This is a genomic window from Arthrobacter sp. NPDC058127 (genome assembly GCF_042884555.1).
GTDB lineage: Bacteria > Actinomycetota > Actinomycetes > Actinomycetales > Micrococcaceae > Arthrobacter.
Genome location: NZ_JBHVTT010000002.1, coordinates 55746 through 112455 on the forward strand (window position 1 = coordinate 55746; position 56710 = coordinate 112455).

A 56710-nucleotide genomic window follows, 5' to 3' on the forward strand; every position below is an offset into this window, starting at 1 on the left:
ACGTACCGGTAGCCGTCGCGGCCGCGGATCCGCTGGTCCCCGCCGGAACAGAAGGAATGGCCGCCGTCCTTGGGAGAGGGGCCGTTTCCGGTGAGGAGCACAGTGGCGACATCCGGGGTCATCCGGGCGTGGTCCATGGCGCGGTAAAGCTCGTCAACGGTGCCGGGGCGGAAGGCGTTGCGGACCTCCGGACGGTTGAAGGCGATCCTGACTGTAGGAAGGTCCCTCGCTACTTTGCCGTCTGCGTCCCGCTCGACCTGCCGGTGGTACGTCATGTCCTGGAAGTCGTCGAAACCGGACACGGTACGCCAGCGCGACGGGTCAAAGACGTCGGATACCTTGGCGGGGAAGTCGTTGCTCACCCTCAGAGTCTAGTAATCCCCTTAGCTGATGCAGAACTCGTTGCCTTCGGGATCCGCCATGGTGTGCCATTCGTGCGGCCCTTGCTTGGCCGTCCACAGGTATTTCGCGCCCCGCGCTTCGAGGGCGGCGCGGACCTCGTCCTTGTCCTGTCCGTTCAGGCGCACGTCCCAGTGGACGCGGTTCTTGACGGTCTTGTCCTCCGGAACGGTCTGGAACAGGAAGCGGCGACGCGTGTCTTTGTCCTGGTCTTCTTCCGGACCGATGGCCGCTCCGTCCTTCCACACGAGCTTGCCGTTGTGGATGGTGGTTTCTTCCTCCGTGGCGAAGCCTTGATCCACCATAGACCGGATGAACGCCTCGTCCTGGGGTTCCACGATCCACTCGAGCGTTTCGGCCCACCAATCGGCCAGGTCATGCGGATTCTTGCAGTCGATCACTACCTGAAAGTTCAGTGCCATGGACTGAACCTACGACGACGGCGCGTGGCCGCGGAAGTGCCTAGCGGACAGTTCCAGTCCGGGTTGGTTAGCCGCCCAGGAGTTGCGGCGGGATCGCGTAGATCAGCACGACGGCCAACAGGTTCTTGGCAGCGTGGACGAAGTAGGAGAACATCACGTTCTTTCCGGTCCAGACATAGACGGCCACCAAGACGACGCCCATCCCGAGGTAAGGGGCCAAGGCCGGAAGCACCAGGCCCTCACGTCCCACCACGTGGATGGCGGCGAAACAAACCACGGACAGAACGCAACATAGCCAAATATTGACGCGACGGGACAGCTTGCCGATGAGCAGGTGCCGGAACAGGTATTCCTCGACGAAAGGACCCACCACCACCAGCAAAGGCACCACGAACCAGGCCGGCAGTTGCAGGACCAAGGACTGGAGCCCCAGCTGGTTCTGCGACTCCTTGGCCGAGCCGGTGACTGTTACCAGGATGGCGGTGATCACCAGCATCGCCACGATGGACAACGGAATCATGGCGAGCGTGAACCACGGACGTGTGGCAAGTATCAGGAGGTCCCGGGCTATGACGCGCCACGCAGCCGCAACTGCGAAGAGGCCGACCGAAGCGTAGAAGGCGAGGTTGATGGCGTAGACGGCGGTTGCGGGGTCGGGAAAGACCCGCTGCACGAAAGCCGTCACCGGGGCGGTGGCGAGGCTCAGAACAGCCGCCAATGACACATAGAGTCCGAAAGCCGCAGCGTCCAAGCCCGTGAAACGGTATAGCCTGCCGGCTGGCGGAATGGTGCCCATGTGTCCAGCGTAGCGCCCTGTTTGTTGCCCGCGTCACGCTCCGCCGAAATCACCGGGTACGATGGTTTTGCCGGATTTACCTTCGACGCTTCCGTGTTTTCGCTACTGATTCGACGTGCCAACAGGCCGAAAGTTCGAATTGCCTGTGCCGATGCGCGTGAAGCCAGGGCCGGTATCTCCTCAACCCACAAGGAACAGCTGTGCCTCAAAACACCACAACCGACCTTCAGCGTGAGCCGGGAACCCTGGCTGCGCCCAGTACCGCTACAACTTCCGAAAACCTCAGCGCCGAGGGCTACCAGAAGACCCTGAGCCGCCGCCACGTCACGATGATCGCGATGGGCGGCGCGATCGGCGTCGGCCTCTTCATGGGCGCCGGTGGACGCCTCGCCTCCACCGGGCCGGCCCTGATTTTCTCGTACGCCATCGCCGGCGTCATCGCCTACCTGCTGATGCGGGCCCTCGGCGAACTGATCATGTACCGCCAGACCTCCGGCTCCTTTGTCAGCTACGCCGGTGAAATGTTCGGCAAAAAGGGCGCTTTCCTCTCCGGTTGGATGTATTTCATCAACTGGGCCATGACGGGCATCGCCGAACTCATCGCCATCGGCCTGTATTTCCAGTTCTTCTTCCCGAACGTTCCCGTTGAACTGTCCGCCATCGCCGCACTGGTGCTGCTGGTGGCCGTGAACCTGTTCAGCGTCAAGGCCTTCGGTGAGTTCGAATTCTGGGCTTCCTGCCTCAAGGTTGCCGCGATCCTGATCTTCCTGGCCGTGGGCACCTTCATGGTGGTCACGAACGCGCAAGTCGGCACCGGCCACGCTTCCGTAGGGAATCTCTTCGCTGCCGACGGCGGCATGTTCCCCAAGGGCGGACTGGTGATGATCCTGGTCCTCAACGCTGTGATCTTCGCGTACAACGCCATCGAACTGGTCGGCATCACCGCCGGCGAGATGCAGAACCCGGAACGCGAAGTGCCCAAGGCGATCCGCGCCGTCGTGATCCGCATTGTGGTTTTCTACGTCGGTTCCGTCACCCTGCTGGCGATGCTCCTGCCCTCGGACCAGTACCACGCAGGCACCTCTCCGTTCGTCACGGTCTTCGGCCAGATGGGCTTGCCGTGGATGGGCGACGTCATGAACATGATCGTCATCACCGCCGCGCTGTCCTCATGCAACTCGGGCCTGTACTCGATCGGCCGCATCTTCCGCACCATGGCCAACAATGGACATGCCCCCAAGTGGCTCACCAAGATGTCCACCCGCCACGTGCCGTACGCGGCCATCCTGGCAATCGGCGCCGTGTACCTCGTGGGCATCCTGCTGAACATTTGGCTGGGTGGCTCGCACGCCTTCGACCTCGCGCTGAACACCGCTTCGATCGGTGTCATCTTCACGTGGGGCTCGATCTTCGCGAGCCAGATCGCGCTGCGCAAGAAGAAGGGCAACGTCTCCAGCCTCCCCATGCCGGGTTCGCCGTGGACCAGCTGGGTCGGCCTGGTTGCCCTGTTGGCCATCACCGTCCTGATCGGCATGGACACCATGACGGACAAAGCCACGGGCGAAGTGTTCCTCCTGGGCCTCTGGACCTTGGCCACCATCCCGTTCTTCGCCCTGGTGCTGTGGCTCGGCTGGCAGAAGGTCAAGAACAACGAACCCAAGAGCGAGCTGTTTAGCTAATCCCAGCATCCATTGCTCCCCACCGGCTCCCAGCCTTCGCAAGCTCAGGCCGGGGCCCTCGCCGGCGTGGGCCCCCGTAACTGCCGTTTTGAGCGCTCAGAACGGCAGTTACGGAGCAGTTGATGACCCCTTCAGGTGCTTCGCGAAGTGGTCCTCGATACGCTGCCAGGCTTCCGGGGCCGCAGCCGGATCGGGTTTGATGCCCATCACCCGCATCAATGGCCGCAGCGGCCGGGGCCCGACCGGAACGTCGTTCATGAAGGCGTGGCCCGCCGTCGGGAATTCCTTGACGTCGTGCTCGATCCCGAGTTTCGTCAGCGCGGCCTCCAGCTTCGCCGCCGCTCCCGGCATCGTCCGGTCCTTGCCCCCGTAGTTGGCCACCACCGGGCATGCACCTTCCAAAGCCTGCTCCAGGTGCCGAGGCAATTGGCCATAGTTGACCGATGCGGCGTCGAAGTCGTCATGGGCCGCGAGCAGGGCGAACGCCCCTCCCATGCAGAAGCCGATGACCCCCACTTTTCCGGTGCACCGGGCATCGTTGCGGAGCCAGGACCGCGCCGTGGACACATCCGTGAATGCCCTGCCCGTGCCCGACCCCAGGGAGCGCATGGTCGCCACGAGGCAGCGCCTCGCGCCTCCGTCGCTGTAGAGGTCGACGGCGAGCGTCAAGTAACCGGCCGCGGCGAGCCGGTCCGCGTGGCCGCGCATCACATCGTCGAGCCCGAACGCTTCATGGATAAGTACGACGCCGGGAAACGGCCCCTCACCGTCGGGCTCGGCAAGGTACCCCTGCAGGGCCCGCGAACCCCCTGCCGCCGCACTGTCCGCGCTCAAGTCGATGTGCACCATGGTGCAATCCTGCCAGACCGCGCAAGTGTCTTTGTCGGCGGTCGCAGTTAGGCTCGATGCATGGACCACAGCACCACTCTCAGCCAGCACGTCAACGCCTCCCGGGAGAAAGTGTGGGCCGTCATCTCCGATATTCCGGGCTCGGCCAAGACGCTCTCCGGCGTCAAAGCCATTCAGATGCTTAGCGAGGGACCCTATGGTGAGGGCACGCGGTGGAAGGAAACCCGCGCCATGATGGGCAGGGAGGAAACCGTCGAAATGTACGTTTCCCAGTGCGATCCTCCGCGCGGGACCACGGTCAAGGCCCGGCAGGGCGGTGCGGACTACACCACCCGCTTCACCCTCGAAGAGCGCGACGGCGGGACCGAACTGGCGTTGTTCTTCGGCGCCGAGGTCCTCAAGCCGACTTTCTTCAGCAAGGTCATGATGGTCGCCTTCGGAAAGCTCGGGATGAGCATTACGCGCAAGGCGCTCGCAAAGGATCTCGCGGAGATCGCGGCGAAAGCGGAGGCGCTCTGATGGCGGCGGTCGCCAAGGTGACGGCGCCCCGGATTTCCCCGATCAGGCTTGACGAGCTCCGCGACGATCCATCCCCGGATTTCCGGCGCGGCGAACGGTACGACGGCGTCCGCCTCACCCGTGCCGTAGCCGACGGAGCGGAGCTGAGCGGGGCGGATTTCATCGAGTGTGAATTCAACGGAGTCTCCTTCAACGAAGCCCAGCTGCGCGGCGCGACGTTCCGGGACTGCATCCTGAATGAGCCCTACGCGCCGGTGTTTACCGCTGCACGCACCTCGTGGCGTGAAGTGGAGATCAGCAACCCGCGCTGGGGTTCGGCGGAAATGTACGAGGGAGCCTGGCATTCGGTAAAGATCGACGGCGGCAAGCTGGACTTCCTGAACCTGCGTGGATCCAAACTCACGGACGTCGTGATCACGGGCTGCATCATCAACGAGCTCGATCTCGGGGCCTGCACCGCGACGCGCATGGTGCTCAAGGATTGCACCATCGGGACGCTGGATGTCTCAGGGGCCAAGCTCAAGGACGTGGACCTGCGTGGCTCGGACTTCCGGATGATCAACGGACTTGGTGGACTGTCCGGCGTGGTCATCGATGATTACCAGCTCAGCCTGTTGGCACCCCTTTTGGCCGGACACCTGGGTATCCGGGTGATCTGAGCGGGGCAGCGGCACGCGATGCGGGGAGTTGGCTACGTGACGGTTGATCGCGCGACAGTTGACCGTGGCGCGGCGCCGTGTAATCTTTATAGAACGAACGGTCGGTAAATTATTCGCCGACCCCGCTCCCTTCGCGAAGGATGTTCTCATGGTCGAGGCTTTTCTTGTTGGCGGTGCCCGCACCCCTGTCGGTCGGTATGGCGGTGCGCTTTCCGCGGTCCGGCCTGATGACCTGGCAGCCCTCGTGGTCCGCGAAGCCGTGGCTCGTGCCGGCGTCGACCCCGACTCCATTGATGAAGTCATCCTGGGCAACGCCAATGGCGCCGGTGAGGAAAACCGCAACGTCGCCCGCATGGCAACCCTTCTCGCGGGACTGCCCCTCCACATCCCCGGCATCACGGTCAATCGCCTGTGCGCCTCCGGAATGAGCGCCATCATCATGGCCAGCCACATGATCAAGGCCGGTGCGGCGGACATCGTGGTGGCGGGCGGCGTCGAGTCCATGAGCCGGGCCCCCTGGGTGCAGGAGAAGCCCTCCACTGCCTTCGCCAAGCCTGGGCAGATCTTCGACACATCCATCGGCTGGCGCTTCGCCAACCCCCTGTTCACCAGGGGAGAGCTGTCCCGCGGCGGCAAGATGACCTATTCCATGCCGGAAACTGCCGAGGAAGTCGCCCGGGTGGACGGCATCTCCCGCGAGGATGCCGATGCCTTCGCCGTCCGCTCCCACGAACGCGCCCTTGCTGCCATCGCCGGGGGTCGCTTCAAGGAAGAGATCGTGCCCGTCACCGTGAAGACCCGTAAGGGTGAGACCGTGGTGGACACCGACGAAGGCCCACGCGAGGGAACCACCATGGAGGTCCTCGCCGGGCTCCGTCCAGTGGTTGCCGGCGGATCCGTTGTCACGGCGGGCAACTCCTCCTCGCTCAACGACGGCGCGTCCGCAATCATCGTTGCGTCCGAGGCTGCCATCGAAAAGTTCGGCCTCACCCCGCGGGCGCGCATCATCGACGGCGGCTCGGCCGGCTGTGAACCGGAAATCATGGGCATAGGCCCCGTTCCGGCTTCCCAGAAGATCCTGGCCCGTTCCGGACTCACGGTCGGCGACCTTGGCGCCGTCGAACTCAATGAAGCCTTCTCGACGCAATCGCTCGCGAGCATGCGGCGTCTGGGCCTCGATCCGGACATCGTGAACCTCGACGGCGGCGCGATCTCCCTGGGGCATCCGCTCGGTTCCAGCGGCTCGCGTATCGCTATCACCTTGCTGGGCCGCATGGAACGCGAGCTGGGCGGCGCCGACCGGAAGATCGGCCTCGCGACCATGTGTATCGGCGTCGGGCAGGGCGCCGCCATCCTCCTGGAAGGCATGTAATGGCGTTGAACCCCGAGGAATTCCGAACGTTGCTCATCGAGGAACGCGCGGACCGCGTCACCGTCCTCCTGAACCGGCCCGAGGTCCGCAATGCGATCGACCAGCAGATGGTGGACGAACTCCACAAGGTGTGCGATTACCTTGAGCGCGAGCCGAAAATCCTGATTATTGCCGGCGTCGAAGGCGTCTTTGCGTCAGGTGCGGATATCGGCCAGTTGAGGGAACGCCGCCGCGACGACGCCCTGCGGGGCATCAACTCCACCATCTTCGTGCGGATCGCGAAGCTGCCCATGCCCGTCATCGCGGCCCTGGATGGCTATTGCCTAGGCGGCGGGGCCGAACTCGCCTACGCCGCTGACTTCCGCATCGGCACGCCTAGCCTGCGGATCGGCAACCCGGAAACCGGCCTGGGCATCATGGCCGCAGCCGGGGCCACGTGGCGCCTCAAGGAACTCGTGGGGGAGCCGATCGCCAAGGAAATCCTCATGGCGGGCGCCGTACTCCGTGCCGAGGAAGCCCTTCGCATCAACCTCATCACCCAGATCCATGAAGCGCCCGTGCTCATGGAAGCTGCCCATAACCTTGCCGACCGGATCGGCCGGCAGGATCCCCTGGCCGTTCGCATCACGAAGTCCGTGTTCCACGCTCCGGCCGAGGCGCACCCCGTGATCGACACCCTAGCGCAGGGCATGCTTTTCGAATCGCAAGCCAAGTTCGACCGCATGCAGGCGTTCCTGGACAAGAAGAGCGCCAAGCAATCCAGCGACAACCCAGACAGGACCTGAAAATGACAGCAACGCCCGCCATCCCGCATGTCGTCGGTGTCCTCGGCGGTGGCCGCATGGGCGCCGGCATCGCCCATGCTTTCTTGACCAAGGGCGCCACCGTGATCGTCGTCGAGCGCGACCACGAATCCGCGGCCGGCGCCCAGAGTCGCGTTGCTGACGCGGTGGCCAAGTCCGCCGCCCGTGGCACGCTGACGGAAACCGCCGACGAAGCCTTGGCCCGGTTCAGCACCTCCACCGACTACGACTCCTTCATCCACTGCGGGCTCGTGGTGGAAGCTGTGCCGGAAGACTACGAGCTCAAGGTTGCAGCCCTCAAGGCCGTGGAGGAACACCTCTCCGCGGACGCCTTCCTGGCCTCCAACACTTCGTCCCTTTCGGTGACCGGCCTCGCGTCGCAGCTCCGGCGGCCGGCCAATTTCGTGGGCCTGCACTTCTTCAATCCTGTCCCGGCTTCCACGCTCATCGAAGTGGTCCTGGCCAAGGAGACCTCACCCGAGCTCGCCGCCACGGCGAAAAGCTGGACCGAGGCACTCGGCAAGACCGCCGTCGTCGTCAATGACGTGCCCGGCTTTGCCTCCTCGCGGCTGGGCGTGGCGATCGCACTCGAGGCGATGCGCATGGTTGAAGAAGGCGTGGCCTCCGCGGAGGACATCGACGCCGCCATGGTGCTCGGCTACAAGCACCCCACGGGACCGCTTCGCACCACCGACATCGTGGGCCTGGATGTGCGCCTGGGCATCGCCGAGTACCTGCATTCGACGCTGGGGGAGCGATTCGCCCCGCCGCAGATCCTGCGCGACAAGGTTGCCCGCGGCGAGCTGGGCCGCAAGACCGGCAAGGGTTTCTTCGACTGGACTGACTAGCTTTTTCGGGCCACCCAACTAGTCCCCACCGCCCCCTCGCCTCGCAAGCTCGGCCAGGGAACCCTGGCGGCGTGGGCCCACGCACTTAATGTCGTTTTGAGGCTCGATAACGACAACAACTGCGAGCTACTTGGGCGTCGAACTGCTACTTGGGGGTCCAGCCTCGGTCGAGGAGCACGGCACGGACTTTCGCGACGGCGGACCGTGCGTCGTTCTCCATGTGCCGTTTGGAGATCCTCACCAAGTGCCAGCCGGCACGGGCGAAATCCTCTTCGCGGGCGATGTCCCGGACTATCTGGGCCGGCTCGGAATGCGGCTCGCCGTCGTATTCGACCGCCACACGGTGTTCCGGGTAGGCCAGGTCCGGTTGACGTACGACGCCGGCGCCTAGCTCAGCGGCCACGTTCAGTTGCGGTTCGGGCAGTCCGGCGTTTTCGAGGGCCAGCCGGAGCCGGGTTTCGGGTGCCGAGTCCGAGCCGATCCGTGCCTGTTCGAGGGCCAGGCGTGCCTTCCGGATGCCAGGCGTGCCTTTGTGCCGGTCCAGCATGTCGGCCAGTTGTTCCAATGTTGCGTACGGCTCTGCCCTGCCCTCAAACTCCGGCCGAGGGATCCGCACCAAATGGTCGGCCACGACCGTCAGTTCATCCACACTCATCTTCCGGGACACATCAAGCCACGTCCGGGTGCGGGTGGTGATCAAGAGACCGTCAAGACTGGTGATTTCGTCGTCGAAGAACTGCCCCACATGCCCAACCACCCCGGTTCGTCGAGGAATGGCCATGGTGTCCGGACGCGAAATGTGGATGCGCGGATCATCGCTGCCTGGAAGGAACCCCGGGAACGACCAAAGGGTGAAGGCTGTGGCGTGCGAGGCAGCCGAGAACTCGGTCACCGCAGTGAAAGGCCGGACGAAACGGACGTCCCTGGGCTGCCCCCGGACCAATGCGCGATCCGGAATCCTGATGCCGCGGCTTGGCGAGGGGAGCGATCGGTGCCGCAACCGCCGGAGGCTCACGCCGGCGTCGACCGCTTCTTGAAAGGTGAACGGGGCGCACGCCAGCAGCGTCGGCAAGGGTTGCGGGGTCCTCATCGCCTTATCGTTGCAAATCCTGGAACGCCTTTTTGAGTTATCCACAGGCAATTGCCCCGACACCCCAACTGATCCCCACCGCCCCCTCGCCTCGCAAGCTCGGCCAGGGAACCCTGGCGGCGTGGGCCCACGCACTTGATGTCGTTTACAGCCGCCAAAACGACAACAAATGCGAGCCAGTTGGGTCAGTTAGGCTAACCACGTGACTCTCATTGCACCCGTGACCCTGGATGGCCGCTTCGTAACCTTGGAACCACTCAGCCCCGAGCACCACGACGGCCTTGTGGATGCCGCCAAAGACGGCGAGCTGTGGAATCTTTGGTACACCTCGGTCCCGACGCCGGAGGGCATGGCCGCGGAGATCGACCGTCGGCTCGGGCTGCAGGAGCAAGGATCCATGCTTCCGTTCGCCACCCGGTTGAAGGCGAACGGCAAGCTCATCGGCATGACCACCTACATGAACATCGACGCCGCCACCCCGCGCGTCGAGATTGGTTCCACGTGGAACGCAGCCTCGGCGCACGGCAGCGGCAGCAATCCCGATTCCAAGCTGCTGCTCCTTCGCCACGCTTTCGAAACTCTCGGCTGTCCCGCCGTCGAGTTCCGCACGCACTGGCTCAACCACCAGTCCCGCGAGGCAATCGCACGGTTGGGTGCCAAGCAGGACGGCGTGCTGCGGAACCACTCGCGGACGTTGGACGGGGTGCTCCGCGACACCGTGGTGTTCTCCATCCTCGAACACGAGTGGCCGGCTGTCCGCACAGGCCTTGAGTTCAGGCTCGCGAAGCGGTCCTGAGCGCGCTCCGGCCGCGCCTGGGGCCGCGCGCCTGGGGCGGTTACTTCTTGAGTGCGCTATTGACCGCCGTACGGTAGCCCTGGGAGTAGCCGGCGTCGTTGGGATGGAAGTTTTCCAACGCGAGCTGAGGCGGATCCAGGGGTGATGGCTGGGTGTAGTGGATCCACGGATTGTTGGAACCGATACCGTGCCCGATGAACCGCTCCGTCACGCTTACGTAGCCCACATCCGCGGCGGAAGCGGCGCCGGCGATTGTCGCATTCAATTGGTCAGCCATTCCGTTCAGAGTGGTGGCCAACTCTTTCTGCGCGGGAGGCATCTTGGGGCCGATAGTGAACAAGCGCGGGTAGCCGGTCAGCACGATCTCGGCGTGGGGTGCCTTCTGCCGGATGGACTGGACCATGGCCACGATGTTGCCAGGTAGCGCGGGCAGCGCATTCGCCACGCCCTGCACGGCCGAAGCGCACGCGAGGGCATCGGCGCTGGTGCAGGCCACCGCCACGGCTCCCGTGCCGACGTCGTTGCCGCCAACAGTGACCGAGACTTCAGTAGCGGACCCCAGGGCGATCGCAACAGGGTCGGCTGGCGACAGATTGTCCAGACCTGCCTTGACGGCAAGCGACGTGGCGCCGAAGCAGCCCAGGTTCAGCCCGTTCAAGAGGGCCGCGTAGCTGTCCAGGCTCTGATGGCAGCCCGGCAATGAGCCCGGAGCCGGACTGCTGCCGCCCGTCCCGGCGGCATAGGAATCGCCCAGGGCTACATAGACATCGGTCGGGCTCGCCTGTGCCGGTCCAGTTCCGAGCCCTGCCAGGAGTACGACGGCGGCGACGGCGCCCGCCACGCGGCCAAACCGGCGTCGCGAATTAGCTGCTTGCATGATTGATATCCCCTCGTCTCGATCTGCAGTGCCGCTTGGCGGCGCGGGCTACCCCGGCCCGGCAGTCTTGCGGCCAGACTACGCGAGCTGCGCGCGCACGACTACGAAAACCAAACTAGCCGACAGTTGTTGTCGTTCTGAGCCTTCAAAACGACAACAACTGTCAGTCAGTTGGGTTGGTGGGCGGGAGGGGCCAGGGCGCTGCGGACCGAGGTCCAGGACTTAAGGACCTCTAGCACGTCCGGGTCGCGTTCGGTCAGGACGGCCTGTGCGTAGGATTCCTCAAGCAGCGCATCAACGGAAACGCGGGTGCCGGTAGAAGCGCTGAGGATGGCCGCTTCCACCATGGCCAGGCTCATGATGTTCTGGTGGACCTGGCCCATGGGAGTGCTTCCGGTACGCAGGGCCACCACGAAGTCACGCAATGAACCGGCGATCTCCTGGCCCGGATCCTCCGAACCGGCTTCGGACGGAAGAGGCAGCGAGGACTCAGGATCGTTGTCCCCGTCCCACAGGACAGTCCCGTGTTCGCCGCTGATCCGCCACGCGGCGTTCCAAGAGGTCTCCTGGCCCGGGCTGCACCAGCTTCCGGTGAACACGAAGCGCTCCCCGCCGGTCATTGCGAAGATGGCGGTGGCCCCCGCATCGCCGCGGTACCAGCTCCAGGACGGGTTGTACTCCTCGCAGAACACCGAGACAGGATCCGCGTCGAGCAGGAATCGGGCCATGTCGAACTGATGGATGGCCATGTCCAGGAGCAGTGGGTGGTCCATCGCATCCCGGAAACCCCCGAAATGCGGGCCCTTGAAGAACTCGGCGGAGACAATGCCCACGCTGCCTAAAGAAGCGGCGAGGCGTTTGGCCTCGAAAAGCTGCCTGTTGTACCGGCGCGACTGGCTGACCATGAACAGTTGGCCGCTCAGCTCCGACGCCGCCGCAAGCGAGAGCCCCTGGGCTACCGTCGAGGCCACGGGCTTTTCGCCCAGCACCGGGAGCCCCGCCGCCAGCGCCTCGGTGGTCACTGGATGGTGCGCCACTGGAACGGTGACGTTGATGACTGCTTGGGCGCCGACGTCGGACGCCAACTGCGCGGTCCCGGTGCCCACCGGCAGATCGGGACGCCCGATAGCCGCCGCGCCTGCGCGGGCGGCGTCCAGATCCAGGTCAACGATGCCTGCGAGTTCCACGAGTGGCGACTCCTGCACCGTCCGGAGCCATGCGCGGCCCATGCCCCCGGCGCCGACGACGACGACGCGAAGGGGAGTGCCGTCGTCGGGAATGGTGGCGAAAGGGGTGCTCATGCGTTGGCTCCCTGGTAGCTCTTGCCGTTGAAGAAGTCGTTGGTCTCATAGCGCAGCAGCTCGGGGTAGGCGCGCTCTGGCCGGTCGGTGACTGCCCATTCGACGGCGTTGGAGATGACCCGGCGGACGTCCTTGTGGTGGTAGACCGGGTAGTCCTGGTCGCCGGGGCTGAAGAAGAAGATCTTGCCGTGGCCGCGGCGGAAGGTGCAGCCCGAGCGGAAGACTTCGCCGCCGCTGAAGGAACTGATGAACACGAGTTCCTCCGGGGTGGGGATGTCGAAGAATTCGCCGTACATTTCCTGCTGATCGATCACAATGGGGTGCGGCACGCCCTTCGCGATGGGGTGGGTGGGGTCCACGGTCCAGACCAGTTCGCGGTCCTGCTCACTGCGCCAGCGCAACGTGCACGAGGTGCCCATGAGCTTGGTGAAGATCTTGGACCAGTGCCCGGAGTGCAGGACGATCAGGCCCATCCCGGACAGGACGTGGCGGTGCACGCGCTCGACGATCTCGTCGTCGACATCACCGTGGGACATGTGCCCCCACCACGTGAGGACGTCTGTGATGGCGAGGACTTCCTCGGTGAGGCCGTGCTCCGGCTCGTCGAGGGTGGCGGTGCGGACGCTGGCCTTGTCGCCGAGGTTCTCCTCGATGCCGGCCTTCACGGCCCCGTGCATGCCCTCCGGGTAGAGGTGGGCCACCAGTTCGTCGCGCTTTTCGTGCCGGTTTTCGCTCCACACGGTCACGCGGATTGGTTCAGACATGGTTTCTCCTTTGTTGATGTTGAAGGGCGGTCTACTTGACCGCGCCGCCAGTCGTTCCCGCCGCGATGTACTTCTGCGCCGCGACCAGCAGGATGATGGCAGGGATGGAGGCGAGGACCGCCGTCGCCATGACCGAGCTCCAGTCGTTCACATAGGCGCCGATGTACTGGAAAATTCCCAGGGTCACGGGGCGCACGGCCTCGGTGGTGGTCAGGGTCAGGGCGAACAGGAAGTCGCTCCAGGTGAACAGGAAAGTGAACAGCCCCGCGGTGATGAGCGAGTTCCTGCTCAGTGGCACCACTATGGACCAAAACGCCCTCACATGCCCGGCGCCATCCACGCGCGCCGCCTCGATGACCGACGTCGGCATGCCGTTCATGAAGGCCCGGATGATGAGGATCGCGAAAGGTATGCCGTGCGCGGAGTCGGCCAGGATCAGGCCCGGGATCGAATTGAGCAGGCCAAGATCGTTGTAGGCCGTGTACAGCGCGTTGGCCACGACGATTCCCGGAATCATCTGGCTGATCAGGATCGCGAAGAGGACCACGCCGGCGCCTTTGACCTTGAAATAGGCCAAGGCATACGCCGCCGGCGCGGCGATGGCCAGGCTGAGTACAACGCTGCCCAGCGAGATCACCAGGCTGGTGGCCAGGTTCCCGCCCTGTTCGCTGATGGCCGTGGCGTAGCCGGTGAAGTCCGGCTTGAGCGGCAGCCATGAAGTTTCCAGCGTGGTGCCGTTGGGCTGCAACGAAGCGTTGATCATCCAGTAGACCGGGAACAGCATGATGGCCAGGAAAAAGATGGCCAGGACGGTGTAGCCCCACTTTTTGCGCTCGGGTCCGGAACCGGAGCGCTCCGGTCCGGCGCCTTTCCCGGTGTTCCCTTTCCTGGCGCCTCCTTTCCGGGCGCTCGCCGGCGCCGAGCGGCGGATGGTGATTTTCGTCGTCGTCATGGTTTCCTCACTCATCGACGGACCGCCGGCTGGCACGCAAGTACAGGACCGCGAAGACGAGGGAAATGACCACCAGGACGTTTCCCAGCGCGGCGCCCTCGCCGAATTTGAACTCGTGGAAGGACAGATCGTAGGACTGCGTGGCGATGGTCTGGGTCGAATTCGCCGGGCCACCGTTGGTCAGGCCCAGGATGATGTCCAGCACCTTCAAGGTGTAGACGACGCCGAGCACCAGGACCACGCTCACCACCGGACGCAGCATCGGCCAGGTGATGTGCCGGAACGCCTTCCAGCCGGTGGCGCCATCGAGGGAACCGGCTTCATAGAGCTCATCCGGGATTTCCTGGAGGCCGCCGTAGAGGATGGTCAGGTTGAACGGGATGCCGATCCAGATGTTCACGCCAACTACCGCGATCAGCGCCAGCGAGGTGCTGGTGAGCCATGGAACGCCCGTGTTCACGATGTGCAATTCGCCGAGGAAGCGGTTCAACGCTCCGCTGTCCTTGTCCAGGATCCATCTCCACACCGCGCTGGACACGATGAGCGGAAGCAACCAGGGGAGCAGGAGCAACGAACGGAGGATTCCGTTGAGCGGGAACTTGCGCTGGAAGAAGATCGCCAGCCCCAGCCCGATCACGAACTGCCCCAGGATGGATCCCAGCGTGAACAGCGCGGTGTTCACCAAAGACGTTGAAAACAACGACGACGACAGCACCTTCGCGTAGTTCGCCAACCCCACCCAGGGGGCCTCGCCCGTGAAGAACGTGGCCGTGGTGTAGTCCTGGAAGCTCATCACGATGTTCTTGACCACGGGGTAGCCGAAGAACAGCGCCATGTAGGTCACGGCAGGAACCAGGAACAGCCATTGGAAGAGGCGCTCGCGGCGTTTGCGGTTGCGCCTGCGGGGTGACGGGCTTGCTTCCCGGGCACGGACGCTGTCTGACCCGGGTTTGGCCCGCTGGTTGGCGCGCGACCTGGCCTGCTGGTTGGCTTGCGACGAATCTGTTGTGAGGGACATGTCCAGCCGCTTACTGGCCTTGGGCTTGCTTGAGGGCGTCGGCCGGGGAGGCCTTGCCCGTCAGTGCGGTCTGGATAGCGGTGTAGATTTTGGTCGCTTGTGCCGGCCATCCTTCTCCGAGTTCGCCGGTGCGGGCACGGGCTGTCTTGATGAGGTCGGTGAAGGTGGCGAGCTTGGGGTTGTCGGTGGCGAACTTTGCGGCCAGCGAGGTCTTGGACGGGATGGTGTTGCGGACCTTGGCCATGGCCAGCTGGTTTTCGTCGCTGTTCATGCAGGCCACCACTTCCGCGGCCTTGGTCTGATGGGCCTTATTGCCCGTCTGCGGAACGGTCCACACTTCGCCGCCAAGCGGGGCAACGGCTGTCTGGCTGGCGTCGCGGACCGGAATCTTCACGACGCCGTATTTCAGCGCGGTGTTCTTGTCGAGCGCCGGGATCTGCCAGGGGCCGTTGACCATCATGGCTGCCTTGCCTGCCATGAACTGGTCCTTGACGTCTGCCTGGGTCCAGTTCAGCGCCGAGGAGGACACGGATCCGTCCTTGACGAGGTCGGTCCAGAGCTGGAGGGCCTGGGCTGTCGCTGGGGTGTCGATGTTCTTCTCGTCGCCTCCGTTGGACCACATGACAGGAAGGAACTGCCATGTGCCCTCGTAGGTCGGGTTGGCGTTGAAGGCCAGGCCATACTGCTCGCCTGAGGTGAGCTTGGTGGCCGCCGTCTTCAGCTCGTCCCACGTGGTGGGCGGGGTGACTCCGGCCTTGGCCAGAATGTCCTTGTTGTAGAAGAGCGCGATCGTGTTCACGGTGGGGGCGAGCCCGTACACCTTGTCTTTGTAGGTGCCTGCACTCAGGACCCCGGGCGCGAAATCGGCGGTGCTGATGTTGAAATCGGACAGTGGAGCCAGCGCTCCGGTAGCGGCAATCTGTTGCAGGTCCGGATTGTCGAGCATGAGTACATCCGGAAGCGTCTTCGAAGAGGACTGCTGGAGCACCTTGGAGATCAAGGACTTGCCCGGCACGGTCTCTCGTTTGATCGTGACGCCTGCCTTGGTGCCGCAGGCGGTCAGGGCGTCGCCGATGAAGGACTTGTCCGGCTCGTTGTTGTAGTAGTCCATCACGGAGATTTCCTTCACGGCATCCGTGGAGGAGGCGGAGGTAGTGGTGCCGCAGCCCGAGATGGCGAGCGGGAGGCCGACGAGAGCGGCCACGGCCAGGGCGAGCGGGCGGCGTGTCCTGATAGCTGACTTCATTGTCTGTTCCTTTGTTGGTAGGAAAGGGAATGGTGCGTTTGTTGAGGGGAAGCGAATCGAATCGAATTATCGATGCGTATCGACGATGGTGAAACGAAAGGTGAAATGAAAGGAGGTGGTGAAATGTAGGAGGTCGAGCTGAAACGAAGGAGCAGGCCCGGTGGATCAGGGGTGGCGATTCACTGTGGGCGGAGCGTGCTGGAACGGTGCGTGATGACCGTGGGCACCAACTCCAGGGATTCGTGTGGTCCCTGGGAGTCGGATTCGAGGAGCTGGCACATGATTTTGACGGCCCGGCGAGATACTTCCGCCGGGCGCAGATCGATGGTGGAAAGCGGAATGGGTTGGAGCTCGGCAAGCGTGGGGGAGGCGCTGCCGATTACTGAAACGTCCAGTCCCAGGGTCAGGCCACGACCGCTCAAGTCGCGGCGCAGAATGTCCTGGATGGTGCGATCCGGCACGATGAAGGCAGGCTTGCCGGTGGTGCTGGCGAGGGCCTTGTCCACCGATTCGGAAATGGTGGCGCGGTCCGTCCCGCCGGGAAGATGGAGCACGGTTACGCCTAGGGCTTTGGCCGCGACATCCGTGCCGTGCAAGAACCGGTCGACGTAGTTCACATGCCGGTCCATCACGGCGGGCTGCCAATCAATGACGGAAATTACAGAGTGGCCTGCGGCCGCAAGATCCCGGACGCAGTGCTCCCCGGCCATTTCGAAGTCGGCGTCGATGCAGACCAGCCCGGACGGATCGCGGGGGATACCGATGAGCACCACGGGGACGTGCAGGCTGCGGGCCACAGGGAGGCGCTCGTCCTCGTCCTCAACCTGCATGAGGATCAGGCCGTCGCAGATTTGCTGCCCGACGACGCGGCGCAGTCCGGCGGCCCCTTCGTCGTCGGTGACGAGGAGAATGTCGTGGTCGAATTGCCGGGCGGTGCTGGCAATGACCGAGACGAATTCCATGATCGATCCCATTTCCAGCTCCGGGATGAACGGAATAACCAGGCCGATGACCCGGGTTTTGCGGCTTGCCAAGGCCCTGGCGCCTGCATTGGGCTGGTATGTCAACTGCTCTATGGCGGCCTCGACCTTTTTCCGGGTCTTCTCGGAAATGGGCCGCTTGCCGCTGAGCACATACGAAACGGTGCTTTGGGCTACGCCGGCAGCCTGGGCGACATCCTTGCTAGTGGGCACGATCCAGGCCTCCTTGCCGGGTCCGGTGGTCTTGATCTGATGTGTGGTTCTGTGTCATCGATACGCATCGTCGATGCGTATCGAAGAAAAGTATGACATGGGTCACGTAAAGAACACAAGACCCAACTCCCGCCTTTCTTCCCAACCCTCGCTCACATATCTCGCCTTTCTTCCCAACCCTCGCTCACATATCTGGGCCTTCTCGGAAACCCTCGCTCACATATGGCGCCGTGTGGTTAGCTGTCCGGTATGGATGGGATCTCAACCGCCGCCAAGCAGCGGGGCGTCCATTGGGACGGTGCGGTGAACGCCTGGCACATCGCCGGGGGCGTGTATCGGATGGGTCGGCGGGAATGGCTCACCGACGCCGGCTGGCGGCAAATGTACGACGCCGGCATCCGCACCGTGATCGACTTGCGGACCCTTCGCGAGCAGCAGCCGAGGGAGGTCGATCCCGAGGTTTCCGCGGAGGCGACTTCACGCTTCGACATCGTCCATTGCCCCACCGAGGACCCGGAGGACAAAGAGTTCACCGAGCGCTTTGGCCCTTACCTGAAGGACCCTGCACACTACGCCGACTATGTGCGGCTCTTCCCGGACAAGCTCGCCGCGGTTTTCAAAGCCATCGCCGCGGCACCCGGCGGGGTGGTGGTGCACTGCGCGGCCGGGCGCGACCGTAGTGGGATCATCGCCGTGATGCTGCAGAACCTGGCAGGAGCCAACGACGAGGAAATCGTTCGGGGTTACCAGCAGGGAATGCGAGGAATCAATGAGCGCCATCGCCACCACCGCGCCCCGCACGCCCACGATCCCTTTCTCGAGGAAGACGCACTGGAGGCCATGCTGGCCGAACGCAGCGTGAGCCTCTTGGAATTCGCGCACTCCCTGGACGCGCTTGCCTTCCTGGGAACGAACGGGGTCTCCGAGGCCGAAATCGCAGCCATCCGCGCGAAGCTCAACGCTCCGGCGCAGTAGAAGGCACGGTAGAAACAGGGACGACCACGCGCCGTCGTGACCTTCTTTGAATTCGGAAAGCGCTTACGACGCGGCGAGTCGTAACTTTCGGGCGCTAGGACTCGTCAAAGAAGGTCGGGAAGGGCGCAGCTCCAAGGGCCATCTAGTGTGCAGATCGGGGCTCTCATGTATTCTGTCTATATTACCGAACGGCCGGTCAGTAATTTGCGGCCGTTCAGTCCATTTCGTGCCCGTGCCTTGGAAGGACCCGTCGACGATGACCAGTACCGCAGTCGCTCCGGAAGCCACAACCGTTGAAACCGTGCCCAGTTTCGTCCAGGGCGAGTGGTGGACCCCAAGCGCCGACGCCTCCGCGGGCGTGCCTGTCCGTGACGCCAGCACAGGCGAGATCCTCGCAACGGTCAACACCGACGGACTGGACCTTGCCGGCATCGTGAACTACGGCCGCACGGTGGGCCAGCGCGAGCTCGGCAAGCTCACCTTCCACCAGCGCGCCCTCAAGCTCAAGGAACTGGCCCAGTACCTCAACGGCCGCCGCGAGGAGTTCTACACTTCCTCCTTCAAGACCGGCGCCACCAAGATCGACTCGATGGTGGACATCGACGGCGGCATCGGCGTGCTCTTCACCTTCGGTTCCAAGGGCCGTCGGGAGCTGCCGAACTCGCAGGTTGTGGTGGACGGTCCCATGGAAGTCCTGTCCAGGGACGGTTCCTTCGCCGGCGAACATATCTACACCCGCATCCCGGGCATCGCGGCTCAGATCAACGCCTTCAACTTCCCCGTGTGGGGCATGCTCGAGAAGTTCGCGCCTGCATTCATCGCCGGTGTCCCCACCATCGTCAAGCCGGCCACCCCCACCGGTTACGTTGCCGCCGTCGTGGTCAAGGCAATCGTTGAGTCGGGCATTCTGCCGGAAGGCTCGCTGCAGCTCATCTCGGGATCCGCCCGCACCCTGCTGGACCACCTCGACTACCGCGACATTCTCGCCTTCACCGGCTCCGCCTCCACCGCCAACTCGCTGAAGTCCCACGTCAACGTGGTCCAGGGTGGCGTCCGGTTCACCTCCGAAACAGACTCGCTCAATGCCGCCATCCTCGGACCCGACGCCGTGCCCGGCACCCCCGAGTTCGACGCTTTCATTAAGTCGGTCGTCACCGAAATGACCGTCAAGGCCGGCCAGAAGTGCACCTCGATCCGCCGCACCATCGTGCCCCGGGCCCTGGTGTCCGACGTCGTCTCCGCCATCGGCGCGCGGGTTGACGAGCGCGTCGTGGTCGGCGACCCCCGGGCAGAGGGCGTCACGATGGGCGCGCTTGCGTCCCTCGAGCAGCTCGCCGACGTTCGCGCCGCGGTGCAGTCAATGCTCGACGCCGGTGGCGAGCTTGCGTACGGGACGCTCGATTCGCCGTCGGTCACCTCGCTCGACGGCACCGTTGGTGTGGTGGAGGGCGGCGCGTTCATGTCACCCGTCGTGCTGAGCTGGGCTGACGTGGACTCTGAAGCCGTGCACTCGCTTGAGGCTTTCGGTCCGGTGTCGTCCGTGATCGGCTATGCGGACCTCGACGACGCCGTCCGTCTTGCCGCCCGCGGTGGCGGCTCCCTCGTGGCCTCCGTCTGCACCAACGATCCTGCAGTTGCCCGCGAATTGGTGACCGGAATCGCGGCGCACCACGGCCGTGTCCTGATGCTCAACCGCGAGGACGCCCGCACGTCAACCGGGCATGGTTCGCCCGTGCCGCACCTGGTTCACGGTGGGCCGGGCCGCGCCGGTGGTGGCGAGGAACTCGGTGGTATCCGTTCCGTCATGCACCACATGCAGCGCACCGCCATCCAGGGCTCGCCGAACATGCTCACTGCTGTGACCGGCGTTTGGCACACCGGCGCGGACCGCAACTTCACGGTTGAGACGGAAGGAACGCACCCGTTCCGGAAGTCGCTCGCTACCCTGCGGATCGGCGACGCCGTTCGCTCCGAACTGCGACAGGTCACCCTGGACGACATCACGGCCTTCGCCAACTCCACCGGCGACACCTTTTACGCCCACACCAACCAGGAAGCAGCCGAAGCCAACCCCTTCTTCCCGGGAATCGTGGCGCACGGGTACCTCCTGCTCAGCTGGGCCGCGGGGTTGTTCGTGGAGCCCGCCCCGGGCCCCGTCCTGGCCAACTACGGCCTGGAGAACCTGCGCTTCATCACTCCCGTGGCCGCGGGGGATTCGATCCGCGTCACGCTTACGGCCAAGAAGATCACCCCGCGCGAGACCGACGAATACGGCGAAGTAGCCTGGGACGCCGTGCTGACGAACCAGAACGACGAAATCGTAGCCACCTACGACGTCCTGACCCTCGTGGAAAAATAGCCTCCCCTACCGACGCTCGCTCACTTGTGTGGGTGTTTGGCCGGACGCTCGCTCACTTGTGTGGGTGTTTGGCCGGACGCTCGCTCACGCGGAACGCTCCCCATCACTGGGGAGCGTTCCGGACCGATGTTCGTTTTATTGCCCGGGGGCGCGGTATGTCGGGGTCTTCTTGGCAGCTTCGTCGAGATCCTCAACCGTCATGAGCGGCTTCAAATGCAGGCGCACAGCGCCTGTCGCATTGATCATGAGTGAGAGGGCGGCGGCGCTAGCCGCGTCCGGGATCTCGAAGACTCCGACGACGTCGGTCTCCCCGAAAGCGTAGTAGAAACTCTCGAGCGATCCGTCTACGGATTTGAGTGCATCGACCACAGCATCGCGGCGCTTGGTGCCACCCTCGCGCAACAGCCCCTTGATTCCGTCGCCTACGTAGTTTGCTTCGAATAGATATTTGGTCATTGTCTTCCCGTCCCGTGATGTCCAGGACTCGGGCCTCCTAAGGTGCTCCCATCACCCGTTGAGGGAAGGTCCCGGAGTTGTTCCCCTGCGAGGGGGCTGTGCACATAGTAGGCCGAGGCTGTCGCCCTGACAACGGTCTAGGCGGACGCTCGGCCAGAAGGTCTTTCCGATCCCGTCCGGCGTAAGATTTTTTGCGTAGGAGGTGGCGAAATGAACCTAGCACTCAGGACAGCCACAACCGTCTTGCCCGTCGATGACATAGCCCGAGCCCGCAGCTTTTACGCAGAGAAACTCGGCCTTCCTCATCGCGGCATGACGTGGGATGGGAATGATTTGTTTGGCATCGAAGGCGGCCCCATGCTGCAGTTGATGCCCATCAAGGACGGCATGCACTCATCGCACACCGCCCTTTCCTTTGAAGTCAGTGACATCGAGCGGACAGTCGACGAAATGGAGGCGAGCGGCGTCGAATTCCGGGACTATGACCTCCCCGATCTCAAGACCGAACACCACATTTGTACTACTGACGCCGATCGTTGCGCCTGGTTCATGGACACGGAAAACAACGTCCTCTGCGTCCATGAAAGCTTGGGTATCCAAGCCGAATACCAGCTCTGATTGGCTAAAAAGCACTCACAGCACCACGCAGAACGCTCGCTCACTTTTTAGTGAGCGAGCGTTCTGTCATCTGGCCGTATATGTGAGCGGGCGTCGGGGGAGAGTGCCGTATAGGTGAGCGGGCGTTGGGGGAAGGTGCCGTATAGGTGAGCGGGCGTTGGGGGAGGAAGGAGGGCGTCAGGGAGCGAGCCCTACGCCGAGGCGTGGAGGCCGTCGAATGCCATGGTGATGACGTCGTCGGCCAGGCGCTGCGGGGAGAGCGAGCCGCCCGGTTTGTACCACTCCACGATCGAGTTGATGGTGCCGAACAGGAGCCGGGTCACGGTGCGGGGGTCGATGTCCTGGCGCAGGGTGCCTTCTTCGCGGGCGGCCGAGATCAGCTCAGCCACCTTGTGGTCGAATGCACGACGCCGTTCCAGGGCATCGCGCTCAATGTCGGTGTTGCCCCTGAGCCGCAGGAGCAGCGTGACGAACGGCAGCCGGTCCACGAGCACGGCGATGGTCTGCCGGAGGACAAATTCCAAGCGCGCATCCGCCGCCCCAGTAACAGCCTCGGGCTGTTCCAGGATGGCCTCGAGCCCACCCAGTGCATGCTCAAGGGCGAGCTTCAGGAGGTCACCCTTGGACGGCACGTGGTGGTAGATGGCCGACTTTGAGATCCCGAGGTTCTCGGCCAGAATGCCCATGGACGTGGCGTCGTAACCGTGGCGGTTGAAGACGTCGACGGCGATGAGCAGCACTGATTGCTGGTCGTATCCGGGGCGTCCCCGCTTGGTTGCTGTTTCACTAGGCATGCTGGCCATTTTCTCATGAACGGTCGGTTGATTCGTGCACGCACCCGGCCACGTTACCTCTTGGGTCGCATGTCGTAGACGCGGCGTAGTTTGCCGTTGGAGCGCTCAAGCGAACCCGGCTCCACAACGTCCACCACGCACGAAGAACCCACATGGATCTTGATCTGCTCGCGCAAGGCGTGTGCCGCCGTCGTGCCCGCCTCGACCGAAACGTTCTCGCGGCGCTCAATCTTGACCGTCAGCGAATCCATCCGCTTGCCCTCGGGGCGGGTGAGCTCAAGCTGGAAGTGCGGGCTGAGCTCGGGGATGCGCAGGGCGATTTCCTCGATCTGCGACGGGAAGAGGTTCACGCCGCGCAGGATGATCATGTCGTCGCTGCGGCCGGTGATCCGGCCCATACGGCGGTGCGCGGGGCGGGCGGTGCCGGGCAGCAGGCGCGTGAGGTCCTTGGTGCGGTACCGGATGATCGGCAGCGCTTCCTTGGTGAGCGAGGTGAAGACGAGTTCGCCCGGCTCGCCGTCGGCCAAGACGGCACTTTCCCCGCGGGAGGGATCGAACGGATCGATGATCTCAGGGCGGAAGTGGTCTTCCCAGATGTGGCAGCCGTCCTGGGTCTCCACGGCCTCGCCGGCGACACCAGGACCCATGACTTCGGAGAGCCCGTAGATGTCGCAGGCCTTGATGTTCATGGTGGTTTCGAGCTCGTGGCGCATTTCCTCGGTCCACGGTTCGGCTCCGAGCACGGCATACTTGAGCGAGGTCGACGCCGGATCCACACCCATGTGCGTCATCGCGTCGGCGATTGTGAGCAGGTAGGTGGGGGTTGCCAGGATGGCGTCCGGCTTGAAGTCCTGGATCAGCTGGATCTGGCGTTCGGTCTGGCCGCCGGACATCGGGATGACGGTGCAGCCGAGCGCTTCGGCACCCGCGTGCGCACCCAGGCCGCCCGTGAACAGGCCGTAGCCGTAGGCGTTGTGGACCTTCATGCCCGGGCGGACACCGGAGGCGCGGAGCGAGCGGGCCACGAGGGTGGCCCAGTTGGCGAGGTCGTTTTTGGTGTACCCGACGACGGTGGGCCGGCCCGTGGTGCCGGAGCTCGCGTGGATGCGGGCTACTTCGTCCTGCGGCACGGCGAACATGCCGAAGGGGTATTCCTGGCGGAGGTCTTCCTTGGTGGTGTATGGGAACTTGCCGAGATCGGACAGTTCGCGGAGATCGGAAGGGTGGACGCCGGCGTCGTCGAACTTGCGTTTGTACAGCGGCACGCGATCGTAGGCGTAGGCCACGGTGTGTTGGAGGCGGCTGAGCTGCAGGGCCTCGAGCTCGTCGCGGGAGATGGTTTCTTCGCGATCTAGCTGTGCGGTGTTAAGCGGTGCGTCAGGAGCGGCGACGGTGTTCTGTGTCATGGTGTTCCTACTTCTTGGAGATGGTGCGGCTGCGGCCACGGAACTCGGCGATGAGCTCGCCGTAGCTGCCCGGATCCTTGGTCGACACGGACGCGGTGCGTTCCGTGGGGTCGGCCGCGAAGATCTGGATGTCGTACAGGCCGCTGCGGCCGTTGTTGGCGCGACGGTTTGCGACGGCGGTGATCACCTGGCCTTGATAGGCCGGCTTGAGGAAGTTGATGTCGACGCCGGCGGCGACAGTTATGGTGTCAGCTTCCGACGGCGACAGGACGGCCGGGTTGCACGCGAGGGCAAACGCTGAATCCGCGAAGGCGAAGATCATTCCGCCGTGGGCCATCCCGAAGCCGTTGAGCATTTCCTGGCGAAGAGTCATCTGGACCGTGGCGTGGCCGTCGTCGATCTTGAGCACCTTGAGGCCCATCCACTCCGAGGCGGGGTCGTTCTTGAGGATCTGGTGCTGCGCTGCGCCAGAAAGGGTGGTCTCAACCATGCGTCAATGCCTCCAGCTTTATTTACCGAATGTTCATTAGGTAATCCCAGTTTGCTTGAACTGTCAAGAGGTGACCGCTCGGCGGGACGGTTCCGGACCCCCGTAGTAGCCTCGAGGCATGCCCCTTATCGAACTGCCCATCCGGACTCCGAGGCTTGTGCTTCGCCGATTCGAGGCCACCGACCTGGAGCGATTCCACGCCTACCAGTCATTGCCCGAGACTGCCCGATTCCTGCTCCGGCAGGAATTGACCCTCACTCAGTCCATGGAGGCGCTGGGCCGATACGCCAACTTCACCTTCGAGCAAGAGGGCGACTGGGTGTGCCTCGCCATCGAGCGCGCGGACTCGCCCGGGCTGCTTGGCGAAGTTGTGCTCAAGTGGCTGCCGGGCACGGGGCAAGCGGAGATTGGCTGGATCCTGGCTCCGGAAAGCCGAGGCCAAGGTTACGCCGCCGAGGCAGCGGAGGCCGTGCTCCGCCTGGGTTTCGAAACCCTCATGTTCCACCGGATCGATGCCAAGCTGGATGCCCTGAACACCTCGTCGTCGGGATTGTGCGAGCGGCTTGGGATGCGCCGCGAAGCCGAGCTCGTGGACAACTGGCACTACAAGGGCCAATGGTCCACGGAAGTCATCTACGCCATGCTCGACTCCGAGTGGCGCGCCCGGAAATAGAGCCCGGAAATAGCGCAGCGGATTCCAGGCGAATTTCAGAGGGCGCGGAGAGTCTCCGCGAGCCGCGCGGCGTAGGCCTCGGCACGCCGCACCGACGACTCGGAGTAAGCCCCTGCGACGTCCAGCAGATTGAGGCAGCCGAGGAATCGGCCGTTGTGGACGACCACCGCGTTGATAGCTGCGCTGAGGTTGAGGGCGCCAAGGACATCCTGGTGTTCGAACGCATCCGAATCGATGGCTCCCTGGTCCGAAGCGAGGAATGATTCCTGGGTTACGACGCAGCGCTTGAGCCAGTCTTCACCCAGTTCACTTGAGATCCCGCCCACCCGGTAGAGCTCCGGCATGGTGGAAAACACCCGGACCAGGTCCCTGGTCCCAGGACGCCAGAGGGAGATGGTTGTCAGCATTGCCCCTACGTCCGCTGTGGCGGAGGCGGCGATGCCGGCGAGCTTGGCGGACGCGCCTGCAGAGAGGGGAATCTCGACGTATTCCTCCTCGAATTGGGGGACGGTCATGGTGCGGGCTCCAGTTCTTTCTCGGGTGCGATGGACGCTGTTGCCCGGGAGAGCAAGATGACGCCGGCCAATGCGGCCGCCCCTCCGAGGAGGGACGCGACACTGGGGACTTCACCCAGCAAAATCCACCCGAGCAACAGGGACAGCACTGGCACGACATACAGGAGAGAACCGCCCTCTGCCACGCTGGTCCGCGACAGCGAGACGTTCCAGAAACCGTAGGCCACCACCGTGCAGATCACCACGAGCACGGCCAGCGCCAGCCAAACAGTCCATGTGAACTCCGCCGGAGCCACTGCGAGTCGAGCCGTCGGCAGCGTGGCCACACCACCGATGAGGGATCCCCAGAAGACCACTTCGAGCGGAGGGACGCGTGACAGCAGGGGCTGTTGGACGATGAGGAATGCCGACAGGAGAAGGGCGGCTGCCACGATGTACAAGGCGTCTCCGTTGAAGCCGACGGCCACGGAATCGCCCAGCGTAATGACTACGACGCCTGCCACGGCAAGCAGCATCCCCCAGTAGCCCAGGCTGGACGTTCTCTCCCGCAGCATGAGATGGCCGAGGACGAACGCGAAAACGGGCGAGATATTCAGCAGGAGGCTCGTTGTTCCGGCCGGGACGGTCGTCTGCCCCAGGTTCAGGAGCAGGCCGAAGCCTGCATATCCGAGCAATCCCGCGACCAGCATCCTCGGAATGTCACGACCCCGCAGCGTGAGCCGCTGCCGCCGGACCAGTAGCACCAAGCCGAGCACGACGGCGGCACCCAAGTAGCGCAGCGGCGTCAGGTCTTGCGGGTCCACCACTTTCAGGGCCTCGCGGGTAGCCACGTATGTGGGCGCGGAAGATAGCACCATCAGCACATCTGGTCTTCGGTACCATCCGGTCACAATTGGGGCCTTCCCGATGAAATGGCCCATTGTTTCAGGCCGGTTAAATTATTCGGAGAACTATTGCTCTCCCAGACGATTTATTCGTACAGTACATGAATTAGATCGTTCGCGGAAGAAATAAAGATAAGGATTCGGCACCATGGATTCACGGATCGAAGCACCAACAGGGTGGCTGTCCCGGCGCACCCTTCTCGCCGGTTCAGCCCTGTTGCTGGCCCCCGCGGTCCTCGCAGCCTGCGGGGTCAGCCCGTCGTCGTCGACCACGGGTGCCGCGACCGGCGCTGCTCGCCAGGGCGGGACGTTGCGCATCGCCCGGCCGCCGGCGTCGAAGGCTGAAACCTTGGACCCTGCCAGTTCCTTGTCCGCTTATGAATACCTGGGCGCCCTTTACAACCGCTTGGTCAAGCTTTCGGCCAAGGGTGAGCTCGTTCCGGACCTGGCCGAGTCGTGGACACTGTCCGCAGACGCGATGAGCTGGACTTTTGTACTGCGCAAGGGTGTGACTTGGCACGATGGGAAGCCGTTCACTGCCCAGGACGTCATTTTCTCGATTCAGCACATCCTGGATCCGGCCACAAAGTCTCCGCAGGCCGGGGTGCTTTCCCCCTTTGTCGACGGCAACTCCATCAAGGCCCCCGATGCCACAACCGTGGTTTTTGCCCTGAAGTCTCCGAACGCCGAATTCGCCAGCTTGCTGACCGGTTACAACTGCTACATCATCCCGGCCGGTTCCGCAGCCACCATCGGTGCCAGCGGCATCGGCACGGGTCCGTTCAAACTGAAGAGTTTCACGGCGGCAGGGCCCGGTTCCATCGTGCGTAATCCCAACTACTTCGGCGACAAACCAGCGTTGGACGGGATTGAGTTCTCCTCCATCGCGGACACCCAGGCCCGGGTGAACGCCTTGCTGGCAGGGCAGGTTGATCTCGTGGCCCAGACCAACCTCGACTTCGCCACCGCCAAGACGGTTTCGGCCTCTTCCATAGCAACGGTCACCAGTGTGAAGAACGCCCAGTGGTATCCGGTACCCATGCTCAACACGAGCCCGGAGTTCAAAGACCCGGATATCCGCCGCGCATTCGCGCATGCGTATAACCCGGACGAAGTATTCAAACTGGCGGTGCAGGGCAATGGAACCGTTGCCCACAACAACCCCGTGCCACCCACCGAGGCCTACTACCTCGACTATGGCTTGGGCTACGACCCGGATAAGTCGAAGTCCCTGCTGAAGGCAAAGGGCTTTGACCACTTCGATGTGCCCATCTACACCTCAAGCTACGATCCCGTGCTGTCCCCACTTGCGCTTGCCCTGCAGAGTTCAATGAAGGCCGCCAACATCAACTTGGCCGTGACCAACTCTCCCGCGGATTCCTACTTCACCGACGTCTGGATGAAGAAGCCCTTGATGACCACCTACTGGTACACGGGCCGCCCCATCGACCAGTTGCTGAACCAGATCTTCCGTACCGGGTCTTCCTACAACGAGACGGCATACTCGAATGCCACGTTCGACCAGACTTTGGACGCTGCCCGCGCCACAGTGGACGCGGCCAAGCGGAAGACGCTCTACCAGGATGCGCAGAAGATCCTGATCGACGACGGCGGCTCCCTGACTCCCTTCTTCTCCGACCGGATCACGGGGCTGAGCAAGAAGGTAGTCAATTACAGCGAGCACGGCTTCGAATTCGACTACATCAACATCGGGCTGCGTGCATAATGGTCACGTTTTTCGCCAAGCGGTTGGGCTGGTCCGTCTTCACGGTGCTGCTGGCAACGGTACTGGTTTTCAGTGCCATCCAGTCTCTGCCGGGAGACGCGGCCACCCAGCTGCTGGGCCAGAACGCCACGCCGTCGGCGGTGGCCACTATGCGGCAACAACTCGGGCTGGATGAGCCGCCTGTCTCGCGTTTCTTCACTTGGCTCGGCAAGGCGTTGCACGGCGACTTTGGCAACTCCCTCGTAGGCGGTGGCAGCGTCGCTGGAGAGGTGGGCTCCGCATTGGTGAACACGTCCCTGCTGGCCGGCATCACCATCGTGATCGGCATCCTGCTCTCCCTTGTGCTGGGCCTCGTTGCCGGACTGACCCGCGACCGGTGGCCGGACATCTCGATTTCCACGCTGGCGCTCGTGGGGATGAGCGTTCCGGAGTTTGTGGTGGCCACCGTGCTGGTGCTCCTCTTCTCCATCTACATCCCGATTTTCCCGGCAGTGGTGATTGCAGGTCAGAATGCCTCCCTCGCGGATCTTCTACCCTCTGTCTGGCTACCTGCCGGGGCGCTGATTTGCGTTCTTGCGGCCTACATCATCCGGATGATGCGCACCTCGGTGATCGACGTGATGGACAGCGAATTTGTCCGCACAGCGATCTTGAAAGGCAACTCGACTTCCCGGGTGGTCTTCAAGCACCTGCTGCCCAGCGCCATGTTGCCCACCCTGAACGTGATCGCCATGAACATAGCTTGGCTGATCGGCGGTGTGGTGGTTGTGGAAAGCATTTTCAACTATCCGGGGATCGGCACCCTGATGATCAGATCTGTCCAGACACGTGACCTTCCCACCATCTTGCTGATCACGGTGATGAGCGCGTTGACATATGTGGTGTGCAACCTGCTGGCGGACTTTGCAGCGTTCCTGCTGAATCCTCGGCTGCGATACCCCAGGAGCAGCAAATGACAGGGAGCAGCAAATGACACGGAGCAGCAAATGAGCGCAATGACGACGACTGCCCCGGCACCCACCGGCCCGGCACCCAAGGCCCCGAGCAGCCTTGGACGGGCGGTCCGGTCCATCCTGAAGTCCCGGGCGGCCACTTTCGGGTTTGCCCTGGTGATAGTGAATATCGTGGTGGCGGTCCTGGCCCCGGTGCTGACTTCCTATGATCCGATCGCTACGGACGCGATGAGCGCCCTGCAAGAGAGCTCCGGCGCTCACTTGCTAGGAACGGACGCTCTCGGCCGGGATACCCTCACGCGAACCTTGTTTGGTGGACAGTACGCATTGGCCATCAGTTTCACTGCCACCGGACTCACGGTCTTGCTCGGATCCGTCATCGCGGGCATCGCAGCGTACCGTGGCGGCATTGTCGATGACATCATCACCAGGGTGTTGGATTCGGTGCTGGCAGTACCGGCAATCCTGTCCATGTTGGTGGTGGTGACCATCTTCGGTACGGGGCCTTGGGTGATCATTTTGGCTGTTGTGGTGGTCTATACGGGCGGGGTGACCCGCATTGTTCGGGCCGCCGCAATGGACGTGATGCCCAAGGACTTCATCACCGCTGCCAAGGCGCGCGGCGAGGGGATGTTCTCCATCCTCTTCCGGGAAGTCTTCCCCAATGTCTTGGACATCATCTTGGTGGAATTCGCCATGAGGGCCTCCTGGGTGGTGCTGCTTATCAGCTCGCTGTCCTTCCTGGGCTTCGGCGCTAGCCCGCCGACGCCGGACTGGGGCCTCATGGTGGCCGAGAACCGGAACCTGATGGCTGTTGTGCCAATGGCCACGTTGTCGCCCATCGCGGCACTCGCGTCCTTGATTGTTGGACTCAACCTTGCGGCCGATGGGCTTGCGAAGAGCTTCGGCATCGACCGAATGAAGGAGGTGCTGGGCTAGTGACAATAGATGCAGCCGACACCACATATGAAGCAACCGTGGTCAACCGGACGGACATTGTCCGGATCGAGAACCTCAGCGTTTCCTACCGCTCGGGAAACCGCCAAGTGGACGTCCTCAAGGACGTGACCTTGCAGCTGCGGCGCGGTCACGTTCTGGGCCTGGTGGGGGAATCGGGTTCCGGGAAATCCACGCTGGCCGGTGCCTTGCTGGGCTCCCTGCGGAGCACGTCCTTCGTGTCCAACGGGTCCGTGCACGTGGCGGGCCAGGACGTCTTTGCGCTTGCCCCGCGGGAGCTGCGCCGCCTTCGCACGGCTGAGGTTGCGATGGTCCCGCAGAATGCCGGAAACGCGCTGACTCCCACCATGAAGATCGGAGAGCAGATCGCTGAAGTCCTTCACCACCTCAAGGGAAACAAGGCCGCCCAGCGGGCCCGCGCCGAGGAGCTGCTCCGGCTGGTCAGGCTCCCGAACCCTGGGCCGGCGCTGGACAGGTATCCGCACCAATTTTCCGGCGGACAACAACAGCGCATCGGGATTGCCATGGCGCTCGCCGCCAACCCGTCCCTCCTGGTCCTTGATGAACCGACTACTGGACTGGATGTGGTCACGCAGGCCGCCATCCTTGACCTTCTTACGGAACTACAGAAGACCCTGGGCATGTCCATGGTGATGGTCAGCCATGACTTGGGCGTCATTGACAAGATGTGCACGGACATTGCCCTGCTCCGCAAAGGTGCGGTGGTTGAATCCGGCCTGACACGAAGTGTCCTCGCACAGCCGCAACATGCTTACACTCGGGGCCTGATCGACAGCGTGCCGCGGATCGACACTCCCGGCATCCCTCCTGGAATGGATCAATCAGCCATCGACGACGGGACCGTGCGGGAAGGCGCCGTCGAGTTGTATATCCGGACTCCGCCCAGGGAGGCCAAGCCCGTGCTGAGCGTCCGGAACCTGACAATCGACTACCGCAAGAAGCCAGTTCCCGGCACGGGTCCCACGGTGCAGGATGTCAGTTTTGAGGTTAATGCCGGCGAGATTGTGGCGCTCGTGGGCGAATCCGGTTCCGGAAAGTCCACCATCGCCAACGCCATTGCGGGTTTGCAGAAGAGCGAAGGGGGACGGATGTCCCTCGCCGGGTCCGGGGACGAGCCTGCAAACGGCCCGGCGGGTAGCGGCAATCTGGCCGGGACCGTGTCCAGCCGCCCCAAGAGTCTCCGCCAAGCAGTGCAGTTGATCTTCCAAAATGCCGACACTTCGCTGAATCCGAGGCATTCTGTCCGGACGGCTATCGCGCGGCCCTTGAAGCTTTTCGGCGTCAAAGGATCCACCGTGGAGCGGGCGTTGGAAGAAGTGGAGCTCCCGGCCAGCTTCGCGCAGCGGCTGCCGGGCCAGCTCTCGGGTGGCCAACGCCAGCGAGTCGGCATCGCCCGGGCCATCGCCGCCGGCCCGTCCCTCGTGCTGGCGGACGAAGTTGTGTCAGCGCTTGACGTCTCGGTGCAATCTTCCATCCTGCGACTGATGGACACCCTGAGCCGGGACAAGGACATCGGCTTCCTTTTCATCACCCATGATCTCGCCGTCGTCCGGTCAGTAGCGGACCGTGTTGTGGTCCTCTACCTCGGACGCATCGTCGAGGACGGCACAGTGGAGGAGATCTTCTCCAACACGTCCCATCCATACACCCGGCTCCTGCTGGACTCGGTGATCGAACTCGGCGACGACCATGAGGCCAAGGCACAAGGAGTCCGGGACGAAATCCCTGACGCCCCGCCCGAGCTCGGATGCCCCTTTGCCAGCCGGTGTCCGATTGTCCGCGACGTTTGCCGCACGGTCCTCCCGCCCACCATCCAGGTTTCGGACACGCACCATATCAAATGCCACGCCGACGTGGCAGACCTCCGCTAGGCACCCGCTGCCCTCTAGCGCTGCACGCGCCCTAGAAAGGAAACGCCCGTGAAGATCCGCACGGACTTCCCCCACTCCGTCACCGTCATGGAACACGTCCTCATTCCGATGAGCGACGGCGTCCAGCTGGCTGCCACAATCTGGCTTCCCGAAGACGCGGCCTCACGGCCGGTGCCTGCACTGTTGGAGTACCTGCCCTATCGACGCGGGGACTGGACTGCGCCGCGTGACGCGCAGCGCCACCCGTGGTACGCGGGCCACGGGTACGCCTCGGTCCGGGTGGATATGCGCGGCTGCGGAGATTCCGAAGGCGTCATGCTTGACGAATACCACCCCCAGGAACAAGCAGACGGCGTTGAGGTCATCGAGTGGCTGGCCGCACAGCCTTGGTGTACCGGCAAAGTGGGAATGTTCGGAATCTCCTGGGGCGGATTCAATGCCTTGCAGCTCGCGGCGGAGCAGCCGGAGGCGCTTAAAGCCATTGTCACGGTCTGCTCCACGGACGACCGCTATGCCGACGACGTGCACTATTTCGGCGGCGCGATGCTGGGCATCGACATGACTTCCTGGGCTGGAACCATGCTGGCGTTCCAGTGCCGCCCGCCTGCGCCCTGGCGGGTTGGCGACGCTTGGGAAACCATGTGGAAGGAACGCCTGGAAGCCCTCCAGCCTTTCTCCGAAATCTGGATGGACCACCAAGAACGCGATGACTACTGGCGTCACGGTTCGGTCTGCGAAGACTATTCCAAAATCACCGCTGCCGTTTTGGCCGTCGGAGGCTGGGCTGATCCCTACCGCAATACCGTTTTTCGGCTGCTGGAGCATCTTGACGCGCCCGTGCAAGGGCTGATCGGCCCATGGTCGCACCAGTATCCGGACATCCAGCGCACGCCCGGTCCCACCATTGGCTTCCTGCAGGAGACCTTGCGTTGGTGGGACTACTGGCTCAAAGGCATCGAAACGGAGGTCATGGCCGAACCCCCGCTGCGCGCCTATCACCAGGAATCCGTGCGGCCGGCCACCCATTACCCGGAGCGGGCGGGCACCTGGGTGGGACTGGACGGCTGGCCGTCCGTCGACGTCGGGCACCGGCGCTTCAAGCTAAGTTCAGATTTGCGCAGCCTGGCAACGGACGCCGCCGGGATGGCCGTCGTCGACACACCGCAACACAACGGCGTGGACGCCGCCCGGTGGTTCCCCTTCGGGAACCTGTCCGATCTGCCGCCGGACCAGCGCGCCGAGGATGGGCGCTCGCTGGTGTTCGAGACTCCGGTCCTCGAAGAGGACATCAACCTGTTTGGCTACGCCCGTCTGAAGCTGCGGGTCAGCAGCAGCACGCCCCGGGCCAATGTCATTGCCCGGCTCTGCGATGTGGGACCGGATGGATCGTCCACCCTGATCACCCGCGGGGCCATCAACCTGGCGAGGCGAAACGGGATGGACAAGGCGGAGGAGCTCGTTCCGGGTCAATTCGTGGAAGCCGAGATCGAGTTCACCTCCATGTCGTGGCAGATTCCGGCCGGGCACAGGCTCCGGCTCGCTTTGGCCACGACGTACTGGCCCTGGATCTGGCCGCACGGCGAACAGGGGTCTGTGACCGTTGATTCGGAGCAGAGCGTACTGACACTCGATGACCTCGATCCTGCCGCCATTGGAAGGCGCGACATCGCGTTCGAGGAAGCTGAGCAAGCCCCGGGTTTGGACATCAGGCCCGGACCCGTGCTGGCCTCCCGCCCCGAACGTGAGGTCAGGTACGAGCCGCAATCGGAGTCCTGGACCTTGACCGTGGACCCGAACTACGGCGGCAACCGGATCTACCCGGACGGCCTGAACTTTGGCGAAGAAGCCCTAGAACGGTATTCGATATCGGGAAACGATCCCCTGACGGCGCGGGCTGAGTCCATGTGGAACGTCTCCCTGCAGCGCGAGGACTGGGGAGTTAGGATCGAGACCCACGCTACGGTCACCGCCAGCAAGGACCACTATGTACTGCACAACGAAGTCAAGACGTTCAAGGACGAGCAACTATTCTTTGAAAAGACTTTCGAGAAGCGCATCAGTCGGACATCGGCCTGAGCAGGGGAAACGAGGACGAGCGACATGACAACTACCGCCAAGGACCACGAAGAGCGGCCCCGCGCCAAGACCGTCGGCGAACGGCAGCGGCATCCTACTGAAGTGCGGCGTCAGCTGGTGGTTGACGCCGCACGGGACCTGATCGCGGACAAGGGGTTGTTCAATGTCCTTATCCGCGACATTTCAAAAGCCTGCGGAGTGTCACCCGGGACCATCACCTACCATTTCAAGAGTCTCGACGAAGTCCTCATGGAAGTAGTCAAGGCAGAAACCGCGGACTTCTACGTTCCGCTCCAGGAGAGCGCCAGAGGGTCCGGCGACCCCACCCGGGAACTGCTGTATTTCCTGGAGGGAATGTTCGGTTCCGACGCGAACTCCCGCCGGCACTGGCTGATCTGGTTCGATTTCTGGTCCGCAGCGGCCAGGGACGAAGCCTACGGACGCTGGATGAGCGAACACTACGACGGCTGGCGCAGCGCCCTGCGTGAGATTACCGAGCGTGGCGTCAGCGAGGGATCCTTCGTCTGCGACGATCCCCGGAGTTTCGCCATTGAAACGGCCGCCATGGTGGATGGCCTCGCCGTCCAGTGCTATGCACGGGGTTCATCCCTGCCGGTGGAAACATCCCGGAGCCTGCTCATCGCGTTCGTGAGGCGCGAGCTCCAGATCAGCTAAGCGGGACTTACGCTGAAATGCGCGAGGATAGCAGGCACTGCTGGTGTTAAGGTGGGCTGAGCATAAGAGATGGGGATCTTGACGTGGGCGCATCGGGCGTGGCTGTAGTAATTGAGGATGACGATGACATTCGTGAGGTGGTCCATGCCGTCCTCGAAGCATCGGGCCTGGAGGTTTACGCTGCCGGAAACGGTCTTGATGGCGTAGATGCGGTCCGCCTTCACAACCCGGACGTGATTACCTTGGACCTCGGTTTGCCCGACATTGACGGGATCGAGGTCACCCGCCGCGTCCGGGAGTTCAGTGACGCCTACATCATCATGCTTACCGCCCGCGCGCGCGAGGTGGACACTCTGCAAGGGCTGGCAGTCGGCGCTGATGACTTCGTCACCAAGCCCTTCCGCGCCCGGGAGCTCCTGGCCCGGGTTGAGACGCTCCTTCGACGGCCGCGCGGCAGCAAGCTTTTGAGCGGTTCCGGAGGGAGCCCGACGGCGGAGCTGCCGCCGGCTCCGCCGTCGAACGCGCCAGCCGCACCCACCCTCGTGCTTCCGGAGGCCGAGCCATCTGGGCTGGAGCACAACGGCCTTTACCTGGACGTGGCCACGCGGACTACCCGGGTGGGCACCGAAGAGGTGCAGTTGACCCGCACCGAGTTCGATCTTCTTCAGGCCCTCATGGAGGCCGGACGCGTTGTCCGGAGCACCACGGGCCTTGCCCGCTGGCTCCATGCCAGGGAGTACGAAACCGGAGGCTATGTCAGCGAGTCCGAGGAGCGCGCGATCCAGGTACACATCGCCAATCTGCGGCGGAAGCTCGGCGATTCGGCGCAGTCGCCACGCTGGGTGGAAACCGTCCGTGGTGTTGGATACCGGCTAGCTGCAAAGACTTCCGAAAACTGATCGAATCTTAAGGGAACCTTTAACGAGGCTCTTTACGCTGGGAAAGTCAACTTCGGATTTTTACGGCTCAAAGGAGCACTGCATGAAAAAATTCGCCGCAACACTTCTCATGACGGGGCTGCTCGCTATTGGCGGATTTGTCACTCCCGCCAACGCCGCCCCGAAGCACGACACCACGAGCACCACAGTAACGACGGTTACCACCGTCCCTGTTGTGAGCGACCCGGTCCACTACGCGCAGATCGGTTGGTGGCCCAACTAGCTCGCATTAGATGCCGTTTAGACGTCTCATAACGGCATCTACTGCCAGGTACTTGGGTGGACCACAAAGCAATGCCAAACACCGCCCCGGGAAACCGTCTCGGGGCGGTGTTCTTTTGGGCGTGGCGCAAGAAGGTCACGACGGCGCCGCCCGGCCGGCGTCGGGCCCCTTAGTTCTCCGTATCCAGCGGGAGCTGGACTGAAACCGTGGTTCCCACGCCGAGGGCGGACTCGACGTCGAGGCGGCCGGAATGGCGTTCCACAATGTCGTGGGCTATCGCCAGGCCAAGCCCGCTCCCGGGGATGGCCGCTGTGGAGGCGTTTGAGGCGCGGAAGAACCGCGTGAACACTTGGTCGATTTCCGTTTCGGGGATCCCGACGCCGGTGTCCTCCACGCGCACCACTACGCTGGGAACCGTGCCGGGGTCCGAGGTGACCCCGCTGCTGACGGCGACGTGGCCGCCGTCGGGCGTGAACTTGATCGCGTTGCTGATGATGTTGGCGAAGACCTGCTCGAGCTTGGCCTCGTCAGCCTGGACCGTCACGGTTCCTGGCGCATGCATCACGGTAAGGGACAGTGAACGGGAGTCGGCGAGCGGCTGCAACGTCGAGACAACAAGCCTGAGCAGGGTGCCCACATTCACGCGGCTCAATTGGAGGTCGCCGGACGTGTCCTGGTGCGAGACGGTGAGCATATCTTCGATCAGCCGTCGGAGGCGCTCGGCATTTCGTGAAATGACGTCGACCATCCGCCCTACACCCGCGGGAAGGGGTCCACCAGCGCCGGCGCGGATCATGTCCAGATAGGCCGTGATGGACGTCAGGGGAGTTCGAAGTTCGTGGTTCACAGTAGTGAGGAAATCGGTCTTGGCCTGGTCGAGTTCCTGGAGCTTGTACATGACTTGCTGTTGCGCGCCGATCAGGTGGCTCTGCATCAGGCCGTACGCCAGGTTTCCCGAGACGTGCTGAATCAGGCCTATTTCGGCGCGGGTCCATTCCTGAGCGGTGTCCGGGCGGGCGATCCAGATGACCCCCAGAACCAGATCACCTTCGCCTACCGGCACCACAACAGAAGCCGACGGCGCACCCGCGCCACCCGGCGCACCCGCGCCAGCGGAGCCACCCGAGGGAGCCCGTTTCGGCAGCGGCTGCACCTCCGCTTCTGCCCACAACCGCTCCGCCAGCTCGAACGTCGCGATGTTGTCGGTGAGTTCGCGTGGAAGGACTCCCGGTACCAGTCCCGGAGCGTTCCATTCGGCGCTCACTTGCGGCACGCGCGTGTCCTGGAACGTGGTGAACCAGACGTGTTCCGCGCCCAGGGCCTCGCCGATTCCATCCACCAGATGCCGGGCAATCCGGCCTGGATCAATGGTGGACCGGATCGCCGCGGACACCTTCCGCAGGCTCTCCCTCAGCGACTCTGCTTCCGAACGGCGGCGCGTCCGTTCGGCGGCGCGGGCTATCAGGACCAGTGCCCTGGATGCCCGAAAGGACGGAGCTTGGCCCTTGTATATGAAATCCGCAATGGCCCAGGCTTCCAAGGCAGCAACATCCAGCTCGTCCTCGGGATCCAGCATGAGCAGAACCGGGCCGACGTTCCTGGGCAGGAACTCGCGGAGGTCGTTGTCTACCACCAGCACGTCGCTCGGTTCGCTTTCCAGCGCGGCCGCAAGCGAACCGGCGTCGGGCGCTGAACGAACCAGAAACCCCGCCGCGGCGAGCGCTGCAACCGTCTCGGCGAGACGGGCAGGGTCAGGGTCGGCTACCAAAGCACGGTTTGGCACCGGTGCGTCGTGGGTCAAACTGCGCTCCTACTGTCCGGTTCGGCCCCCCTTTGGAGAGCCTACTATCGAGAACGTTACTTGAGCCCCGCCCCGGGCAGTAGTTCGACGGCGCCGAGCGAGTCCGCGACGAAGGCATAGTCCCAAGCGCGCTCGCGCCACTGCACGTATCGTCCGGAAGCTCCGCCGTGTCCGCCCTCCATCTCGATCTTCATCACGATCGGCGCCGTGCCGGTGGTCTCGGAACGTAGCACCTGGACCCACTTGGCTGGCTCCACGTAGAACACGCGGGTGTCGTTGAAGGAGGTCACTGCGGCGATCCGCGGGTACGAAACGGCGCGGATGTTCTCGTACGGAGTGTAGGACTTCATGTACTCGTACACCTCGGGATCCGTGATGGGGTTGCCCCATTCTTCCCACTCGAGGGCGGAGAGCGGCAACTCCGGGTCCAGGATAGTGTTGAGCGCGTCCACGAACGGCACGGCTGCCACGATCGCCGCGTACTTTTCCGGCGCAAGGTTGGCCACGGCGCCCATCAGCAGGCCGCCCGCGGAGCCACCCATGGCCGCGATCCGCTCCGGCGCCACCCAGCCGGACTGTGAAAGCCAGTCCGTTGCTGCGATGAAGTCCGTGAAGGTGTTTTTCTTGTTGAGCTTCTTTCCGTCGTCGTACCAGCGCCGGCCGAGCTCGCCGCCGCCGCGGATGTGCGCGATCACCATGACGATTCCGCGGTCCAAGAGGGACAAACGCGCAACGCCGAAGCCGGGATCCATGCTGACCTCATAGGAGCCATAACCATAGACCAGGCCCGCAGCGGTTGAGTCTTGCTTAAGGGAGGCATGCCGCAGCACGGACAGTGGAACGCGTGTGCCGTCCGCCGCCGTCGCCCATTCCCGGGTGGCCACGTAGTCGGACGCGGTGTACCCGCCCAGCACCGGGCTTTCCTTCCGCAGCAGCAGTTCGCCGTTCGGCAGCGCATCGGTCGGGAGCACGAAGTCGTACACCCGCGACGGCGTGAAGAAGGACGTGTATCCGATGCGGATCACCGGGGCTTCGTAGTCCGAACCCGCCACCCCGGCGGTGTACAGCTCCTCGTCGAAGGCAGGCTCAACAGCGGCGCCCTGGGCGGCGGTTCCCAGTCCGGCGAGGGGCAGCACCTGCACCCGTTCGATCGTGTCCTGCCGTACCGCCACCACCAGATGCGTCGAGGTGACGCCGGCACCGTTGACGCGAACGGCGTCGGAATGCTCGACGACGGTGCGCCAGTGCTGCTCGGCCAGCGGCCTGGCAAACTCGGCCGGGTCCGCGATGGACACCATCGAGTTGATGGCGTCCTTGTTATGGGTCAGGAGGATGGTCTCGGCTTTTTGTCCATCGGCGCCATCGAGGAGGAACGGCTCGGCCTCGTAGAGGATGCGTTCGTCGCGGGAGATCACAGTGGACAGGCCGGCGTCGTAGTCGTCAAAGCGCAGCAGGCGCGTCTCGCTGAACTCCGAGCAGCCGATGCTCAGCACGAGGTAACGCCGATCAGAGGAGAGCTCGAATCCGAGCCACATGGCGACGTCGTCCTCTTGATAGATGACCTCATCCTCGCTGACGGGCGTGCCCAAGACGTGCGACTTGACCTGATACGGGCGCCAGGAATCGTCCACCACGGTGTAGAAGATCCGGGTGCCGTCGGGCGAGAAGGCCACGCCGTAGAAGATGTTCTCGATGACGTCGGGCAGCAGCTCACCCGTGCGCAGGTCCTTGATGCGGAGCGTGAAGCGTTCCTCGCCGGAATTGTCCACGGCATAGGCATAGAGATTGCCGTCCAGCGTTACGGCCGTGCCGCCAACGGAGAAGAACGGCTTGCCTTCCGCTTCGGCGTTGCCGTCCAGCAGGACTTCTTCACCTTGGAGTTCGACGCCGGGTTCCACCGCCGGCGGCGTCCAGTCGGCCACGGGATCGCCGGAGTTCGCGGCCCGGACGCGGCAGTGGATGCCGTACTCCTTGCCCTCAACGGAGCGGGTGTAGTACCACCAGCCGTCCTTGCGGCTGGGGACCGAGAGGTCGGTCTCCTGGGTACGTCCCTTGATTTCCTGGAAGATGGCCTCGCGCAGCGGTTCCTGGTGCGCGGTGACGGCTTCCTGATAGGCATTTTCAGCCTTCAAATGCTCAACGACCTCGGAGGACTCCTTGTCCCGCAGCCATTCGTAGTTGTCCACGAAGACATCGCCGTGGTGCTCGCGGGTGGTGGGCACCTTCTTGGCGACTGGGGGTGTTGGGCCTTCGGCGTGGGACGGCTGGGCGGAACCGGAAGTCTGGGTCATGCTCTCAATATATAGAGGCTGTACAACATCGGCGCCCGCGTTCGCTGCGGGGGTAGCGATGCGGGCTTAGGGACGGGCTTAGGTGGGTTCTTAGGTGCAGGTGAATTGTCCGGTCTTGGGTGTGCCGGTCCAGGTGTTGCTGGTGCCGGGGACGGGGTATTGGTTTTGGACGGTCCAGTTCCAGGTTCCGAGGTGGGGGACGATTTTCGCGGTGTAGGTTCCGCCGCCGCTTTGGTTGCTGGTGCCGGTGAAGACGACGATCCCGAGGACGGTGGTGACGGTGAACTGGCCCGTAAAGCGGGGATCGGTCAGGGCCCAGTCGGTGACGGTGATGGTGAGGCTCGATCCCTGGCAGGACGCGCTGACGGTGGCGGTGGATGCCAGGGTGGCGGTGGAGACGGGCAGCGCGGCGCCGGCGGTGGTGTTGAACGCGGCTTGGGCGATGCCGGGGGCGAAGACCAGGACCGCGGCGGCTGCCAGGACCGCGGCGAGGCGCCCGGGCGCGGGCGTCTTCGCGGTGTCGGCGGTGCTCCGGCTTCTTCGCAAGGTCGGCGGCTTTCTGTCAGGCCCGGTGGTCGGTTCCATTCTCACCGTTTTCAGGCGGTAAGGGCAGGGCACCGGGTCCGGTTCTTGGAGGATTTCAGGCGGCGCGCCGGGCGGTGTGACCGTCCAGGGCTTTTTCCAGCTGGGCCTGGTGCTCGCGGACGGCGTCCCCGGCCCGGGCCGCGGCGGTGTGGTCGGTCGTGGCCAGGGCGTGTTCGAGGCGGAGGCAGTGTTGTTCCATCCGGAGCGCCCCGACCATCGAGGAGCTGGTTTTCAGGCTGAGCACCGCGTCCATGGCGAGCTCGGTGTCGCCGGTGCTCAGGGCGTGGCTGATCCGCTCCACCCGGGCCGGCAGCAGCCTGGCGTAGGCGGCGGCGAACTTCCGGGCCGCTTCCTTGCTCTTCATCTCCCGGGCCAGGCGCCTGAGGGGGCGGCGGTCAAAGGCCGGCAACGGCCGCCCGGCCGCAGCGGTACCGGCGGCGGTAGCGGCGGTGTCCGCAGCGGCGGTACCGGCGTCGGGGTTTTTGCGCCAGATGGAGGCGAGGAGCAGGAGGACCAGGGCGGCCGGGGCGCCGTACATCAGGACCTTCAAGACCACGGGATCGCGCAGGGCGCGGATCGCGTTGCCCAGGTACGGGACGGTGAACACCTGCCGGTCCACCTGCCCGCCGGCCAGGGTCGCGGTCCAGGGGTCGGGGCCGTTGTTCGCGTCGCCCTTGGTCCGGACCGTGGCGGTGCCCTGGTTGTTGATTGTGAGGTCGATGATCCGGTGGGTTTCCACGCGCTGGTCCTCCACGGGGATGTGGTAGGTGATGATGTCCCCGACCTTCAGGTTTTGGACTGCGACGGGGACGGTGACCACGACGTCCCCGGGGTTGATCAGCGGCGACATCGACCCGGTAAGCATCGTGGACGTCTGATAACCCAGCACGCGCGGCCCGACGGCCAGGAACAGGAACGCCGCGACCGCGGCCACCATCACCACGGTCGTGATCACACTGACCAGGGCCCGGGCAACCCCCGACCCCGCACCCCGGCCCTCGCCGGCGGCTCCGGTGCCGGGTGCCGCCGTCGTGCCGGGTGCCGCCGCCGAACCAGGCCGATCGGTGCCGGGTGCCGTCGTCGTGGTCGGGGGGACCCGCCGGTGGCGGACCGGTGCTGCGGTCATGGCTGGGCTCTCCGTTTCTGGGGGGGAGGCCCTCCGCCGTCGTTTTCAAGGGGGGCGCGACGGCGGAGGGCTGGCTCGGGGTTGGGGCTGCCGGGCGACCGGCTCGGGGTTACCGGCTCGGGGTTGCCGGGGGCGTTACTGGTTGGTGGCGGTGCGCTGGGTGCCGGTGAAGGTGAAGCCGATGGTGCTGCTCTGGTTCTGCAGGGTGTTGTCCGCGGTGGAGGGCAGGGTCAGGGTGACGCGCAGGTTGTCGGTGTGTCCGGCGGTGACCGAGGTCAGGTTGGCCAGGGCCACGTTCGCGCCGATCACGGGACGGGAGGCCAGGACCGTGGTGGTGGTGCCGGTGCAGGTGTAGGTGTAGGCGGGGGCGGTGCCGGCCTCGGTCCAGGGCACGGAGCAGTCATCGACGGTGACCTGCAGGCCCATGGTGGTGTTGGTGTCCAGCAGGGAGGACGGGGCGGCCGCGGTGGTCAGGGTGATCGCGGAGAGGTTCTGGTTCCCGGCGGCGTTGGCCAGGGTCGCCACGCGCTGCACGGTGTCGCCCGGGACCAGGCCGGACGCGGCGACGTTGAGCCGGTTCGCTGCGGTGCCTGTGGTGCCCAGGGCGATGTTCACGATGCCCGAGGCCACGGTGTTGCTGGCCGAGGTGCTGGAGGTGAAGGCACCGTAGGTTCCCAGTCCCGCCACGCCGGCAGCTGTGCCGACCAGGGCCAGGGAAGCAATGACTTTACCGGTGGTGGTTTTCAGGTTGAGACCCATGATGAAATTTCCGTTTCTTGAAGCCCGTGAGACCGGGACCTTTGCTGTCCGATGACCACTACTTTCCGGCAGGTTTTTCAGGAAGCCGCAAGGATTCCCCAAGCTTCGGTTCAAGATTGCTTAAAGATTCCATCAAGTAGTCTTCGAGTGGTGACAAGCAAAATCCCCCAAGACACCAAGTAGCGGAAACGAGTAGCCCGCACCGGCTCAGTAACCGTGTGCAGCCACATACTCCGGCAGGGTGTCATCCCGCAGCGCCGCGGCCACCTCCCCGATTCCCGCGTAGTCGGGCACCACGATCGATTGCCCGTCCGGGGAAGTGCCAGTGCCCGCTGTGGGCAGGGTGAAGAAGACGGAGGCTCCGGGATCCACCGTACGGAGTGCGTAGGCCAGGATAGCCACGGCTGCGGGGTCGTATCCCTGGTCCACCGTGAGGTAGTTGGTTGCGAATTTGACCAAGCCGAGTACCGCGGCGGGAGTCTGGATTCCACCCCTTAGCTTGCTCAGGAGGGCACGGAGGAAAGTTTGCTGGTTGCGCACGCGCTGGTAGTCTCCGTCCACGAACGAGTAGCGCTCACGAACGAACTCCAAAGCCGCTTCCCCGTCCAGGTGATTGACGCCGGTAACAAAGGTGTGGTGGGTGTCAAAGCTCGCCGTGAAGGGAAGCGTGACATTGACGTCGATCCCGCCGAGGGCATCCGTGAGGACCTTGAAGCCCTGGAAGTCCAGCATGACGGTGTGGTCTATGTGCGTGCCCAATAGTGTTTCGACGGTCCGCACCACGAGGGGGATGCCTCCCACCTCAAGGCTGGCGTTGATTTTGGATGCGCCATAGCCCGGGATGTCCACCCAGTTGTCGCGCATGATCGAAATGCCGTAGACCTTGTGCCGGTCCGCTGGAACGTGGATCAGCATGAGGCAATCCGAGCGTTGGTCCGATGACTGGCCTGTTGTGACGGTCTGGTTGTTTTGGTCCCTGGCGTTCGCACGGCTGTCGCTGCCAATCACCAGGATGTTCATGGGAGTGGCGGGAAGCTCAGGGATTGTAGGCGGGGCGGGTGCGGCAGCGGTTGGTGCGGGGGACTTGGTGGGGGACTTGGTGGGGGACGGAGTTCGGGTAGCGGTTGCGCCCGCGGAGGCGCTTGAGGGCGAAGGTACCGACGACGTTCTGCCGGATCCGGCGATGACAGCGGCCAGGACCACCACAAGCGCGAGCAGGACTGCGAGCCCTGCCGAGAGCCATAGTCGCCGTCGTCTGTCCATGTCCGGAAAGTACCACTCAGGTGGGTTAAATACGCATCCGGGAAAGCCTCAGTTTGGCCACAAAAATAGCCCGTGTGTAGTCCCAGTGTCTCGACAAAATAACGTTCCAGGAGCACGATGAGAGATAAATCTCTCGCCTTCACATGGGCCGGCTTCGCCGTGTCCTTCCGGTTCCGTAATGGGGGGCTCTTGGCCCACGGAACTGGACGTTATCCCTGCGAGCAAGGGAGGATCCTGCATGGCCCCACGCCGTGGCGCCGCACCGTATGCGGGGGACGGGGCAGCAGCTGCGAGCTGAAGTTCATAGGGAAGTTCAAGGAAACCGAGTCACCGTCAAACGACGCCATGGTCTCCGGCGCCTCAAAATTTCCAGGCTAATAACAGCCGGTCAGCAAAGATTTTCCTAAGGAATGAGTCTTATGACTGCTCATCCAAAACCCCGTCTATTGGCGCGCCTTCGAGCGCTCATGATTTTGCTCCTTGCCCTGATGCTTCCCGTCGCACTCAGTGGCACAGCGGTCGCAGACAGTGGCAAATCCGCAAAGACGTGGACTGTCCAGGTCGGATCCGAATCGTCGGACCAGGCCATCCAGGGAATGTCCTTCTTGCCGAAGAACATTTACATCAATGCCGGTGACAAGGTCACCTGGGAGGCCAACTCGGCCGAAATCCATACGGTCACGTTCCTGGCCACGGGGCAAACCATCGAGTCCACGCAACCCTTTGATCCTTTCAGCCCCCTCTACATATCCGCGCAGGGCGGCGCGTCCTACGACGGGCACTCCTATTACAACTCCGGCGTGATGTCGAACGTTTCGAACAGTGGGTTCGCCGAAGTTGGTTCCTACACCTTGAAGTTCCCGGATACGGGCGATTTCACGTACTACTGCCTGGTGCATGGCGCGGCCATGAAGGGCACAGTCCACGTGCGGGCCAAGGGCACGGATTACCCCTACAGCCAGGAGCAGTACAACAACCGGGTGGAGCGTGCTGAACGGGCCATCCTCCGTGACGGCTACCAGCTATGGAGCGGCGCCCGCGACCAAGCGGACAACCACACCGTGATCGCCGGAGCCGACGACGGCGTGGCCAGCGTCATGCGGTTCATCGAGCCAAAGGTGGTCATCCACGTTGGCGAGAAAGTGAGCTTCGTGAACAACGGCATGGGCGAGCCGCACACGGTCACCTTCGGTGACGAGCCTGCCAACCCGTTCCCGCCGCTGGGCGATCCGACGAATTACACGGGCGGACAGCTCAATTCGGGCATTTTGCCGCCGGGTGTGACATTCACGGTGACATTCAACAAGGCAGGGGTCTACGACTACATCTGCGCACTCCACGATTACTTTGGAATGGTCGGCAAGGTGGTGGTGAAGGACTAAGCTGCTGGTTTGAACGCATACCGGGGCTTGTTTCCCGTTCCGGTGGTAGTTTCTTGCATATCCGGGGCTTGTTTCCCGTTCCGGGGCTACAAACGCCCCGCTGGGAAACAAGCCCCGGGGTGCGGGTGAGGGCGGGACGACGGTGCGTGCCGCCGTCGTACGCGCTGTATTCTGTACGCTTAGCTGAATTAATAAGCACGCTTAGGAAATGAGTTTTTGAGCCATGTTGGACAGCCCTCATACGTACTCGAGTGCACTGGGCGCCCCCGGCTTTCTGGCGGGAACCTTCCTCTTTGACCCTGTCTCGGGGAAAGCGGAATGGTCCGACGGGCTCTTCAATCTCCACGGCTACCAGCGCGGGGAAGTAGTGCCAACGCTCGATCTGCTGATGTCGCACAAGCACCCGGATGACAGGCCGCGGGCCATGGAGATCCTGGCTCAGGTGTTCCGCGACGGCGGACACTTCTGCATCTACCACCGGATCATTGACGCGCAGGGACATGTCCGCCGAGTGCTGACGGCGGGGATCGCGAAGTTGGGCCCGTCTGGGGCCGCCGCGGTAGAGGGGACCACGATCGACCTGACGTCCACGCTGCGGCGCGAAACCGAGCAGGCGGCGCGTGACGCCGTCGCGGGCGCCAATGCTACGCGGGGCGTTATCAACCAGGCGCGCGGGATCCTGATGGGGCGGTTGCTCGTCAGCTCCGAGGCCGCCTTCAAACTGCTCGTGAGCTGCAGCAGCATGACGAACGTCAAGGTCGCGGTCCTCGCCTCCCACCTTGTTCGCGTGGCCGACACCGATCGGGGGCCGGAAGCAATGGACGAGTTCATTCGCGTTCTCCAGGCTTGTGACCAAGCGGCCGTAAAACGCGCGCTGGACCCGCAGTAAGAAGCCAGCCGGCGCAGCCATCGCCTCCCGCCCGACGGCGTGGCAGTATGTTGTGAGTCAGGCTCGATGAGGGCGTCTCCGCGACAAGGAGCGACGGTCATGACCTACATCTACAACTTCGCCGATGTGCAAGCGGCCGACGTCGCCGTGGCCGGCGGCAAGGGAGTCGGGCTCGGCAACCTTGTTCGCGCCGGGCTGCCGGTCCCTCCGGGGTTCGTTCTGACCACCGCAGCGTATGAGGCCTTCGTGGATGCCAATGGGATCCAGTCGCGCATCCAGGAACTGGCGGCGCTGCCGGCGGAGGCTGTGCCGCAGGATTACGAAGACGCCTCGGCCGCAATCCGTGACCTTTTCACCGGCGGCACCATGCCCGCGGCCATCGCGTACGAGCTCGCCGCCGCTTATGAACAGCTTCGCTTCGGCGGTGACGGCCGGGACGCCGTCGACGGCGACCGGCCCGCCGACCGCGACGACGGCGACCGCGACGACGGCGCGCCCGTTGCGGTGCGCTCGTCCGCCACGGCGGAAGACCTTGCCTCAGCCAGCTTCGCCGGGCAACAGGAAACCTACCTCAATGTCCGCGGGGCGGAAGCGCTGGATGTGGCAGTCATCGATTGCTGGTCTTCCTTGTGGACGGCGCGTGCCATGGCCTACCGGGAACGAGAGGGGATCGCACCGGGCGATGTACGCCTCGCGGTGGTTGTCCAACGGATGGTCGAGGCCGAGGCTGCCGGGGTCATGTTCACCGCCAATCCGGCCAACGGTCGCCGCGACCAGATCGCGATCAGTGCCGCGTGGGGGCTGGGGGAGTCCGTGGTCAGTGGAACTGTCACTACGGATGACCTTGTTGTCGAAGCGGGAACGGGCCGCGTGCTCTCGCGCCGGACCGCCGAAAAGGAAGTCATGACCGTCTACGCGGACCACGCTGCCGACGTCGTGCCGGACAGCGGCGCCCCTGACCGCGGCGCCGACGTCGTGCCGGACCGCCGCGCCGCGGACCAAGGAGGCACTACGGAGCAGCCGGTCCCTGCGGCGCTTCGCAACCGGGCCGTGCTCGACGACGAAGCTGCCGCCGCGCTGGCCCGCTATGGAACACGGATTTCGGACTACTTCGGAACTCCGCAGGACATCGAGTGGGCACGAGCCGATGGCAATTTCTTCATGCTGCAATCCCGGCCCATCACGGCACTGCCTGAACCTGTAGCTGACACCCCGGACACCTGGCCTTTGCCCTATCCGAGGGGTCTCTATTTCCGGGCGAGCATCGTGGAACAACTGCCGGATCCCTTGTCGCCGCTGTTCGCCGACCTCATCGACGGCTCGGTGACCCGCTCGCTCAAGTCCCTGATGAACGAAGCAGTCGGCAGCGAAGTCGTCAGGGACGGCGACGTCGGACTGCCCACCATCAACGGTTACGCCTATTACTACTACCGCAGCGCGGCAATGTGGCGAGTGATGGCCAAGGCGCCGGGGGCCATGCTCGCCCTGGCTCGAGGCAAGGCGCACATGGGCGTGACGGGTTGGGAGGAATTCTCGCATCCGCGCTACAAGCAGGTGCTCAAGGACTGGTCGGCAAAGTCCATGGGGGAGCTTTCGGGAGAGGAACTGCTTGAGGGTGTCCGGACGTTGCTGGACGCGGGAACCGTGTACTACACGGCCGTGGAGTCAGTCATTCCGATCGCCGCCACGAGCGAAATCTCCTTCCGGGCCTATTACGACAAACTCATCCGGCGCGCGGGAGATCCCCCTGCCGAGACATTCCTCCTCGGTTACGACAGTGAACCAATCCGGGCGGAGAAGTCGTTATACGACCTCGCGTCTTGGGCCCGGGAGATCGAGGGGCTCGCCTCGGCAATCCTCAAGCAACCGACGGCTGCACTGGCCGAGTCGCAGAGGGGATGGCTCCCTCCTGCCAGCATGGACCCGGCACTTTGGCAGCAGTGGCGTCCCCGCTTCCAGGCCCATCTCGATCGGTTCGGCCATGCGGTCTACAACCTGGACTTCGCCAGCCCGGTGCCGGCGGACGATCCTTCGGCGTTGCTGGACACGGTGAAGTTCTACCTGCGGGGACAAGGCAACGACCCGTATGAGCGCCAGCGGCTCTCGGCCGCCCGGCGAGAGGACCAAACCGAGCGAATACTCGCCCGGCTCGGACGGACCCGGCTCGGGCGGAGTCGCCGGGCGCCGTTCATCCGCCTGCTCCGGTGGGCGCAGAAGTCCGCACCGGTCCGCGAAGACGCCCTGGCCGACGTCGGGCTCGCTTGGCCGCTGATCCGGCGGATGCTGCTCGAACTCGGACAACGGCTGGTCTACTCCGGCGTTATCGCCCGCCCCGCCGACGTGTTCTGGCTGCGCCAGCAGGAACTGCAAAGCGCCGTAGAGTTCGGCCTCGCCGCGCCGCAACCGCCGGGCGCGGCGGAACCGCTCGCAGCGGTGGCTGTGGCAATCACTGGGGCGGCGCGCCCCGTCCGTGCCGACGTCGTCGAGGAGCGCAAGATGCTTTGGCGGGGCCAGGCCAAGGCGGCTGCCCCGCAACTCCTGCCGGAGACCCGTTGGATGAAGCGCACTTTCGAATCAATGATGCCGGCACGCTCCCAGGAGCAGCAGGGCGACGTCATCAAAGGGGTCGGCGCCAGTGCGGGCCGGGTCAGTGCCCCCGCGCGCGTCCTCGGAGGCCCCCAGGATTTCGGCCAGATGGCACCCGGGGAGGTCCTGGTTGCGCGCATCACCACTCCCGCGTGGACCTCGCTGTTCGCGATGGCCTCCGCGGTGGTCACCGACGTCGGCGGCCCGTTGAGCCACAGCTCCATCGTGGCCCGGGAGTACGGCATCCCCGCCGTGCTCGGCACCGGAGTCGCAACCCAGCGGCTCACAAGCGGCCAACAAATAACCGTCGATGGCGACGCCGGCACCGTGACCGTCGAGCACCCAGCCGGCTAGCTTTGCGCCCCTCCCGCCCGGACGCTCGCTCACTTTTGGGGCGTTTCCGGCGGACGCTCGCTCACTTGATCTGAGCGAGGGTCGTGGAACTTGGGCATATATCTGAGCGAGGGTCCGGGGATTTGGTCGTATATGTGAGCGAGCGTCCTGGTGGGGCCCGACGGCGGCAGTCCTGTTGTGCGGTTGTCTCGCCTCTGCTGTGTTCCCCTCCAGGACGCTCGCTCACTTTTGAGGTCTTTTCGGCGGACGCTCGCTCATTTGATCTGAGCGAGCGTCCGGGGATTTGGCCGTATGTCTGAGCGAGGGTCCGGGGATTTGGCCGTATGTCTGAGCGAGGGTCCGGGGATTTGGCCGTATGTCTGAGCGAGGGTCCGGGTGGGGCCCGACGGCGGCAGGCCGGTTGCGCGGTTGTCTCACCTTTGGTGTGTTCCCCTCCAGGACGCTCGCTCACTTTTGGGGCGTTTCCGGCGGACGCTCGCTCATTTGATCTGAGCGAGGGTCCGGGGATTTGGGCATATATGTGAGCGAGCGTCGGGCTCGGCAGGAAGCCCAGGATTGCAGGGTTTCCCTAGGTTTAACCCAAGAAATGCGCAGGATCGCGAGTCTTCCCACAGGATGTCCCAAGGTCTGCGCCATGGGGTATCGGGCGTTGCTATGTTGCTAGAGAGCTGGTGCTGGACCAGCCCACATTCCCCAACTCGCTCAGGAGTTTCACATGTTTGCTTTCTTCTCCAATGCCGCATCCCGGATCCGTCGTGACGAAAAGGGCGCCACCGCCGTCGAATACGGCATCATGGTTGCCCTTATCGCCGTTGTCATCATCGCCGCCGTCACGTTGCTGGGTGGGACGGTCCAAGACACGTTCACCAAGGTCCAGTGCTCAGTGGCCGGCAAGACCTTCTCCGCTGGATCAGGCGCCGGTAAGGCCACCTGCAGCTAGGACGTTCGCTTCTCCCGCCCGTTCGTACCAGACAACAAGGAGCTTCAATGCTTTCCGCTTTCCAAAAGTCTGTTTCTCACGCGCGGCGTGACGAAACCGGCGCGACCGCCGTCGAATACGGCATCATGGTCGCTCTCATCGCAGTGGTCATCATCGCCGCTGTCACGTTGCTGGGCAGCACGGTCAGGGAGACGTTCTCCCAGGTCCAGTGTTCAGTCAGCGGCAAGGCCTGGGCGGCCGCCACCACTTCAGGCGGTACCGGCACCTGCACCTAGAAGTTGCATTGCACAGTGCCCGGGAGGCAATTCGGGGCACACCAAGCAATTCCCGAGTGGCGGCGGCATTCAGGCGGCCGCCACTCTGCTTGATTCGAACAATCCGTTCTCTGGGAGGGCAACATCATGCCGAGGGCTTCAGAGCGCGGTGCCGTGGCAGTCGAGTTCGCCATCCTCGCACCGCTCCTGATCATGTTGCTGCTGGGCATCATGGAATACGGCAGGGCTTACAACGTTCAAGTGTCGCTCTCAAACGCAGCCCGGGAAGGAGTCCGTGTCATGGCAATCTCTAATGACCAAACGGCCGCCAAGACAGCTGCGAAGAACGCCGCCGTGTCGTTGAACCCGGGGCTGGCAGATACGAACTTCACCTTCAGTGCGGCCAGTTGCACGTCCGGAGCCCAGATGTCCGTGACCATCAAGTACACACTCAGCACCCTCACGGGAATCGCGGGGCCCTTCCCGATGCAAGGAGTAGGAGTCATGGTATGCGGCGGCTGATGGTCCGCGACGACGGCGACGACGGCGAGCGCGGTGCGGTCGCCGTCCTCGTCGCGCTCTTGCTGGTGGTGCTCCTCGGGTTTGCCGCCCTCGCCGTGGATGCGGGAATGCTGTACTCGGAAAAGGCGCAAGTACAGAACGGAGCCGACGCCGCCGCCCTCGCCGTGGCGCAGAAATGCGCCGCGAATACGAGCGATCCGAATTGCTCCACCACGTCCCCGGTCGCCAGCGACATGGCCAATAAGAACGCAAACGACGGCCTGGGCAACATCAAGTCGATCAACCTGGACCTGACCAACCGGAAAGTCACCGTGACCGCGGGTGCCCAGCAGGCGGGTGGCCCGCCGAATACCGTCTCGCTCTTGTTCGCGCGCGTCCTGGGCTTCAGCACGAGCAATGTTGTGACCACGTCCAATGTTCAGTGGGGGAGCGCCGTCGCGGGCAGAACCGCCTTTCCCCTCGCGTATTCCATTTGCCAGGTCCAGGGATACATCGGGGGAGCGCTCCAGCTTCTTCAGGATCACGGCACCGGTGCCAACCCCAGCTGCAATTACGGCCCTTCAGGCGCGGCGGTTGCCGGCGGATACGGCTGGTTAGTCCAAGACACCGGTGTGTGCGGCGGCACGATAAACCTCGCGGTCAGCGAAGGCGGCAGCGCCCCCGGAAACAGTTCGCCGGGTAACTGCGCCACCACCCTTCAAAAGTGGGCCGACACCATCAACGCTGGCCGCGACGTCATCGTCCTGCTTCCGGTCTTCGACGCCGTCACCGGCACGGGAGCCGGCGCAATCTACCATCTGGTGTCCTTCGCCGCATTCAAAGTGACCGGGTGGACATTCAGCGGCAACAACAATCTTCCAGACAGTTTCCACAACACAAATTCCTATGTCCCTGCGGCAGTTTCCTGCAACGGAAACTGCCGCGGAATCATCGGAAGTTTCGTCAAGTACGTCTCGCTGGCGGATGGCTACACGCTGGGCCCGGTAGACGCTTTTGGGGCCACCATTGTGCGCCTCACCAACTAGTTTTCATCCATTTTTTGAGTACAGGAGTCCGAAGTGAAGTCACGCTTGTTGGCCGGATCGGCAGCGGCACTGCTGGCCGTCGTCGGGGTGATTCTCGTATTCTCCTACGCGCAAGGAGCGGATCAGCGGGCAGTCCAGAACATGTCCCCGGTGGACGTCCTAGTAGTGAAGACGGCGATTCCCGCCGGCACATCCGTGGACGCCATGAAGGATTCAATCGTGACCCAGCAATTGCCGGAATCGGCCGTCCCTGCGTCGGCGCTGCACTCCCTGGGGGACTCGGCAGGCAAGGTCGCCGCCGTCGACCTCGTCCCTGGCGAGACCTTGGTGGCCGAACGTTTGGTGGCCCCGGATGCACTCAAGACCCCGGGGGATGTCAAGGTGCCCGCAGGGCTTCAAGAGGTCTCGTTTCAACTGGAACCCCAGCGGGTGGTCGGAGGACGACTCGTTCCCGGCGACCATGTTGGCATTTTCATCTCCATGTCCAGCGGCGGAAGTGACTCGAAGTCGGACAAAGGGACCACCCAATTGACCATCCCCAAGGTTCTTCTGACCGCGGTCCAGCGCGCCCCCCAAGCGACCGCAAGCCAGCAGCCGACGCCGACTCCCGGCTCTGGTGGCGCGGTCAACTCGGGCGATACAAGCCTTCCCACCGGTTCCCTCTTGCTGACCGTTGCGGTAAGTGACGTGGACGCAGCCAAGATTGTCTTCGCCGCCGAGTACGCCAAGATCTGGTTGAGCAAAGAGCCGTTGGATGCCAAAGACAGCGGCCCCACCGTCATCCAGCAGAGCGGGGTATACAGGTGAGCCGTTTTGTCCTGATAACCCCCAACACCGACTTTGACCAGCGGTTGCGCCAAGCTGTCGCGGGCGGCCTGCCCGGAAGCGTGCAGACCTTCTTCACGAGCGTTTTGCCGGCCGACCCGGCCGAGCTCTTTGGCGCCCTGAATCAGGAACAACTCGAAGTGCTGATTCTGGGACCTGGCGTGCCCGTGGAGGACGCTCTTCGCCTGGCCACGGTTTTCGATGTGCAATTGCCGGAACTGAGCGTGATCCTTGTCAGCGAACTGGATCCCGCATTCGTCCTCCAAGCCATGCGGTCCGGCATCCGTGACATCATGAGCCCGGATGCGGACCTGGCCCAGATACGGATCATGCTTGAGCGCGCCTGTCAGTCTTTCGCCAGCCGACGGCGCACAGGGGAATCCAAGCAGGCGGGCTCCCCGCGAGGTTTGGTGATCGGCGTCTTTTCGCCCAAAGGCGGCGTGGGCAAGACCACCATCGCCACAAACATCGCCGTGGGGCTCGGCAAGATTGCGCCGATGAGCGTTGTGATCGTGGATCTGGACTTGCAATTCGGTGACGTCGCCTCGGGGCTCTACCTTAATCCGGAGCACACTGTCACGGACGCAGTCACTCCTTCGGCCAGCCAGGATTCCCTTGTGCTCAAGGCCTTTCTCACGGTCCACCCGGCAAGTATCTATGCCTTGTGCGCGCCGAAGGACCCCGTCGAAGCAGACGAGATCTCGCCGGAACAGGTGAGCCGGCTCCTCGAACAGCTGGCTCAAGAGTTCCAATACGTGGTGGTGGACACGGCACCCGGACTACCCGAAATCGGGCTTGCTGCCCTCGAGCAATGCTCGGATGCTGTCTGGGTGACGGGCATGGATGTTCCAAGCGTCCGTGGCCTTCGCTCCGGCCTGGACATACTCCGCAGGCTGAACCTGCTGCCCGAAACCCGGCACGTGGTGCTCAACATGGCTGATTCCAAGTCCGGGCTGTCGGTCCAGGACGTCGAATCTACAGTCGGTGCTCCGGTTGACGTGAGTATCCCGCGATCGAAAGCCGTGGCGTTCTCAACCAACCGCGGCATCCCCGTGCTCCAGGATGCGGTGAAGGATCCGGCCGTCAAGGGACTCAAGCAACTTGTCGAGCGCTTCAATCCAACGTGGCGTGCCACGGCGCAGCGCAAACTGCACAGAAGGGTAGTGGTCTAGATGAAGCTGTCTGAACGCCTGCATGCTGCCGAGGACATAGCCGAAGCATCCCTCGGCCCAGGGGACCCGAGCACGCTTTTTACGCCTAAGCCGACGTTCGCTGAGTCCACGCAGCAAGTCCGCCCACTTCCCACGGGGAAGCCCGGCGGCGTCGCAAAACCCCACACCTCAGTGAAGCTATCCGACCTCCCGGACTCGCCGAAACCTCGAGCCCAGCAACCGGTGGACGCCTTCGCTGCCCTCAAGCGTCGCGCGGCTACCGCATTGTTCGAGCGGCTCGGGGCGCGGTTCAACGACTCGAGCGTGAGCGAACATGAGCTGCGGTCAACGGCCCGGGAAGAGCTCACCCGGATCATCGATGCCGAGCAGGTCCCACTGTCCGCGGACGAGCGCAGCAGGCTCGTGGCGGACGTGGCAGACGACGTCCTTGGCTATGGGCCGCTCCAACGTTTGCTGGACGATCCGGAAGTCACCGAAATCATGGTCAACAGGATGGACCAGATCTACGTCGAACGAAAAGGCAAGCTCACCCTGACGGATTCCGGATTCAGCTCCGAGGACCATCTCCGGAGGGTCATTGAACGCATCGTTTCGAAGGTGGGCCGCAGGATCGACGAGTCATCGCCCCTCGTTGACGCGCGACTTGAAGACGGTTCGCGCGTGAACGCCGTGATCCCTCCGCTTGCGGTGGGCGGTTCGTCGCTGACCATACGAAAGTTCAGCAAAATACCGTTGACCATCAGGAACCTGATCGATTTCGGCACGCTCACGCCTGAGATGGCCGAACTCCTCAATGCATGCGTCAAGGCAAAGCTGAACATCATTGTTTCCGGGGGTACTGGAACCGGCAAGACCACGCTGTTGAATGTCCTTTCTTCCTTCATTCCGGAAGACAACCGCATCGTCACCATTGAGGACGCCGTAGAACTGCAGATCCAACAGCAACACGTGGTCAGGCTTGAGAGCCGGCCACCGAACACCGAGGGCAAGGGTGAAGTGACCATCAGGGAGTTGCTCAGGAACTCCCTGCGTATGCGTCCGGACAGGATCGTCGTCGGCGAGGTCCGAGGCGGAGAGTCCCTCGACATGCTGCAGGCGATGAACACTGGTCACGACGGTTCCCTCTCCACGGTGCACTCAAATTCCCCTCGCGACGCAGTGGCGCGCCTCGAAACCCTGGTGCTCATGGCAGGCATGGACCTGCCATTGCGGGCAATCCGCGAGCAGATAGCGTCCGCCGTGAATCTCATCATCCAAATCTCCCGGTTGCGTGATGGAACGCGCCGCATCACGCATGTGACTGAGGTTCAAGGCATGGAAGGCGACATTGTCACCCTCCAAGACGCTTTTGTTTTCGACTACTCGGCCGGTGTTGACAACCATGGCATGTTCCTTGGAAGGCCCGTCCCAACGGGTATCCGTCCACGGTTCATCGATCGCTTCGATGACTTGGGCATTCGCGTTTCTCCTGGCGTATTTGCCGCTCCCTTGGCACCAGCAGCAAGGACGTGAACGAAACATGATCCTCTTGATCGGAACTGCTTTGATGCTTTCAGCCATCCTGCTCTTCGGGGTGGCCGTGATCTTGCCGAAAACCCCGGAAGTTCCACTCGATCGGAGACGGCCCTACCAAGTAGCCTCAGGCTCCCAGCTGACGCGCTTTGCTGGTTCTACTGCCGAGGTAGTTCATGGGGTCCTGGCCAGGCGCAACGTCCGGCTTTTCAACCGTGAAGAACTGGAGAACGCCGGACTGCGAATGGGCCAGGCGGATTTCTTCATCCTCGTGATTGCCGGTGCATTCGTGGGCGCCTTGATCGGGCTCGTCGTCGGCGGTCCGTTTTTGGCCTTCCTGTTCTTTATCCTGGCACCCTTCGTGGCACGACTCCTCCTTGGCTCCATGGCCGGCAAAAGGCGTGCAAAATTCGATGCTCAGCTCGGCGACACCCTCCAACTACTGTCCGGTGGCCTGCGGGCCGGGCACAGCATACTGCGCGCCATTGACGCGGCGGCCGCCGAGTCGGCGAGCCCCACGGCCGAGGAGATGCGTCGGATCATTACAGAGACAAGCCTCGGCCGTGATCTTGAGGCATCGCTGAACGATACTGCGGAGCGAATGCGGAGCGAAGACTTTGTGTGGATAGCGCAAGCCATCCAAATCAACCGTGAGGTGGGCGGCAACCTTGCAGAGGTCCTGGACCAGGTGAATGAGACCATACGCGAACGCAGCGAGATCAAGGGACATATCAAATCCTTGGCCGCGGAAGGAAAGTTCTCGGGATACATCCTGATGGCGCTTCCTTTCGGCATCGTGACCATGCTCTTGGTTGTCAATCCTGGCTACATGAATGTGATGTTCAGCCAGCCGCTTGGTTGGGGAATGATTGGGTTGTCAGTCATTCTCATGACCATCGGCGGTCTCTGGATGCGCAAGATCATCGACTTGAAGTTTTGAGGTGACTCGTGAATCCTTCTCTCCTCCTTTCCTTGCTGCTGGTGCCCCTGCCTATTGCCTACCTCGCTTGGTCAGTCCTGTCGGTTGACCGCAAAGCCCAACGCGTCGTGCGCGAGCTTCTGGCGCGGGGGGAAAACATTGCCGAGGCCGGCCCACAGAGTCGGAGCGGTGCACTCGAACTCATTGGCTACCGAGTGACCCCAGGAAGCTACGTCCAGAAGCTGGATCGGCTCCTCTCGTTGGCCGGCCGGCCGCCGTCGCTCCCTTTGGGACGGGTCCTCGCAGCCAAAC

General features: G+C 63.6%; 55 protein-coding genes (2 of these 55 only partly in view). 31 read left to right on the plus strand and 24 right to left on the minus strand.

The window, feature by feature from the left end; translation table 11 throughout:
• From ACFVTG_RS03600 to ACFVTG_RS03610, 3 genes are all read right to left on the minus strand, one after another.
• Window positions 1–362: the beginning of a 1,4-dihydroxy-2-naphthoyl-CoA synthase gene (locus tag ACFVTG_RS03600; RefSeq protein ID WP_390278033.1), read on the minus strand. Its footprint begins 607 nt before the window's first position; only the first 362 of its 969 coding nucleotides appear in the window; its start codon is at window positions 360–362; its stop codon lies off the left edge, out of view.
• A 21-nt stretch (window positions 363–383) separates the two neighbouring features.
• Window positions 384–821 (minus strand): VOC family protein, encoded by a 438-nt coding sequence (locus tag ACFVTG_RS03605; protein WP_390278036.1) that lies wholly within the window; start codon window positions 819–821, stop codon window positions 384–386.
• Window positions 822–888: 67 nt separating this feature from the next.
• Window positions 889–1617, minus strand: a complete 729-nt coding sequence (locus ACFVTG_RS03610; RefSeq protein WP_390278038.1) for a CPBP family intramembrane glutamic endopeptidase — start codon at window positions 1615–1617, stop codon at window positions 889–891.
• Between the two features lie 200 nt (window positions 1618–1817).
• On the opposite strand from ACFVTG_RS03610, the gene ACFVTG_RS03615 reads away from it, so the two are divergent.
• The gene (locus ACFVTG_RS03615) at window positions 1818–3296 is read left to right on the plus strand and encodes an amino acid permease (protein ID WP_390278040.1); all 1479 of its coding nucleotides are present in this window, start codon (window positions 1818–1820) and stop codon (window positions 3294–3296) included.
• A 108-nt stretch (window positions 3297–3404) separates the two neighbouring features.
• Here ACFVTG_RS03615 and ACFVTG_RS03620 read toward each other — a convergent pair whose 3' ends face one another.
• On the minus strand, window positions 3405–4145 hold the full coding sequence (locus tag ACFVTG_RS03620) for a dienelactone hydrolase family protein (protein WP_284753793.1): 741 nt from the start codon (window positions 4143–4145) through the stop codon (window positions 3405–3407).
• A 60-nt stretch (window positions 4146–4205) separates the two neighbouring features.
• Between ACFVTG_RS03620 and ACFVTG_RS03625 the strand changes: the two genes are divergently transcribed.
• The 5 genes from ACFVTG_RS03625 to ACFVTG_RS03645 all read left to right on the plus strand — a co-directional run bounded on the left by ACFVTG_RS03625 (window position 4206) and on the right by ACFVTG_RS03645 (window position 8346).
• On the plus strand, window positions 4206–4664 hold the full coding sequence (locus tag ACFVTG_RS03625) for an SRPBCC family protein (protein ID WP_390278042.1): 459 nt from the start codon (window positions 4206–4208) through the stop codon (window positions 4662–4664).
• Window positions 4664–5323 (plus strand): pentapeptide repeat-containing protein, encoded by a 660-nt coding sequence (locus ACFVTG_RS03630; protein ID WP_390278044.1) that lies wholly within the window; start codon window positions 4664–4666, stop codon window positions 5321–5323. The genes ACFVTG_RS03625 and ACFVTG_RS03630 overlap by 1 nt, the downstream gene beginning before the upstream one ends.
• A gap of 148 nt (window positions 5324–5471) precedes the next feature.
• A complete protein-coding gene (locus ACFVTG_RS03635) occupies window positions 5472–6695 on the plus strand; it encodes a thiolase family protein (RefSeq protein WP_390278046.1) in 1224 nt (407 codons plus the stop codon).
• The gene (locus ACFVTG_RS03640; RefSeq protein ID WP_390278048.1) at window positions 6695–7480 is read left to right on the plus strand and encodes an enoyl-CoA hydratase/isomerase family protein; all 786 of its coding nucleotides are present in this window, start codon (window positions 6695–6697) and stop codon (window positions 7478–7480) included. The genes ACFVTG_RS03635 and ACFVTG_RS03640 overlap by 1 nt, the downstream gene beginning before the upstream one ends.
• A 2-nt stretch (window positions 7481–7482) precedes the next feature.
• The gene (locus ACFVTG_RS03645) at window positions 7483–8346 is read left to right on the plus strand and encodes a 3-hydroxyacyl-CoA dehydrogenase family protein (protein WP_390278050.1); all 864 of its coding nucleotides are present in this window, start codon (window positions 7483–7485) and stop codon (window positions 8344–8346) included.
• 145 nt (window positions 8347–8491) lie between these two features.
• Here ACFVTG_RS03645 and ACFVTG_RS03650 read toward each other — a convergent pair whose 3' ends face one another.
• On the minus strand, window positions 8492–9436 hold the full coding sequence (locus ACFVTG_RS03650; protein ID WP_390278052.1) for an endonuclease domain-containing protein: 945 nt from the start codon (window positions 9434–9436) through the stop codon (window positions 8492–8494).
• Between the two features lie 202 nt (window positions 9437–9638).
• On the opposite strand from ACFVTG_RS03650, the gene ACFVTG_RS03655 reads away from it, so the two are divergent.
• The gene (locus ACFVTG_RS03655) at window positions 9639–10232 is read left to right on the plus strand and encodes a GNAT family N-acetyltransferase (protein ID WP_390278054.1); all 594 of its coding nucleotides are present in this window, start codon (window positions 9639–9641) and stop codon (window positions 10230–10232) included.
• A 40-nt stretch (window positions 10233–10272) separates the two neighbouring features.
• On the opposite strand, the gene ACFVTG_RS03660 is transcribed toward ACFVTG_RS03655, so the two are convergent.
• The 7 genes from ACFVTG_RS03660 to ACFVTG_RS03690 all read right to left on the minus strand — a co-directional run bounded on the left by ACFVTG_RS03660 (window position 10273) and on the right by ACFVTG_RS03690 (window position 17583).
• Window positions 10273–11109, minus strand: a complete 837-nt coding sequence (locus ACFVTG_RS03660) for an SGNH/GDSL hydrolase family protein (protein ID WP_390278056.1) — start codon at window positions 11107–11109, stop codon at window positions 10273–10275.
• A 167-nt stretch (window positions 11110–11276) separates the two neighbouring features.
• The gene (locus ACFVTG_RS03665) at window positions 11277–12410 is read right to left on the minus strand and encodes a Gfo/Idh/MocA family protein (protein WP_390278058.1); all 1134 of its coding nucleotides are present in this window, start codon (window positions 12408–12410) and stop codon (window positions 11277–11279) included.
• Complete coding sequence (locus tag ACFVTG_RS03670; protein ID WP_390278060.1) at window positions 12407–13174, minus strand: ThuA domain-containing protein; 768 nt, start codon at window positions 13172–13174, stop codon at window positions 12407–12409. Before ACFVTG_RS03670 ends, ACFVTG_RS03665 begins: the two co-directional genes overlap by 4 nt.
• 31 nt (window positions 13175–13205) lie before the next feature.
• Complete coding sequence (locus ACFVTG_RS03675; RefSeq protein ID WP_284754176.1) at window positions 13206–13958, minus strand: carbohydrate ABC transporter permease; 753 nt, start codon at window positions 13956–13958, stop codon at window positions 13206–13208.
• Between the two features lie 175 nt (window positions 13959–14133).
• Window positions 14134–15144, minus strand: coding sequence for a carbohydrate ABC transporter permease (locus ACFVTG_RS03680; RefSeq protein ID WP_390278062.1), 1011 nt, complete (start codon window positions 15142–15144; stop codon window positions 14134–14136).
• A 10-nt stretch (window positions 15145–15154) separates the two neighbouring features.
• Window positions 15155–16390 carry an extracellular solute-binding protein gene (locus ACFVTG_RS03685; RefSeq protein WP_390278064.1) on the minus strand — a complete coding sequence of 412 codons (1236 nt, stop codon included), beginning with the start codon at window positions 16388–16390 and terminating at the stop codon, window positions 15155–15157.
• Between the two features lie 179 nt (window positions 16391–16569).
• Window positions 16570–17583, minus strand: a complete 1014-nt coding sequence (locus ACFVTG_RS03690; RefSeq protein ID WP_390278066.1) for a LacI family DNA-binding transcriptional regulator — start codon at window positions 17581–17583, stop codon at window positions 16570–16572.
• A 249-nt stretch (window positions 17584–17832) separates the two neighbouring features.
• Between ACFVTG_RS03690 and ACFVTG_RS03695 the strand changes: the two genes are divergently transcribed.
• Window positions 17833–18558 (plus strand): tyrosine-protein phosphatase, encoded by a 726-nt coding sequence (locus ACFVTG_RS03695; protein ID WP_390278068.1) that lies wholly within the window; start codon window positions 17833–17835, stop codon window positions 18556–18558.
• A gap of 256 nt (window positions 18559–18814) precedes the next feature.
• The gene (paaZ, locus tag ACFVTG_RS03700) at window positions 18815–20917 is read left to right on the plus strand and encodes a phenylacetic acid degradation bifunctional protein PaaZ (RefSeq protein WP_390278070.1); all 2103 of its coding nucleotides are present in this window, start codon (window positions 18815–18817) and stop codon (window positions 20915–20917) included.
• A 135-nt stretch (window positions 20918–21052) separates the two neighbouring features.
• On the opposite strand, the gene ACFVTG_RS03705 is transcribed toward paaZ, so the two are convergent.
• Complete coding sequence (locus ACFVTG_RS03705) at window positions 21053–21373, minus strand: GYD domain-containing protein (protein ID WP_284753769.1); 321 nt, start codon at window positions 21371–21373, stop codon at window positions 21053–21055.
• Between the two features lie 210 nt (window positions 21374–21583).
• On the opposite strand from ACFVTG_RS03705, the gene ACFVTG_RS03710 reads away from it, so the two are divergent.
• Window positions 21584–21991, plus strand: coding sequence for a VOC family protein (locus ACFVTG_RS03710; RefSeq protein WP_284753768.1), 408 nt, complete (start codon window positions 21584–21586; stop codon window positions 21989–21991).
• A 191-nt stretch (window positions 21992–22182) separates the two neighbouring features.
• Here ACFVTG_RS03710 and ACFVTG_RS03715 read toward each other — a convergent pair whose 3' ends face one another.
• From ACFVTG_RS03715 to ACFVTG_RS03725, 3 genes are read right to left on the minus strand one after another with little or no spacing between them, the layout of a single operon-like run.
• On the minus strand, window positions 22183–22785 hold the full coding sequence (locus ACFVTG_RS03715; RefSeq protein ID WP_284756008.1) for a TetR/AcrR family transcriptional regulator: 603 nt from the start codon (window positions 22783–22785) through the stop codon (window positions 22183–22185).
• 53 nt (window positions 22786–22838) lie between these two features.
• Window positions 22839–24191, minus strand: coding sequence for a phenylacetate--CoA ligase PaaK (paaK, locus tag ACFVTG_RS03720; RefSeq protein WP_390278073.1), 1353 nt, complete (start codon window positions 24189–24191; stop codon window positions 22839–22841).
• A 7-nt stretch (window positions 24192–24198) separates the two neighbouring features.
• Complete coding sequence (locus ACFVTG_RS03725; RefSeq protein WP_390278075.1) at window positions 24199–24681, minus strand: hotdog fold thioesterase; 483 nt, start codon at window positions 24679–24681, stop codon at window positions 24199–24201.
• A 118-nt stretch (window positions 24682–24799) separates the two neighbouring features.
• Between ACFVTG_RS03725 and ACFVTG_RS03730 the strand changes: the two genes are divergently transcribed.
• Window positions 24800–25354, plus strand: coding sequence for a GNAT family N-acetyltransferase (locus ACFVTG_RS03730; RefSeq protein ID WP_234748811.1), 555 nt, complete (start codon window positions 24800–24802; stop codon window positions 25352–25354).
• Window positions 25355–25389: 35 nt separating this feature from the next.
• Here ACFVTG_RS03730 and ACFVTG_RS03735 read toward each other — a convergent pair whose 3' ends face one another.
• Together ACFVTG_RS03735 and ACFVTG_RS03740 are read right to left on the minus strand one after the other, a co-directional pair.
• The gene (locus ACFVTG_RS03735) at window positions 25390–25869 is read right to left on the minus strand and encodes a hypothetical protein (RefSeq protein ID WP_390278077.1); all 480 of its coding nucleotides are present in this window, start codon (window positions 25867–25869) and stop codon (window positions 25390–25392) included.
• Entirely contained in the window at window positions 25866–26726 is an 861-nt protein-coding gene (locus ACFVTG_RS03740) for a DMT family transporter (protein WP_390278079.1), read from the minus strand. The genes ACFVTG_RS03735 and ACFVTG_RS03740 overlap by 4 nt, the downstream gene beginning before the upstream one ends.
• A gap of 175 nt (window positions 26727–26901) precedes the next feature.
• Here ACFVTG_RS03740 and ACFVTG_RS03745 point away from each other — a divergent pair, with 175 nt between their 5' ends.
• The 8 genes from ACFVTG_RS03745 to ACFVTG_RS03780 all read left to right on the plus strand — a co-directional run bounded on the left by ACFVTG_RS03745 (window position 26902) and on the right by ACFVTG_RS03780 (window position 36193).
• Window positions 26902–28479, plus strand: a complete 1578-nt coding sequence (locus tag ACFVTG_RS03745) for an ABC transporter substrate-binding protein (RefSeq protein WP_390278081.1) — start codon at window positions 26902–26904, stop codon at window positions 28477–28479.
• On the plus strand, window positions 28479–29435 hold the full coding sequence (locus ACFVTG_RS03750; RefSeq protein ID WP_390278083.1) for an ABC transporter permease: 957 nt from the start codon (window positions 28479–28481) through the stop codon (window positions 29433–29435). Before ACFVTG_RS03745 ends, ACFVTG_RS03750 begins: the two co-directional genes overlap by 1 nt.
• 30 nt (window positions 29436–29465) lie before the next feature.
• The gene (locus ACFVTG_RS03755) at window positions 29466–30371 is read left to right on the plus strand and encodes an ABC transporter permease (RefSeq protein ID WP_390278085.1); all 906 of its coding nucleotides are present in this window, start codon (window positions 29466–29468) and stop codon (window positions 30369–30371) included.
• The gene (locus tag ACFVTG_RS03760; RefSeq protein WP_390278088.1) at window positions 30371–32281 is read left to right on the plus strand and encodes a dipeptide ABC transporter ATP-binding protein; all 1911 of its coding nucleotides are present in this window, start codon (window positions 30371–30373) and stop codon (window positions 32279–32281) included. The genes ACFVTG_RS03755 and ACFVTG_RS03760 overlap by 1 nt, the downstream gene beginning before the upstream one ends.
• A gap of 48 nt (window positions 32282–32329) precedes the next feature.
• The gene (locus ACFVTG_RS03765) at window positions 32330–34357 is read left to right on the plus strand and encodes a CocE/NonD family hydrolase (RefSeq protein WP_390278091.1); all 2028 of its coding nucleotides are present in this window, start codon (window positions 32330–32332) and stop codon (window positions 34355–34357) included.
• Window positions 34358–34381: 24 nt separating this feature from the next.
• Complete coding sequence (locus ACFVTG_RS03770; RefSeq protein WP_284755988.1) at window positions 34382–35032, plus strand: TetR/AcrR family transcriptional regulator; 651 nt, start codon at window positions 34382–34384, stop codon at window positions 35030–35032.
• A gap of 98 nt (window positions 35033–35130) precedes the next feature.
• The gene (locus ACFVTG_RS03775; RefSeq protein WP_390278093.1) at window positions 35131–35931 is read left to right on the plus strand and encodes a response regulator transcription factor; all 801 of its coding nucleotides are present in this window, start codon (window positions 35131–35133) and stop codon (window positions 35929–35931) included.
• A gap of 82 nt (window positions 35932–36013) precedes the next feature.
• A complete protein-coding gene (locus ACFVTG_RS03780) occupies window positions 36014–36193 on the plus strand; it encodes a hypothetical protein (RefSeq protein WP_284755984.1) in 180 nt (59 codons plus the stop codon).
• 169 nt (window positions 36194–36362) lie between these two features.
• Here ACFVTG_RS03780 and ACFVTG_RS03785 read toward each other — a convergent pair whose 3' ends face one another.
• The 6 genes from ACFVTG_RS03785 to ACFVTG_RS03810 all read right to left on the minus strand — a co-directional run bounded on the left by ACFVTG_RS03785 (window position 36363) and on the right by ACFVTG_RS03810 (window position 44018).
• Window positions 36363–37994, minus strand: a complete 1632-nt coding sequence (locus tag ACFVTG_RS03785) for a sensor histidine kinase (RefSeq protein WP_390278097.1) — start codon at window positions 37992–37994, stop codon at window positions 36363–36365.
• A gap of 56 nt (window positions 37995–38050) precedes the next feature.
• A complete protein-coding gene (locus ACFVTG_RS03790; protein WP_390278100.1) occupies window positions 38051–40285 on the minus strand; it encodes a S9 family peptidase in 2235 nt (744 codons plus the stop codon).
• A gap of 90 nt (window positions 40286–40375) precedes the next feature.
• Window positions 40376–40831 (minus strand): hypothetical protein, encoded by a 456-nt coding sequence (locus ACFVTG_RS03795; protein WP_390278103.1) that lies wholly within the window; start codon window positions 40829–40831, stop codon window positions 40376–40378.
• A gap of 94 nt (window positions 40832–40925) precedes the next feature.
• Window positions 40926–41996, minus strand: coding sequence for a signal peptidase I (locus tag ACFVTG_RS03800; protein WP_390278106.1), 1071 nt, complete (start codon window positions 41994–41996; stop codon window positions 40926–40928).
• A 135-nt stretch (window positions 41997–42131) separates the two neighbouring features.
• Window positions 42132–42755 (minus strand): TasA family protein, encoded by a 624-nt coding sequence (locus ACFVTG_RS03805; protein WP_284756115.1) that lies wholly within the window; start codon window positions 42753–42755, stop codon window positions 42132–42134.
• Window positions 42756–42962: 207 nt separating this feature from the next.
• Window positions 42963–44018, minus strand: a complete 1056-nt coding sequence (locus ACFVTG_RS03810) for an LCP family protein (protein WP_390278109.1) — start codon at window positions 44016–44018, stop codon at window positions 42963–42965.
• A gap of 419 nt (window positions 44019–44437) precedes the next feature.
• Here ACFVTG_RS03810 and ACFVTG_RS03815 point away from each other — a divergent pair, with 419 nt between their 5' ends.
• The 12 genes from ACFVTG_RS03815 to ACFVTG_RS03870 form a co-directional block, all read left to right on the plus strand.
• Window positions 44438–45400, plus strand: a complete 963-nt coding sequence (locus ACFVTG_RS03815; protein WP_390278112.1) for a plastocyanin/azurin family copper-binding protein — start codon at window positions 44438–44440, stop codon at window positions 45398–45400.
• Between the two features lie 223 nt (window positions 45401–45623).
• Complete coding sequence (locus ACFVTG_RS03820; RefSeq protein ID WP_390278115.1) at window positions 45624–46289, plus strand: PAS and ANTAR domain-containing protein; 666 nt, start codon at window positions 45624–45626, stop codon at window positions 46287–46289.
• Window positions 46290–46388: 99 nt separating this feature from the next.
• Window positions 46389–49229, plus strand: a complete 2841-nt coding sequence (locus ACFVTG_RS03825) for a PEP/pyruvate-binding domain-containing protein (protein ID WP_390278118.1) — start codon at window positions 46389–46391, stop codon at window positions 49227–49229.
• A gap of 715 nt (window positions 49230–49944) precedes the next feature.
• Window positions 49945–50169 (plus strand): Flp family type IVb pilin, encoded by a 225-nt coding sequence (locus tag ACFVTG_RS03830; protein WP_284754514.1) that lies wholly within the window; start codon window positions 49945–49947, stop codon window positions 50167–50169.
• A 47-nt stretch (window positions 50170–50216) separates the two neighbouring features.
• Window positions 50217–50444 (plus strand): Flp family type IVb pilin, encoded by a 228-nt coding sequence (locus tag ACFVTG_RS03835; protein ID WP_390278120.1) that lies wholly within the window; start codon window positions 50217–50219, stop codon window positions 50442–50444.
• Window positions 50445–50570: 126 nt separating this feature from the next.
• Window positions 50571–50945, plus strand: coding sequence for a TadE/TadG family type IV pilus assembly protein (locus tag ACFVTG_RS03840; protein WP_390278122.1), 375 nt, complete (start codon window positions 50571–50573; stop codon window positions 50943–50945).
• Window positions 50933–51970 (plus strand): pilus assembly protein TadG-related protein, encoded by a 1038-nt coding sequence (locus tag ACFVTG_RS03845; protein WP_390278125.1) that lies wholly within the window; start codon window positions 50933–50935, stop codon window positions 51968–51970. The genes ACFVTG_RS03840 and ACFVTG_RS03845 overlap by 13 nt, the downstream gene beginning before the upstream one ends.
• Window positions 51971–52003: 33 nt before the next feature.
• Window positions 52004–52777 (plus strand): Flp pilus assembly protein CpaB, encoded by a 774-nt coding sequence (locus ACFVTG_RS03850; protein ID WP_390278128.1) that lies wholly within the window; start codon window positions 52004–52006, stop codon window positions 52775–52777.
• Window positions 52774–53967: a CpaE family protein gene (locus ACFVTG_RS03855; RefSeq protein ID WP_390278131.1), complete on the plus strand. Its 1194-nt coding sequence runs from the start codon at window positions 52774–52776 to the stop codon at window positions 53965–53967. Before ACFVTG_RS03850 ends, ACFVTG_RS03855 begins: the two co-directional genes overlap by 4 nt.
• Entirely contained in the window at window positions 53968–55479 is a 1512-nt protein-coding gene (locus ACFVTG_RS03860; RefSeq protein WP_390278134.1) for a CpaF family protein, read from the plus strand.
• Between the two features lie 7 nt (window positions 55480–55486).
• A complete protein-coding gene (locus tag ACFVTG_RS03865) occupies window positions 55487–56419 on the plus strand; it encodes a type II secretion system F family protein (protein WP_390278137.1) in 933 nt (310 codons plus the stop codon).
• 8 nt (window positions 56420–56427) lie between these two features.
• A protein-coding gene (locus ACFVTG_RS03870) for a type II secretion system F family protein (RefSeq protein ID WP_284754527.1) crosses the window boundary here: on the plus strand, window positions 56428–56710 show its start. 602 nt of this gene lie beyond the right edge of the window; only the first 283 of its 885 coding nucleotides appear in the window; its start codon is at window positions 56428–56430; the stop codon falls past the right edge of the window.

Coding starts and splice junctions, on each gene's coding strand:
- ACFVTG_RS03605 (WP_390278036.1), bottom strand. CDS start 821: ATGGCACTGAACTTTCAGGTAGTGATCGACTGCAAGAATCCGCATGAC.
- ACFVTG_RS03610 (WP_390278038.1), bottom strand. CDS start 1,617: ATGGGCACCATTCCGCCAGCCGGCAGGCTATACCGTTTCACGGGCTTG.
- ACFVTG_RS03620 (WP_284753793.1), bottom strand. CDS start 4,145: ATGGTGCACATCGACTTGAGCGCGGACAGTGCGGCGGCAGGGGGTTCG.
- ACFVTG_RS03625 (WP_390278042.1), top strand. CDS start 4,206: ATGGACCACAGCACCACTCTCAGCCAGCACGTCAACGCCTCCCGGGAG.
- ACFVTG_RS03630 (WP_390278044.1), top strand. CDS start 4,664: ATGGCGGCGGTCGCCAAGGTGACGGCGCCCCGGATTTCCCCGATCAGG.
- ACFVTG_RS03635 (WP_390278046.1), top strand. CDS start 5,472: ATGGTCGAGGCTTTTCTTGTTGGCGGTGCCCGCACCCCTGTCGGTCGG.
- ACFVTG_RS03640 (WP_390278048.1), top strand. CDS start 6,695: ATGGCGTTGAACCCCGAGGAATTCCGAACGTTGCTCATCGAGGAACGC.
- ACFVTG_RS03645 (WP_390278050.1), top strand. CDS start 7,483: ATGACAGCAACGCCCGCCATCCCGCATGTCGTCGGTGTCCTCGGCGGT.
- ACFVTG_RS03650 (WP_390278052.1), bottom strand. CDS start 9,436: ATGAGGACCCCGCAACCCTTGCCGACGCTGCTGGCGTGCGCCCCGTTC.
- ACFVTG_RS03660 (WP_390278056.1), bottom strand. CDS start 11,109: ATGCAAGCAGCTAATTCGCGACGCCGGTTTGGCCGCGTGGCGGGCGCC.
- ACFVTG_RS03665 (WP_390278058.1), bottom strand. CDS start 12,410: ATGAGCACCCCTTTCGCCACCATTCCCGACGACGGCACTCCCCTTCGC.
- ACFVTG_RS03670 (WP_390278060.1), bottom strand. CDS start 13,174: ATGTCTGAACCAATCCGCGTGACCGTGTGGAGCGAAAACCGGCACGAA.
- ACFVTG_RS03675 (WP_284754176.1), bottom strand. CDS start 13,958: ATGCTGTTCCCGGTCTACTGGATGATCAACGCTTCGTTGCAGCCCAAC.
- ACFVTG_RS03680 (WP_390278062.1), bottom strand. CDS start 15,144: ATGTCCCTCACAACAGATTCGTCGCAAGCCAACCAGCAGGCCAGGTCG.
- ACFVTG_RS03685 (WP_390278064.1), bottom strand. CDS start 16,390: ATGAAGTCAGCTATCAGGACACGCCGCCCGCTCGCCCTGGCCGTGGCC.
- ACFVTG_RS03695 (WP_390278068.1), top strand. CDS start 17,833: ATGGATGGGATCTCAACCGCCGCCAAGCAGCGGGGCGTCCATTGGGAC.
- paaZ (WP_390278070.1), top strand. CDS start 18,815: ATGACCAGTACCGCAGTCGCTCCGGAAGCCACAACCGTTGAAACCGTG.
- ACFVTG_RS03705 (WP_284753769.1), bottom strand. CDS start 21,373: ATGACCAAATATCTATTCGAAGCAAACTACGTAGGCGACGGAATCAAG.
- ACFVTG_RS03710 (WP_284753768.1), top strand. CDS start 21,584: ATGAACCTAGCACTCAGGACAGCCACAACCGTCTTGCCCGTCGATGAC.
- ACFVTG_RS03715 (WP_284756008.1), bottom strand. CDS start 22,785: ATGCCTAGTGAAACAGCAACCAAGCGGGGACGCCCCGGATACGACCAG.
- paaK (WP_390278073.1), bottom strand. CDS start 24,191: ATGACACAGAACACCGTCGCCGCTCCTGACGCACCGCTTAACACCGCA.
- ACFVTG_RS03725 (WP_390278075.1), bottom strand. CDS start 24,681: ATGGTTGAGACCACCCTTTCTGGCGCAGCGCAGCACCAGATCCTCAAG.
- ACFVTG_RS03730 (WP_234748811.1), top strand. CDS start 24,800: ATGCCCCTTATCGAACTGCCCATCCGGACTCCGAGGCTTGTGCTTCGC.
- ACFVTG_RS03735 (WP_390278077.1), bottom strand. CDS start 25,869: ATGACCGTCCCCCAATTCGAGGAGGAATACGTCGAGATTCCCCTCTCT.
- ACFVTG_RS03740 (WP_390278079.1), bottom strand. CDS start 26,726: ATGGTGCTATCTTCCGCGCCCACATACGTGGCTACCCGCGAGGCCCTG.
- ACFVTG_RS03745 (WP_390278081.1), top strand. CDS start 26,902: ATGGATTCACGGATCGAAGCACCAACAGGGTGGCTGTCCCGGCGCACC.
- ACFVTG_RS03750 (WP_390278083.1), top strand. CDS start 28,479: ATGGTCACGTTTTTCGCCAAGCGGTTGGGCTGGTCCGTCTTCACGGTG.
- ACFVTG_RS03755 (WP_390278085.1), top strand. CDS start 29,466: ATGAGCGCAATGACGACGACTGCCCCGGCACCCACCGGCCCGGCACCC.
- ACFVTG_RS03770 (WP_284755988.1), top strand. CDS start 34,382: ATGACAACTACCGCCAAGGACCACGAAGAGCGGCCCCGCGCCAAGACC.
- ACFVTG_RS03780 (WP_284755984.1), top strand. CDS start 36,014: ATGAAAAAATTCGCCGCAACACTTCTCATGACGGGGCTGCTCGCTATT.
- ACFVTG_RS03790 (WP_390278100.1), bottom strand. CDS start 40,285: ATGACCCAGACTTCCGGTTCCGCCCAGCCGTCCCACGCCGAAGGCCCA.
- ACFVTG_RS03800 (WP_390278106.1), bottom strand. CDS start 41,996: ATGACCGCAGCACCGGTCCGCCACCGGCGGGTCCCCCCGACCACGACG.
- ACFVTG_RS03805 (WP_284756115.1), bottom strand. CDS start 42,755: ATGGGTCTCAACCTGAAAACCACCACCGGTAAAGTCATTGCTTCCCTG.
- ACFVTG_RS03810 (WP_390278109.1), bottom strand. CDS start 44,018: ATGGACAGACGACGGCGACTATGGCTCTCGGCAGGGCTCGCAGTCCTG.
- ACFVTG_RS03815 (WP_390278112.1), top strand. CDS start 44,438: ATGACTGCTCATCCAAAACCCCGTCTATTGGCGCGCCTTCGAGCGCTC.
- ACFVTG_RS03820 (WP_390278115.1), top strand. CDS start 45,624: ATGTTGGACAGCCCTCATACGTACTCGAGTGCACTGGGCGCCCCCGGC.
- ACFVTG_RS03825 (WP_390278118.1), top strand. CDS start 46,389: ATGACCTACATCTACAACTTCGCCGATGTGCAAGCGGCCGACGTCGCC.
- ACFVTG_RS03830 (WP_284754514.1), top strand. CDS start 49,945: ATGTTTGCTTTCTTCTCCAATGCCGCATCCCGGATCCGTCGTGACGAA.
- ACFVTG_RS03835 (WP_390278120.1), top strand. CDS start 50,217: ATGCTTTCCGCTTTCCAAAAGTCTGTTTCTCACGCGCGGCGTGACGAA.
- ACFVTG_RS03840 (WP_390278122.1), top strand. CDS start 50,571: ATGCCGAGGGCTTCAGAGCGCGGTGCCGTGGCAGTCGAGTTCGCCATC.
- ACFVTG_RS03845 (WP_390278125.1), top strand. CDS start 50,933: ATGCGGCGGCTGATGGTCCGCGACGACGGCGACGACGGCGAGCGCGGT.
- ACFVTG_RS03860 (WP_390278134.1), top strand. CDS start 53,968: ATGAAGCTGTCTGAACGCCTGCATGCTGCCGAGGACATAGCCGAAGCA.
- ACFVTG_RS03865 (WP_390278137.1), top strand. CDS start 55,487: ATGATCCTCTTGATCGGAACTGCTTTGATGCTTTCAGCCATCCTGCTC.